Genomic DNA, 44474 nt, shown 5'->3' with positions numbered 1-44474 from the left:
GTCGCCCGGGAAAATGCAATTGAGATCCCCACCCTGTGCTATGACGAACGCCTGGAGATCTATGGATCCTGCGGACTCTGCGTCGTGGAGGTTGCCGGCATCCCCAANATCTTAAAAGCCTGTGCCACTGAAATCAGCGACAATATGGTGGTCAACACCCGGACCCCCCGGGTCATCGAATCCCGCAAAACCAATCTGGAGTTGCTCTTATCCAAACACATCGGTGACTGCGTTGCCCCCTGTAAACGGGCCTGTCCNGGCACCACCGACTGTCAGGGCTACGTCGGCCTGATTGCCAACGGCGAATTCGCCGAAGCCTTGAAGCTGATTAAAGAGCAGTTACCCTTACCCGGTGCCATTGGCCGGGTCTGTCCCCATCCCTGCGAANCGGCCTGCCGTCGCGGCGAAGTCGATGAACCGATTTCGATCGCCTGGCTGAAACGTTTCGCCGCTGATTTTGATATGACCCATGAGATGTTCATGCCGGAAATTGCACCAGCCACCGGCAAATCCATTGGCATCATCGGNGGCGGCCCCGGCGGCCTCACCGCCGCCTACTACCTGATCCAGTCCGGCCACGCCGTCACCATTTATGATGCCATGCCCAAAATGGGTGGGATGCTCCGCTACGGGATTCCTGAATACCGCTTACCCAAAGGCGTCGTTGACGAAGAAGTGGGACTGATTGAAGAGATGGGCGTGGTTTTTAAAAACAATACCCGGATTGGCGTCGATATCCCCTTTGACACGATCCGACAAAACCATGATGCTGTCTATGTCGCCCTGGGTGCCTGGACCAGTTCTGGCTTAAGATGCGACGGTATCGATGCCACCGGTGTGATCGGCGGGATTGAACTGCTGCAACAGGTGGCCAATAACGAACCGATTACCCTCGGTGAAAAAGTCGCCATCGTTGGTGGTGGCAACACCGCCATGGATGCCTGCCGGACCGCCCTGCGTCTCGGCGCTAAAGAAGTCTATAATATCTACCGCCGCACCAAAGCTGAAATGCCTGCCGAGGCCATCGAAATCAGCGAAGCCGAAGAAGAAGGGGTGATCTTTAAGAATCTGACCAACCCGATAGAAGTTATTAAGGGGGATGACGGACAGATCGTTAAAATCCGGCTCCAGAAAATGGCTCTCGGCGAACCTGATGCCAGCGGTCGCCGCAGCCCGGTTCCAATCGAGGGCGAAGAAGAGATTCTCGATATCGATACCCTGATTCTGGCCATTGGCCAGGGTATCAACCCGGATGGGATTGGTGGGGAAAATGGACTGGCTCTGTCCAAATGGAACACCGTTCTGGCTGATGAACAGACATTTAGAACTAACCTGGAAGGCGTTTTTGCTGGCGGGGATTGTATTAACAGCGGTGCCTCTATTGTCATTAAAGCCGTTGGCGATGCCAAAAAAGCCGTGCCTTTTATCGAAGGATACCTGAACGGTGAAACCGTTGCCTATCACGAACCCTACTTTGTCATCCGGGAATCCGTGGATCAGGATTATCTGGAAAGCATCAAGAAAAACAAACGCCCGGCGATGACTCATCTGGCTCCTGATGCTCGGAACGATAACTTTCTGGAAGTGGTCGAAGGTTATAGCCCCCTCCAGGCCGTGGAAGAAGGGAAACGCTGTCTCGAATGTGGCTGTCAGGATTACTTTGAATGTAAGCTGGTTGCCTATGCCAACGAATATGAGGTTAAACCAGAACGTTTTAAAGGCAAGAATCCGGAAGCCAAAATCCAGGATGATCACCCCTTTGTTATCCGGGATAACAGCAAATGTATCACCTGTGGTCTGTGCGTTCGGGTTTGTGAGGACATCGTCGGCGTATCGGCTTTGGGTCTGGTTGACCGGGGCTTTGAAACCATTGTCGAACCAGCCCTACGCCAGCCGCTGAAAGATACCGGTTGTGTCAGCTGTGGGCTATGTATCTCCGTTTGTCCCACTGGTGCCTTAAGAGAAGGCCTTACTGGGATTAAACAAATCCCCCTGGATACTGACAAAACCGAATCTACCTGTGGCTATTGTTCGGCTGGCTGCCAGATTACCATTGAATCTAAAGGGGATACCATCATTAAAGCGATTCCCCAGAAAAACCATCGGGACCTCAATCAGGGCGTGATGTGCGGCCGCGGCCGCTTCGGCACCAATCTGGTCCAGTGGGGTGATCGCCTGACCACGCCGCTGATCCGTAACAAACAGGGTGAGCTGGAAGAAGCCAGCTGGTACGATGCGTTTGTGATGATTGCCAAGAAATCCCAGAGCATTGCCGCCCGTTACGGCACCAATGCCGTGAAGATGGNNATNTCACCNAAGTATACCAANGAGGAAATTTATAATATGACCGAACTGGCCAAGGTACTGCGGGCTGAAACCTTCAGCTTCAGTAACCGTAAGGCGGGAGAAGAAGCGGTTCTCCAGGGTGACTATCAGATCCGGGATATGGAAGCGATTGTTACGGCCGATACCATTCTGATTCTCGGAATGCTGCCAGCGGACAATCCGATTGTCAAGTATAAGTTGATCCAGGCATCAAAAAATGGCGCTACTATTATGTCGATCAATCACCGGGAAAGTGGCTACGGTAAGCTTGGCCAAGAGTTTATCCTTGATTTTGACCAGCTGCCATTTTTAGGAGAAATCACCAAACATGTGCTGGAAAACAGCAGGGTTAAAACTGATCTTGGAAATATAGAACTCCTGAAAACCTCACTCTTTGATTTTGATATCAGCGAGGATGCCAGAACAATCGGGAAAGGACTGATTCAGGCCAAAAATCTGGTCATGGTTATCAGTGATAAATATGTTACCGAAGAAGCGGCAGCAATGATCGGAAATATGCTGGTTCTGCTTGATCAAGCCGATGGCATACGCAGCGGTGTTTTCAGAGTAGCGTTCAAGAATAACAGTATGGGACTAAATGCCCTGGGGGTAACCAACACCCCTGTAGTTCTGGCAAAGGCCAAAGCCCTGTTGCTTTTCGGCGAAGATCCCAATGCCGATTTAAGTGGTTATGAATTTCTGATGGTTCAGGATACTCACTTGACTGACGCCGCACAAAAAGCCGACGTGGTACTGCCAGCCCTGGCTTTCCCGGAAGTCAGTGGCACCTTTGTAAACACTGAAGGACGGTTGCTGAAGGTGAGACAGGCAGTGGAAAATCCGCTGGGAATCAATAATATTAATATGGTTCAGGCGATTGCCGAAATTCTTTCGACTGATCTGGGATCGTCAGACCCAGGAAGAATAAGAAAATCCATTGAAAAGGATCACCCGGTATTCCGAGGGGTAAAAGCAGGGTCGCTGTTGACGCATTTTTCAGCAGAGCTACTAGGTTTAGCACTGAGCCCCTACATCAATGGCCAGTTGTTTAAGAAACTGCCTGGCACTGATTATCTGATGAATACAATTCAGGATGATTTGAACAAGGTTATTAAATAATAAAAAGAAAGAGCTTCTACCAAATAGCGAATCAGCTAAATGGTAGAAGCTCCTTTTTTATTTTTATCTTTATCTTTATATGTTTTCTTCCTGAATGATTTTTGCAGTTTTTTTCTTTTCAATCAGTGGAATGATGGTGTCAGCAGCTTTTTCAGCGGCCCAACCCATCACAAAACCGAGGATCAGTGCAATGATGACACCGATAGGTTCGCCATCCGGCAATGCGGCTGATTTTGTGCCAAAAAGCGCAGCTGCCCCGATAAATGTTCCGGGAGTAAACGAAAGAATGTCAATTTTAGACTGAGCAATCATAAACAATACCACAAAGAAAACAGTGATACTCATAGTCATTTGCGATTCCCATGTAGCTAAAACCATAAAGATGAGATAGGCCCAAAAAACGCCGGCAAGGTTTGACGCAAGGCCTTTGACAAATCCTTTGTTTTTTCCCCCTGCGGCAAAAAATGTTGCTTCGCCAAGAAAAGCAACCCAGACAATAACTGGCAAAACTTCAGCAACGAAGGCCAAATGGGTAAAAAGACCGGCAATAATGCCCGAAGTGATCCCTAAGATAATTAAATGTAACATAATTCTACCTTTCAAAATTTGATTAATGATTATAATTAGTGATTTTGATTAATGATAACGAAATAAATTTTATTGATGCAGATATTGGTTAATGTGTTTGGAAAAGGGAGTTATCTTGAAATGAAAGCTGTCTAGCAAAGTGCGACAGCTTTCATTATGAGGAAATGGGGTTTAGATGTTAAATATTGTTGTTAATTATTATAAGTTAAAACTAAATTGATCGGCCAGTTACATATCCTTCGGTGGTCGCTTCCATGACGGTGGCAACCTGGTGCGCATCACCGATCACTTTTACTTCGAAACCGGCTTGAGTGAGTTCATCTTTTAAATCAACAACCGCTTTGGAACCAGTGGCAATGACAACCGTATCAGCCGGCAATGTCATTTCAGTCGCACCGGAGACTTTTACAGCATCGGCAGTAATCTCCATTACCTTGGTGCTGGTGAGCATTCTAACCTTGCGATTTTCAAGGGCTTTCATCAGTTGCCATTTTGGACCGATTTCTTCGTCCGGGGCGATTTCATCCAGCATTTCCACAACCGTTACATTTCGTAGCATTTGCGCCAGGAAGTGAGCAGTTTCAATGCCGACCTGACCACCGCCGATGACAACACAGTTAGCACCCGGCTGAACCTTGCCCAGCAGCACATCGATGGCAAACACTACATTGGCATTTTCTTTACCTTTGATGGGGGGCATAACCGGGACGGCACCGGTTGCCAGAACAATCGTATCTGGTTTTTCCGTTTTCATTAATTCGGTTGTCACGATCGTGTTATAGTTGATGGGAATATTCAGCTTTTCACACTGTGTGGTCTGCCAAACGATGAAATCACTGATTTCACCCTTGCATGGCGGGAAAGCAGCACTGTAGAATTGTCCGCCGGCATGGCTTTCTTTTTCGTAAACCGTCACATCATGACCAGCTTTTTTGGCGCTCATGGCCGCTTCCAGACCTGCGGGCCCGGCGCCGATGACAGCTACTTTTTTCGAAATAGCAGCTGGCTCAATGGCTGCATGGGATTCATTACCCAAAGTTGGATTGAGGACACAGCGGATTGGCTGATCATTGAAGAGCACCCCGATACAGCCAACATTACAGCCGATACATTTTCGGATGTCTTCAAAGCGGCCTTCTTGGGCTTTGTTTGGAAGTTCGGGATCAGCTAACGAGGCCCGACCCATGGCGACGAAATCAGCTTTCCCGGAACGAAGAATACTGTTAGCCAGAATCGGATCGTTGATTCGTGATACAGCGATAACCGGGATATTACAGATTTCTTTGATTTCTTTGGCCATATCAACAAACCAGGCATGCTTGACATAAGCTGAAGGCACATTCAGATCGACTGATAAATAGTTGCCGGCCGAAACATGAATCATATCCAGTCCGGCTTCTTCAAGATAAGGTACCAGGGCTTTGTTATCTTCAAGTGTCAAGCCACCTTCCACCAATTCATCAGCTGAAATACGCATGTCAATGATAAAATCTTCACCACATTTAGCTCGCACGTCACGGATGATTTCGATTGCAAAACGAGCCCGATTAAAGAAGCTGCCGCCGTATTTATCAACCCGTTTATTGGAATAAGGCGAAAGGAATTGGGTGATCAGATAACCGTGGGCACCATGAATCTCGACGCCATCAAAACCGCATTTTTTTGCCCGGAGTGCGGTATCGCCATATTTGCTGACAGTTTCAGAAACTTCTTCCGTCGTAAACGCATTGGGAACGTCGGTACCAAATGGACACATAATTGGGGTTGATGAATAGGGTGATGATTGGATAGCGTCCCGATTGGTCTGACGACCGCTATGATAAATCTGAGCCAGAATCACAGCGCCATATTGGTGCACGCGTTTTGGCAATTCGCTATGACTCTCAATCTGATCGTCATTCCATAAACCAGCTACCTTAGAAAAACCGCGACCTAGGGGATCAATGGCATAGTCTTCGGTAATGATTAATCCGAAACCACCTTTGGCTTTTGCTTCATGATAAGCAATAAAACGTTCGGTGGCTTTGCCGTCTTCAGTACAGTAATCCGTTACCATAGGGGGGACGGCACAGCGGTTTTTAATTGTTTTGCCTCTGATGGTTAAAGGCCTGAATAGATAATCTAACATCGATAAATACCTCCATAAATAATTTGAATTGCAAGACAAGATGCTTTATAATGTGAAGTATAACAACAAATGACCCATTAGTCAATAACCAAAAGGTCATTAATGACTTAATGGTCATTTTTAAACGAAAATTCAAAATTATTAATTCACTTATTTAAAGAAACTAGTGTGATCAGTTCTGAAATGCCTGATAAAATTATCTTTAGTTTTTTTAAGATTTATAGTACAATAGCCAGATAAGGAGAGTCTCATATGTCAATATCAGAAGCAAAACGAAAAGAAATAGAGAGCAGAAGACGTGAACAAATATTGTCGGTTGCTTTGCCCATGTTTTTTAATAGGGGCTATAAAAATACAAAAATGTCGGACATCGCCGAAGCGGCTGACATCAGCAAGGGGCTGATCTATCGTTATTTTGAAAGTAAAGCGGAAATTTTATTTTCATATCTGGACTCCCTCAATGAATGTTTGGCCGAAATCCAGTCAATGTCCAGTGCCAAAGAGGCCATCCGGGAATTTGGATTGCGGTTCCTGTCTGCCCCCAGCGAAACTTGCTATAACCATCCCTTACAAGTTTATGTAATTGTCTTTGCCAAGGGTGAGTTGGATGATCCCAAATATAAAAACCCGGTTTATCAGGATTTCGGTAGTGAATTTTTTGGGCCGATTTTTGAGAAAGGGATCCAGTCGGGAGAATTTAAAAAGGGCGATGCCAGAGAGTTTGGGGAAATTTACTGGCACTATCTCCTAGGAAATATCATGGATTTTATTCAGAATCCCGAACGGTCGATCCCAAATGCGACCCTGGATGCAGTGATTGGGCTGTTTGAGCCCTGAAACCCAAGCGAATTTACGGGCAAGCAGCGTATCAGCAACGTTTTGTGTTAGTAACCCCAAAACTAGACAATAAAAAAGAATTGCAAAAAAGCGAAGTGATGAGCATCCGGGATGCTTGGTCACTTCGCTTTTTGAATGTAAAGAATCTTCATGGTTGAATCCCAACAATATCAAACTCAAAACTAATCTTATTGGGAGAGTCGATATATTTTAATCGCCAGTTGAAAATCGAATAGGGCATCCGGAGAATTAAGGTCACAACACAGCTCTTTTATTTTGTTGAGCCGGTATTTAAAACCGCTTAAGGATAGATTAGTGACCTGAGAGGCTTTATAAATATTTTCGCAGGAGAGGTAGTGCTCCATCGTGGTTAACAGATCGGCATTATTTTTTTCGTCGTAATCCAGAAGGGATTTGAGTTTCGTATTCATAAATTTCAGTAGCGTCTCAGAATCCTGAACATCAAGTAGCACGCTCATTGAACCGAGGTCATCATAAAAAAGAATCGGGTATTTTTTATGGAATAAACGGATGACTTTCTGGGCTTTGCCGGCTTCGGTGTAGGATTGGTAATAGCTGTCAATCCCTGTAGTAATGCTGCCGATCCCAACCATGATGTGGCTTTCCGGCAGCGATATTTCGCGGATGGAGTTGAGAACCGTTTTTTCAACAAAATCGCGGGGTTTATTCGCCGGGATCAGAATGACAATATTTTCGTTTGTTTCAGCATACATAAACGATGCGAAGCGTTTCTTCAGCAACTGGGTCAGTTCATCGAGGCTATCTTTTCGCTGTTTGAGTTTTTTTTCGAAACCATCCAATTCCGAATGCTGCTCTATTTCCAGAGCCAACACATAATGGGGTTCCAAGACATTAAACCCCAGTCGCTCGCCCCAGGCGATCAGGGTATCCTCGGAGGTGTATTTCTGGGAAAACAGGGTTTCGATAAAATCGGCTCTGAACTGGTGTTCCAATGTCAGCAGTTCCCGCTGTCGCATCAATTCCATGGTATAGATATCAGCCGAGCGCTGCAGCAGGATAACCGATTCCTGGTGGATGGACGTGCGATCCTGATTGAGAGCCAGGATAAAACCCAGGGTTTCTTCACCGGTGATGATCGGAAATACCAGATAATGATACTCAATTTCGTTATCCTTGACTTTGACATTAATTCTCTGGATCTGATTCAGCAAATTGACCTCACGGTTTGAATAACAAAACAATTGGGTTTTCAGATTCCGTTCAAGTTTACGATTGATCGCCTTGGTAAGTTCACAATCGATACCATGAGTCGCTGTCAGCAGCCGCATGCGGTTGTTATAGAGCAGGATGACCCCGTCAAAAAGTTCGGAAATCGTGTTGGTGATGGTGCTTAAATCGCCAGCATGGAGCACCAGCTGATAGAGTTCTTCATGAGTATCCAGGGATTTTTCCAATTGTTTGTTCTGCTCCTGAATTCGTTTATAGGCGGTCTCCAGTTCTTCGCTGATGGTCTGAAGCTCATAAAAATGAAGCTCGGAAAAATCAGATCCGCCCCACTCAGCTAGGGTCCGGCCTTCCCACTCACAGACAGGATCACCCTTGCCCATGCATTTCGTTTCGACAAAGTAGACGGTTTCACCAAGAATGGCCGATCCATAACCACCGGCGTAACCGATCAGAAGCCAGCAGACCGGCTCATCTGCTTCGCCAAAAAAACGAATATGCTGATCAGCTTCGAAAGAGTTGATCCATCGGCCTTTTTTATTAAAGGTTTTAGTCTGCCGATCGATTTGGATAAAATCATTTTCGGCCCGGCCAAATCCCTCCGATGCGAAGAGCACCGATCCAAAGGCCAGATATTCCTGTTCATTTTCGAAATCAAAGTCCCGCAGCACACTTTCCCCGTCGATAAAACCAATCTGCCAGCCGTATCGGAGCAGAAATCCCTTGGCCCGATCAAATCCGAGATTATGAATCAGATCGTTGCGCAAGGTACCAAAAGCATCAGTATTGACAATCAGAGAGCGGGCATCCTTTAAGAACAGATTGCCTTCCTGTGGTCTGAAATCTAAAAATTCTTCAATTTTGAAATCCGAAATATTCACCTTAAAGCCTCCATCTGTAATACAACTTCCTGTTAAGACAAGTCCGTAAAAACAATTAGTGAGATTCTATCATAAATTTTCGGGAATAGAATATTTTTTTAAAAAAAGTATGATTTTTAAGATTCAGACAATAAACTATGAAAAGTTCAAAAAAATATCGATCGAGCTGTCATAGCAGGAACTTTGCAATCGGTGACCAATGGGTCATTATTAGTGGGAGACTGTCCAAAAAGGTCAGAAGAATCAATCAATCATCGGCTCTTTGAATCGTTGTAAAAGGTTTACATTTCGGATTATAATCAGCCCATGTAATTCAGAAAAACATCTCGTTTTCATTGAAGAACATAACATTTTAATTCTAGGAGGTTCGAATATGTTAAGCAAAGCTGCTGTTGTTCACAACAAGGGTGAAAAGTATGTGATAGAAGAGATTGAGGTCGCCGCTCCAAAAGCCGACGAAGTGTTGGTTAAAATTGTTGGGGTTGGTTTGTGCCACACTGATCAACTGGGTCAGGAACAGTTAATTCCGGTACCTTTACCTGCTGTTTTTGGTCATGAAGGTTCTGGTATCGTTATGGAAGTCGGAGAAGGCGTAACCGGTATCAAGGTTGGTGATCATGTAGTCTTGTCTTACAGTTCCTGTGGAATCTGCGAAAATTGTCTGGACGGAAAACCCTATTGTTGTGTCAATAATGGCATGCTTCAGTTTAGTGGTGTCATGGCAGATGGGACATCACGACTCAGCTTAAATGGCAAAAAAGTATCCAGCTTTTTCGGACAATCATCATTTTCACAATATTCTGTTGCCAATCAGCGCAATGTCGTGGTGGTTGATAAAGAAGTGGATTTGACAATCTTAGGACCTTTAGGCTGTGGCTTTGAAACCGGTGCCGGAACCGTCTTAAACGCATTAAAACCAGAATTCGGATCTACAATTGCCGTTTTTGGATGCGGCTCGCTTGGACTGGCGGCTATTATGGCTGCTAAAATCGCAAATTGTCACAAGATCATTGCCGTTGGCGGTACCGCCAGCAAACTCGAGCTGGCTAAAGAACTGGGAGCAACCGATACGGTCAATACCCGGGAAGTCAAAGACGTGGTAGCAGAAATTAAACGCATCACTAATGGTGGGGCACATTATTCGATTGACACCACTGGTGCTGAGCCGGTTATTAAAAATGCCCTTTATTGTCTGAGAACTCTGGGGGTTTGCGCTGAAGTCGGGGTTTCCGGTGATGTGACGATGAATATTTTCGATGCGATTACCATGGAAGGAAGAACTTTAGTTGGCGTCATCCAGGGAAATTCAGTTCCCCAACTGTTTATCCCCAAATTGATTGAATACTACAAAAATGGACAGTTCCCTTTTGATAAATTAATTAAAATTTATGACTTTGAAAAAATTAATGAAGCCTATGACGATGTTCACAAGGGTGAAACCGTTAAAGGTGTACTAAAAGTAAGCGAAGTATAAAAGCAGTTCTTATCAAAATTGAATAATGCGATCAATTAAACAAAGATGGATGGTCTGAGTACTTAATAATTAGAACATCCATCTTAATTAAAGATTATAAGTAAGAGAGGATTTAAGAATGTCATTTATTAAAAAGTTTTTAACCATTAACGGCGTTGAAAGAATCGTTGTCAGTGATCCTGAAAAAGATACCCTGGCTGCGGTTTTAAGACGAATGGGCCTGACTGGTACCAAGGTCGGTTGTAATGTGGGGCAATGCGGGGCATGTACCGTTATCCTCGATGGCAAACTGACACGTGCCTGTGTGAAAAAAATGAAAAGCGTTGCGGAACACAGCGTTGTGGAAACCATTGAAGGATTGGGAACAGCGCGGAACCTGCATCCACTGCAGCAAGCCTTTATGACTTTCGGCAGCGTCCAGTGTGGCTTCTGTACCCCGGGATTTATTATTTCCTCAAAAGCATTGCTGGATGAAAACAACAATCCAAACCGTGAAGAAGTACGGGCATGGTTCCAGAAAAACCGCAATGTCTGTCGTTGTACCGGTTATAAACCTATCGTCGATGCCGTTATGGCCGCCGCAAAAGTTTTACGTGGTGAGTTAACGATGGAGGATATCACATTTAAAGATGAGGATAATCAGGTTTACGGATCATCCCGACCAAGACCTGCGGCACTGGCAAAAGTTTTAGGACAGGCTGATTATGGGGATGATCTGAAATATAAATTACCGGAAGGCACCTTGCATCTGGCAATGATTCAACCAAAAGTCTATTCTCATGCAAAAATTATCAGCATTGATACGTCGGCTGCCGAAGAAATGCCAGGTGTTGTTAAAATTATTACTGCCAAAGACGTTCAGGGTATGAACAAGGTTATTGTACCGTTTGCTCATCCGCGTTCAATTCGAACTGGCTTAGAACGCCCTTTGTTTGCCGATACCGTAATCAGACGATACGGTGAAGTCGTGGGGATGGTCATTGCTGAAACCGAAGAACAAGCTCGGGCAGCGGCAAAAATGGTGAAAATAGAATTTGAACCATTATCCGAATATATGAATTATCTGGATTCAGCTCAACCAGATGCGTTGCACATTCATGAAGGCGGCGAAAATGTTTATGTCAAACAACCGGTATTAAAGGGTGAATCGGCTAAAGATGTGATTGAAAAATCCTATCGTACAGTTGAAGGTAGTTTTTATTCTTCCCGAGAAGCCCATTTATCGGTTGAAGGAGATACCATGCAGGGATACTGGGATGAAGATGGGAATATGGTTATCCAGTGTAAATCGCAATCGATCGGTTGGAACCGTGCCGGCATCGGCCCCGGGGTCGGCCTACCCATGGAAAACCTGCGGATCATTGAAAATACCACCGGCGCCAGCTTTGGCTGGGCGGCATCCCCAGGAAGTTATGCTTTGATGGCAGCATGCCTGATGGAAATCAAGGACCGACCATTAACCTTCACCATGTCTTATGATGAATTCATGCACTTCAGTGGCAAACGTGGCCCGGCTTATAGTAATGCCAGAATGGCCTGTGATGAAAATGGTAAACTGACCGCCATGGAATTTGATCTGGGGATGGATCGGGGACCTTACACCGAGTTTACTGATCATATCATTGAAAAAGTTGTCCGCTTTATGGGATGGCCATATGCGATTCCCAATGTTACCGGTTTAGCCCGGGCAAGTTTCACCAATCACAATTTTGCTACCGCATACCGTGGATTCGGTTGCCTACAGGCTTATACGACATCAGAAGCACTGATGGATATGTTAGCAGAAGAAATGAATATCGATCCGTTGGAAATCAGATATATCAACGTTGCCCGAGAAGGACAAACCAATATCAATAACTTTGAATTCAAAGAATACCCAATGGAAGAAATCCTGGATACCATGAGACCACTTTATCAAGAGGCTCAGGCCCGTGCCAAAGCGGGGAGCACCGATACCGTCAAACGTGGTGTGGGGATCACCTGTGGCGGCTTCAACGTAACCTTAGGAACCTTTGATCATGCCGAAGTAGCCCTCGAGCTTAATGCCGATGGCACCGTCACTCATTTTAACACCTGGGAAGATCAGGGACAGGGTGGCGATATCGGGACGCTGTCAGTTACCCATGAAGCGCTAAAACCACTGGGTATAAAAGCAGAACAGATTAAACTGTATATGAATGACAGCCATCGTTGCCCGGATACCGGTATCGCAGCCGGTAGTCGTTGTCATTATATGGCCGGCTTTGCCGTCATTGATGCAGCCAACAAACTGATGGATGCGATGAGAAAAGCAGATGGCACATTCCGGACCCATGCTGAAATGGTCGCTGAAGGAATAGAAACCAAATACCTTGGTGTCTATGATGCCGGCGGAACTGGGGTAGAAATTAATCCCAACACCGGTGAAGGGGATCCAACCACTGCTTATATGTATGGAGCGTTCATGGCTGAAGTAGAAGTTGAAGTGGAAACTGGCAAAACAACCTGTGTCGGATTTACCGCGGTTGGTGATGTTGGAAACATCGGAAATAGATTGGCTGTTGAAGGTCAGGCGTATGGCGGAATTTCACATTCGATCAGCTTTGCGTTAAAAACAGAATATGAAGATCTCAAAAAAGGCTCCTCGATTGCTGGCGCCGGTGTTCCGTACTGTCAGGAAATTCCTGATAACATCAATTTGATCTTCCTAGAAAATCCCAGAAAATATGGACCATTTGGCTCATCAGGATGTTCTGAATTGTACCAGTCCAGCGGACATGTTGCTGTGATCAATGCCATTAACAATGCAGTTGGCGTCAGAATCTACGATTTACCGGCCACACCAGAAAAAGTCAAAGCCGGAATCAACGCAAAAGCTGAAAACCAGGAATGGAAACCGCAACCTTATTTCCTAGGTTCAGATCTTTATGATGAACTGGACTACATTAAATCTAATCCCGTTTAAAAATTTTCATTGATAACTTTAACAGAAAACTTTGATAGATAGAGGGTAACTCAATAAAAATAACAAGAGGAGACAACATTTATGGCAAAAAGAATTAAATTAATGAGAGCACCAGGTGCTTATGTGCAGGGAAAAGACGCCTTACTGGAATTTGCAGACCGGGTCGAATATTTAGGAAAATCTTTCCTGTTTATTGCCGGGGGCAGAAGTGGGGCGGCGGCTAAGGTTAAAATTGAAAAAAGTTATGAAGGTAAAGACGCTAAACGCCGCTATGAAAATTTCAGTGGTCATTCCACCATCAGCACCATTGAAGCATTGCGAAAAATAGTAAAAGAAGACAGCATCGATGTGATTGTTGGGATCGGTGGCGGTTCCGTCATCGATACCGCCAAAGCGGTGGCTTTCTATGAAGGCAAAGCGGTTGTGATTGTGCCCACCGTTGCCTCCTGTGATGCGGCTTGTACCGGATTATCGGTTATTTATAATGATGACCACACCTTCAACGCTTACCTATGCTATCCCAAAAATCCCGAAATGGTCATTGTTGACTCCCAGGTTATTGCTGATTCACCAGTAAAATTCCTGGTTGCCGGCATGGGCGATGCATTGGCAACTTATTTTGAAGCTTTGACCTGTGTGCGAACAGCGGCCCCCAGTGTTGAAAATGGCGGAATTACTAAAGTAGCTTTTGCAATTACCGAACTTTGTTATAAAACCATTATTGAACATGGCCCCCGCGCAATTGTTGCCAATGAAAACCATGTCGTCACCGATGACCTGGAAGCAGCCATCGAAGCATCGATATACCTAAGCGGTGTTGGCTGTGACAATGCCGGTGTTTCCATTGCCCATGCCATTTATAATGGCATGACTGACGTGGATGAGTGTACTTCCATGCATGGTGATGTGGTTGCCTTCGGTACTATTTGCCAGCTTCTCTTTGAATGTGCCCCAACCGAATTGCTTGATGAAGTGATGAATTTCTGCTACGCCATTGGATCACCAATGACTTTGGCCGATATGGGTATTACGGATAAAGAACGCTGTAAAATTGCCGCCGCAAAAGCAGCATCGCCAACTGACAGCGCCCAGAATGAACCAGGCGGCTGTACCCCAGAAGAGCTGTATGATGTGATGATTTTAGCCGATGCTCTGGGTAAAAAATTTAAAGCAGCCCGACAGTAAGAAGTAGATTTAAAACACATTGATTTTAAGATATCTCCTGGAAATTAAATCGTCCGAATACCGAACGAAACAAGCAAAACCTTTACGAATTATCATATAGAATTATTAAATGAATAATGGACAACTAAGGGGTATGAGGCTAAAACGTGAGCTTCTGCCCCTTGTCCACATTACTAAGATAATCGATCTTGGATCAATATTGAGTAAATTTATCCTGAAAATATAAACAGAGGTAAAACAAATGGAAATTAATGACTTTGCCAATTATACAGAAGCATGCTTTCAGGGAACACCGGCTCCCTGTATGAGTGTCTGTCCCTTAAAAGTAGACGTTCGGGCGGTGATCGAAAATGTTCAGAATGGCAATTTTTCGGCAGCCTATCGTTTATACCGAAATCAGGTTGTTTTTCCGGGGATTGTCAGCAGAATCTGTCACCAGCCTTGTCAGTTGGTTTGTCTGCGGAATCAATCGGATCTGTCCATTGAGTTGCGAAAAATAGAGATGGCCTGCGTCGCATATACGAATAAGCGGGATCCGATCAGTTTTAATGCGCCTAAAAAAAACAAAAGGGTCGCCATTATCGGAGCGGGTCTCAGCGGAATGGCGTGTGCCAATAAACTGGTCAGCAGAAATTATGAGGTGATGGTTTATGAGAAAGAAGCGTTTCCCGGTGGGGCGCTAAAAAAAACGCTGCCCCAGGAAGTAATTCTGGCTGAGTTTGAACTTGAATTTAAACACGCCAGGTTTAATTTGATCCCTTCCCGGGAAATAGTCGATCTCAGCGAAATTGAGGCGGACGCGATCTATATTGCAACTGGCAAAAATGGCCGGACCTTTGGGTTGGAACCGGACATGAACCGGGATTCCCTCGGTTCACAACAGCAGGGGGTCTTTTTAGGCGGCGAGTTGATTGGATCAGATCCGATTACAGCAATCGAACATGGCGTGCGGGTATCCCATTCGATCGAAAAATATCTGAAGGTTAATTTAATGGACGGGGTACCATCAACCTACCTAAAAGATGAAGTCGAAGAGAAATATCTAAAATTAAAAATTTCAGATCCGCTTTTTCCGGAAGCGATCGATGGGGTGATGACTTCAGAGCAGGCGATCAGCGAGGCGAAACGCTGTCTGAAGTGCGATTGCAATATTTGTGTCAACAGTTGCGAGATGATGCAGCATTTTAAAAAGAAACCGCTGCGGATTACCCAGGATGTCATGGCGACAATGCGGCCGGTTGAACAGTTTTCTAAACGCATTGCCAGTCGGTTGATTAATTCATGCAATCAATGTGGTCTTTGTGAAACCGTCTGTCCCGAAAGTATCGATATGGAAGAGGAACTTCTAAAAGCCAGACACTTCCTGTTTAAAGACAAAGCGATGCCCGCCGCCTACCATGATTTCTGGATGCGGGACATGGCATTTGCCAATTCCGATGAGGCCTATATCTTTATGACTCCAGAACAAAAAATAAAAAGCAAGTACCTGTTTTTCCCCGGTTGTCAGCTCGGGGCATCGGCACCAGGCTATGTTACCGCAGCCTTCGAGTTTATCAAAAAGCTTGATCACTACGCGTCAATTCTGGTTGGCTGTTGTGGGGTACCGGCGGACTGGGCTGGGGATGAAGCACTGCGAGATCAGGTTCATGCCCAAATTGCCAGTCAGTGGAAGGAAGCCGGAGAGCCGCTTGTGGTACTGGCCTGCCCCACCTGCAAGAAAACATTTTCCCAGTATTTGCCCGATATCAAAACCATTTCCCTTTATCAGGTGATGGCGCTCAACCCTGATCCCCGTTGGAAATATGATGATGAAAAAAATGTGGTGGCCATATTTGATCCCTGTGCCAGCCGCTATGATCAGCCGATGCAGAAGAGCGTGCGCAGTCTTTTAACGACCATCGGTTATCAAGTCGAAGAGTTGTCTGATCAAGGCGAACTGGCCAAGTGCTGCAGTTATGGCGGCCACATTCAGGCAGTGAACCCGGGGCTTAAGCAAAAGATTGTTACAGATCGCGTCAATCAGGCCAATTACCCCTACGTGACCTATTGCTCAAATTGCCGGGATACCTTTGCATCAGCCGGAAAAGAAAGCGATCATCTGCTGAATCTGATTTTTGATCTGGGAATCGAGTCAACTGCGGTCGTTAGTTTGTCGCAACGATGGCAGAACCGGATCGCTTTAAAAAACAGCCTGACGGGTAGCGTTGCGGACACCAAAACAGTGGAACTGGCTACTTCAGAGCAAGCTATTCCTAAGTCAGCGCCACGGCTGGTTATTTCGCCGGAACTGCGAAAAGTGATGAATGCCCAGCTGATTATGGATGAAGATGTTATGGCGGTGATCAGTAATGGCGAAACGACCGGAAACCTCGTTATTAATCAGGTAAATTCTGACGTGACCGCTCATCTGACCCGCGGTCTGATAACTTATTGGGTGACTTATCAAAAATTGTCAGACGGCTACGAATTAAAAAATGTTTATGCCCATCGGATGAAAATCGCCGATGAGTTTTCGAACCCGGCAGCAAAATAGTCATGAATATATAAAAATGGAAATGGAGAAGCACAATGAAAATCGGTATTACAACATCAGCAACCGCATTGAATTCACAGGTGTCGGAAGACTTTGAGAGCAGTCCATACTGCCTGATTGTGGAAACGGATGATCTAAGTTTTGACGTCTATTCAAATGAAGAACAACATGGTGATGATGGTATTGCCATGGCCAAAGCAGTAGTTGATTCCGGTTGCGAGGCCGTGATTACCAATCGTATTTTGCAGCCGGCTTTTGATGAATTAGCAGGGGCATGCATTACCCGTTATGCCGGAGAAAGTTTTTCGGCGAAAGATGCATTGGATTTGATGGAAGCCTATCAGCTCAGCCTGATCCGCGACTACGAAGGGGCCGATCCCCATATGCATGAGCATCACGGCGATTGTGAATGTGGCGAGTGATCAGGTTAGTTTTGGAAATTTATGATAACAATGGAAAAGAGAGCCACCAATGAAATTGATCATCAATGATACTTTGGTAAATAAACTGGCAAGCGAAGGAATTTCTTTAGCAGATATCCGTGTCGTGATTGAACAGGCGGAGAACTTAGAACAGAAAATAATCAATACCAAAAAAGAAACATTTACCGCCTACCGGGTAATCGGAAGGCTAACGCTTTGGGTTGAATACAAAATTGAGGCGACTGATGTAATTGTCGATTCGGTTTATTATCATCGCATTCAGATTGAAGAGGTTACAAAAAATGGATAATAACAAACAGGAGTGTGAACTGATCTGCGGGAAATGCCAGGTCCCGTTACAAATGGAAAAGGTTGAGTTTAATTATATGAATCATCAATTCAGACATGATTTTCCGCGCTGTCCAGTCTGCGGGCAGGTCTATATCATGGAAGAGATTGTTAACGGCAAGATGAAGGAAGTCGAAACAGCACTGGAAGATAAATAAAAAAGCTGAGAAAAGGATAAAAGATAATGGAATTAGTAAAGATCACAGAAGCCGTTGGGCATGTATTATGTCACGACATGACCCAGATTATTCGCGGTGAGAAAAAGGGACCGGTATTCAGAAAAGGTCATGTTTTAAGAGCAGAAGACATTCCGGTGCTTCTTTCAATTGGGAAAGAACACCTGTATGTGTGGGAAAAAAAGGCCGGGATGATTCATGAAGATGAAGCCGCCGAGATGCTGTACCATCTTTGCAAAGGTGATAATATGAATGCAACTGAAATAAAAGAGGGAAAAATCGAGCTGATTGCAGCCAGTGACGGGGTATTAAAAATCAATCTGGATAAAATGAATCAGATCAATGCCCTCGGTGATATCATGATCGCCAGTCGCCATGGCAACTTTCCGGTCAAAGCAGGAGATACCATTGCCGGCACCCGGGTCATCCCGTTGGTGATTGAAGAACAAAAAATGAATCAGGCCAAAGCTATTTGTGAAGGGGAGCCGATCTTTGAGATTCGCCAGTATGTCCATAAAAAAGTTGGCATCGTCACAACCGGAAGTGAAGTTTATCACGGTCGCATTAAGGATACCTTCACTCCGGTGATAGCGGAAAAGCTGGCTGAATTTGATGTGGAAATCATCGGTCATGTTATTTCTGATGATCAGCATGAAATGATCACCCAGTCGATCATCAGCCTGATTGAACAGGGCGCTGACATGATCATCTGTACCGGCGGGATGAGTGTGGATCCGGATGATCGGACCCCCCTGGCCATTAAAAATACCGGCGCCAGGATGATTACCTATGGTGCACCGGTGCTGCCGGGAGCGATGTTCTTACTGGCTTATTATCAAGAGAATATTCCCATCATGGGTCTGCCAGGCTGTGTCATGTATGCCAAGCGAACCATTTTTGATCTGGTATTATCGAGAATCATGACCGATGAAAAACTACAGATCACTGATTTTACCACCATGGGCCAGGGCGGGCTTTGTCTTTCCTGTGAGGTCTGTACCTATCCAAATTGCGGCTTTGGCAAATAGATTGTGCAAAGATGAACCAAGGACAGGAGGAACAAAATGCAGAAAAAGTGTGCCTACGAAAGCCCGGAGATGATAAAGCTTTTAGGTACAACATTAAGACCGGGCGGGTTTGAATTAACGGATCGGGGGATTGAGGTGTGTCAATGGCGGTCGGATCAAGTGATTTTGGATCTTGGCTGCGGTCAGGGTGCCACCATGCGTTATCTCAACAAGAAACTGGGGATCCGGTCGGTGGGAATCGATCCATCCGAAAAACTGATTCAAGTTGCCCGAGAAACCGGAGATGACGGAGACTACCACATTGGCAGCGGTGAGATGCTACCCTTTGATGATGACAGTTTTGATGGGGTGATTTCCGAATGTACCCTTTCTTTAATGGATGAACTCGGTACGGTATTAAGCGGGGTTCATCGTATCTTGAAAAGCGGAGGCTATTTTTTTATCACCGATGTCTACGCCAGAAAACCGGAGCTGGTTGTTGAAGTCAAAAAAGATAATTTTAGAAGTTGTATGCGCGGCCTTTATGGACTTGAAGATATTAAGCAGCAATTAGTCAAAAATGGCTTTGAAGTAGTCAAATCGGAGGATCACAGCGAACGATTAAGTCAGTTAATGGTAAAAATTATTTTTGAGTATGGTTCGATGGGGATATTTTGGCAGAAAACCGGCGGGGCCTGCGCCGCTCATTTTCAGGAAGCCCTTAAAAAATGCAAACCGGGTTATTATATGTTGATCGTAAGAAAGGTGGTATAAAGAAGTTGGACGATAAGGCATTTGAAGTATTTAAGATGGTATCAGAGGGTTTTTGCTGCAGTCAGATCATGTTAAAGCTGGCCCTTGATCTGGAAGAGCAGGAGAACGCTGATCTTTTGCGGGTGATGGGTGGTTTATGTAACGGGATTGGCGGTAGTCAGAAAACCTGTGGGGTTTTGACCAGCGGGATCGGGATCTTCGGACTGTATGCCGGTAAAGGGACCACCACTGAATATTCCGAAGCGAATTACGGGAGCATGGTGCGTGAGTTTGCTTCATGGTTTGACTGGCGGTTTGAAAGCACCGAGTGTATGGATATCGTCGGTGTGCGTGAATTTAGTAGAAACGGTAGCATCGAATATCCGATTAAATGCGGCGATATTCTCATGGAAAGCTTTGATAAGATTGGGGAGATTCTCTATGAAAATGGCTATACCTTTGGCGATCGAGAGCTTCGGGAAAACGAATGAAGCGGATTATTTCAAAAACCGAGAGCCTCTGTCCTGTTTGCCTGAAAAAAATCAATGCGATCATCTGGACCAAAGACAATGAAACCTATCTGGAAAAATCATGTCCGGAGCACGGTCGTTTTAAAGCCTTGCTCTGGCGTGGCAGTATTCCGATAGAAAAATGGGTACGCCCCAAAATACCGGCGGTGATTAAGCGACCGAATACGTCGATTGACAAAGGCTGTCCCTTTGACTGCGGTTTATGTGCGGCGCACCGGCAGCATACCTGCACGGCCTTGATTGAAGTCACCCAGCGCTGTAATCTGCGCTGTTCATTTTGCTTCGCAGATGCCAATGGCGATATAAAAGATGATCTGTCCATGGAACAACTGGAATTTATGTATAATCGCGTGATGCAAACATCTGGAAACTGCAATATTCAACTCTCAGGCGGCGAACCCACCTTAAGAGATGATTTGCCCGATATTATCAAATTGGGACATGAAATGGGCTTTTCGTTTATCCAGATCAACACCAATGGGATTCGGTTAGGTGAGGACGAGGCGTATGTAAAGGCCTTGAAAGAAGCCGGTCTTAATTCGGTGTTCCTTCAGTTTGACGGCACTGAAGATGAAATTTTCCAAAAGTTAAGGGGAAAATCGTTGCTGGCGGTAAAAACCAAAGCCCTGGACAATTGCCGCAAATATCGCATCGGCGTGGTGCTGGTACCGACCCTGGTGCGGGGAATCAATGATCATAATATCGGCAGTATCATTGATTTTGCGGCAAGCTGGAATCCAACGGTCAAAGGCGTTCACTTTCAACCGGCGAGTTACTTTGGGCGAATACCCGGTCTACCGGTGGAAGCCAAGCGACTAACCCTGGGCGAGTTGATGGATCAAATTGAAATGCAGACAGAGGGGCGAATCTTGAAGAGCGGCTTCAGTCCGCCAGGATGTGAAAATGCCCGTTGCTCATTTCTTGGCAGCTATCTGGTGCAACCAAACAAGACGCTGACCTTATTACAATCCGCTGCCAAATGTTGCGAAAAAGTAGAAAATGCCGAAGTCGGGGCACAAAAAACCAAGGCCCAGGTCGCTCAGAAATGGGCCAGCAGTGAAATAATCAGGGATCCGAGGATCAACAAGCATGAAGAAAAAAAGCAACTGGATCATCAGCAAGACCAATGGGATGAAATCCTCAATGAAATCAGACAGTCTTCATTTAGTTTGTCCGCCATGGCGTTTCAGGATGTCTGGAATGTCGATCTCGAGCGGGTGAAGGATTGTTGTATCCACGTTGTCAATCCAAAAGGGCAACTGATCCCCTTTTGTTTATATAATCTGACCAATATAAATGGTCAGTCCATTTATCGAAACCAGTGAGGAACTGATGAACAAAATCTTGCCAAAAACTCCAATTGAAGAATGGATTTTAAAAAGAACCGGTTTATCATCGGTTAAACAGAGTGAGCTACAGGCATATCAATTAAAAAAGTTGGTAGAAATTCTGGGATATACTAAAAATAACAGTTCTTTTTATCAAAAAAAGTTTATTAATTGGGATTATCATCAAATCAAATGCCTTGATGATTTTAAAAAGCTGCCTTTTACGACGGCTGATGATATTGAAAAGGATCCCTTTTCTTTTTTGTGTATTCCGCAACATCAGGTCGACCGGATCGTGACGCTGAATACATCGGGAACCAGTGGAAAGAGCAAACGGATTTTTTTCAGCGATGCCGATTTACAAAAAACCGTTGATTTTTTCGACTATGGGATGAGGTCATTAACCGATCCGACCGACCGGGTGCTGGTATTGCTGCCTGGACAGGCCGATGGCTCGATTGGAGATCTTTTGAAAAAAGCCCTGGGGCGAACAAAAACGACCACTATTATTCTTGGTCTTATGACCGATTTGGATGCCGTGGAACACGCAATTATTACAAATCAGATTAACTGCATTGTCGGGATTCCAATCCAGGTGCTCTATTTAAGCCGTAGCAAGGCAAAGTGCTTTGGACAAATCGAAAAAGTGTTGTTAAGTACAGATTATGTTCCAAATTCGATGGTGGCTGAACTGCATAAGAAATTTAATTGCCGTGTCTTTAATCATTATGGGATGACCGAAATGGGTTATGGTGGTGGCGTCGAGTGTGCGGCATTAAATGGTTATCATCTGCGGGAAGCGGATCTGTATTTTGAAATCATTAATCCGGGAACTGGCCAGCCCGTAGCAGACGGACACGATGGCGAAATTGTATTTACAAGTTTTAACCGCCAGGCGATGCCGCTGATCCGCTACCGGACCGGCGATATTGGCGCTTTTTCCACAACACCCTGTTCTTGCGGAACGTTATTGCGAACCTTAAAAAAGGTAGAGGGACGACTGAAGAACCGGATCAAATTAGCAAACGATCGATTTATTGACCTTAATGTGTTTGAAGAAACCCTGCTGGGCGATGAAAATATTCTCGATTATCAGGTTACGGTGAAAAATGACAGCCTTTTGAGTATTCAGGTGAGTTTTTTTCATGCGGATCGGCGGGATGAAAAAATTAGGCAGATCAGACAAAAGCTAACTGATATTCTTTCAGTGGACGGAAAAACCATGAAAATTGAAGTTGAACCGGGGTACGTCGCTAAGCCGGATCAGATGGTCAACAGCATGATCAAGCGCAAAATTATTGACAGACGTTAATTCAGTAACGGATTTTCGGAACAAGGTAGAAAAAAGGTGCTTTTATGAAGAAAAAAATTGGCGCAATTATTATCGCAGCCGGATATTCATCCCGGATGGAGGGGTTTAAGCCACTGCTGAAATTTGGAAACCAGACAGCCGTCGAAAGAGTTGTGATGACCCATCAAAAGGCTGGCGTAGATCAGATTATTCTGATTGTGGGGCACCGGGCCGCAGCGATCAAATCCTATTTTAAAAAGAGTAGTTTCGAACTGGTGACCAATGAGCGTTATGATGAAGGCATGTATAGCTCTATCATAAAGGGAATTAATCAATTGGATATGGATGTAGATGCTTTTTTTGTTCATCCAGTAGATATTCCGTTGATCAAGGTGGAAACTATCAAGGCAATGATGGCGTCTTTCCAAATATCCAACAAAGGGATTCTTTATCCCTGTTTTAGGGACGAACGGGGTCATCCGCCGCTGATTGATAAAAAATACCGAGAAGACATTCTATTAAATAAAATGGATGGCGGACTAAAGCAATTACTGGCTAGCCATGAAGCAGATACGGTGAATTTGGCACTGGCTGATGAATCCATCCTGATGGATATGGATACATGGACAGACTATCAGGCGTTACTTGATTATGATGGATTAATGGCGCCAACTCTCTGTGAATGTTATGCCATCATGGATCTTTATCAGTTGCCTGATCAAATCCGAAAGCATAGTGAAATGGTTAGTTGGGTAGCCGGGGATATGGTAAAACGATTGGAGGTCAAGGGGATAAAGCTTGACGGAGCATTACTTCGGTCAGCTGGATCTTCCCTTATCAGCGGAAGGAATCATTCAGTGTGACAATCTTCAGGCTTTTTTTAAGGAGATGCCACTCGATAAAATTTATTCCAGCTCTCTGAAACGATGTCTGCATACGACTGAAATTCTGTTGGGGGATCGAAAAAAGACGGTAGTTGTTGAAGAAGGATTTAAAGAGATTAACATGGGTGTCTGGGAAGGCCTTCCATTTCATATAATAAAAGAATTGTATCCGGATGAATATGAAAAGCGGGGACAGAAAATTGAAACATATAAACCAATTGGTGGGGAAAGCTTTGATCAATTAAAACAAAGAGTATTACCAATATTACATAATATCATTCGGGAAAGCAATGTAAATCCTGGATTAATCGTGACACATGCGGGAGTTATCAGGGTGATTTTGGGAGAAATACTGGGTCTATCGATCAATGAAATGTTTAAATGGAGCGTCCCTTTTGCAGGCATAATTGAACTTGACCGAATAAAAGCAAATAAATGGGTTTGTAATATGAGTGGTTGTTTGTGTAAATAAGTTATTTTGGATGTTGATCTAATACTTTGAAATTAAAACAAGAGAATGGTCTTGAGATAAAAAACGAAAGGAGCTAAAAATGATAAATCAATATGCAGCATTGATGGCTGATCTGGATCAGAAAAACCAGTTGGTCATGGTCACCAAATATAAAAACGAGGGGGAAGCGGGCGAAAAGATAATTGAAAAAAGTATCTGGAGTGAAGCAGATCTTGATGGTAACATGTTAGACGAAAAAACGGGAAAAATTCTGGATGCCGTCATCAGTAAAGGTATCCCGGAGTTTTTAAACACCGAAGCAGGGGATGGGATTCTTTATGAACCGTTTTATTCCGCAGGTCGGTTGATTATTCTGGGCGGGGGACATATTGCCAAACCCTTGGCTCGCTATGGTGCTGATATTGGTTTTAAGGTCACTGTTGTTGATGATCGACCGTCCTTTGCCAATGCCGTGCGTTTTCCAGAAGCCAGCAAAGTTTTGTGTGAAAGCTTCGATACATGTTTTGAAAACCTGAAAGTTATGGAATCTGATTTTGTGGTGATTGTGACGCGGGGGCATCGCCATGATGCGGTTTGTCTGCGCCAGGCACTGGTCGTCAACCCCGAGTATTTAGGGATGATCGGTTCGCAGCGTCGGGTCAAGGGCTTGATGGAGCAGTTTATGGAAGAGGGGTTCAGTCAGGAACAGCTCAATCAGGTTCACTCACCGATCGGATTGCGAATTGGAGCAGTTACACCAGAAGAAATCGCCATTTCGATTATTGCCGAGATTATCAGTGTGAAGCGAATAGTTCATAGCAGTGAAAAAAAAGTCAAGAAAAAAACAAATCATTCTGATTTCGATATTGAAGTACTTAAAAGTCTGGCTGAAAACAACTCAGAAAAACGGGCAATTGTGACGGTAGTCTCAAAAAAAGGTTCAGTTCCCCGCGGGCCTGGCGCCAAGATGATTATCTGGGGGGATGGGAGAAGTCTAGGGAGTATCGGCGGCGGATGCAGTGAAGGGGAAGTCATTATTGCCGCCCGGGATCTGCTCCGTGAAAATGGGGGATTTCTGATGATGGCGGTCGACATGACTGGTGCCGTTGCAGAAGAAGAAGGCATGGTCTGTGGCGGGATCATGGACGTGATGATAGAGGTTTTTTCCGCTAAGAATGCAGATAATAAAAGGTCATGATCGGATGGATACTTTGAAACTTCAGGATAAATCACTTTGGGTTAAACGACCGGAATTCCTCAAAATTGTTGATATAGTAAAAAACCGAATCCAAAGCGGTGAGCTTAAAGCTGGCGATAAAATTCGACCCGAACAGTATCTCAGTGTTGAATTTAATGTGAGCCGAACAATGATTAAAAAGGCACTGATGATCCTGATCAACGAAGGTTATGTTTATTTGATTCCTTCAAAAGGGTATTATGTCTGCGAAAAAGAATTCTACCCCTATACCTTGTGTTTTGACGAAATATTTGGAGAAGGAGGTCAATTTGAAGAGGTTCGCGTGATTTCCATGAATATTATCAAACCTGATTTTGATGTTTGTAGGCAATTACTAATTTCTGCAAAGCAAAATGTGATTGAAATAAAACGTGTCTACCTCAGTGAAAAACGCATAAAAGTATATGAAGAAAAATATATACCCTATTTACGTGGGGTGCCAATTATTGAAGCAAATTTGAAAGATATGGTGTTTTTGGGAAATATTTCCAGCAAAAAACCAAAAACAGCATCAACAAAAACACTGAATATTATTGCTAAGCTGGCAAAAGGAAAAATTCGCCAATTGCTTGATACGATGGAAGATGAGCCAATATTAGCCGTTGAGCAGAAACAATTTGATGAGCATGATAAACCAATTGAATGGCGCGTGCTATATTTTGCGGAGTCTGGGAAAAAAGGATTAAGAGCAGTGACATCAGCTATTTAAATGATTGCTTTTATAGGCTCTAAAAAATTTTCACATATTCGAATGATTAAATCAAATGAGATCAAATTACGGAAAAAATAAACAATCCTGCCTTTCACTTTAACGAAGGCAGGATTGTTTATTAGATGTTAAAAATTTATAGTATTAGCGTACAAAACCGCCAATCGGGGTCATATACACGCCACCAAATCCAGCTAAGGCTTCTTTAACAGCATCATTTGGGTTTCCGTAAACTTCAAAACGGGTTGCATCGCCAGTTTCCATCAGTCTACCGGCATATTTTTCAACAAAGGTTGATAAATGTGCTAAAGTAGCTTCGGAGTCAGCATAGCATTCATGAATGTGGCAGATAGTGTTGTCGGCGTTGATCATCCATTCATAAGCGATGGTACCGGGTTCATTGGCTTTGGTAGCATCAACCATTTCCGTCATCAAAGCCTTAAGGTTTTCCAATTGACCTTCTTTAATTGTAAGTTCAAATATCCAAAATACATTTTTGTTCATTTTTTTCTCCTTTAGTTTTTTAATTTTACCAAATGTGAGCAGTGAGCCCGAGACGAGCCATAATCTCCAGATAGGCACGATAGGTTTGTTCGATCTTTTCTTGATTGAAACGATAGCTGGGCCCTGTCATCACGAGGCAGCCAATCAGCTGATCACCAGTCCGATAGGGAACAGCAAAACAATTAAGGCCTTCTTCAACTTCTTCCAAATCGGTTGCGTAAGTAAAATTATCTGTGATCCCATTAAAAACTTTAGCTATGGCAGAATTTTCCGGTAAATCAATATAATCATCATTATCGGGGATCACTTTTAGCGATTGGGTAGAAACGACGACGTCAAGATAGTAATAACGATCGCCTATTTTTATCTCAAAATAAGCAGTCTCATTTATTTCAGCGACCAGGGCTTCCAGTAATGCATGGATTGATTGGTGTATGACTGATTTCTTTTGAAAAGAAAGACCCAGCTTCAGACAATTTAGGCCCAGGGTGTACGCTAACCCTCCATTTGTTCTGACAATATATCCAGTATGTTCAAGGGTCTGCAGGATCCCGAAAGTTGTCGAGGTTTTAAGTGAAACAGCGTTGCTGATATCATGTAACTTAGCACTGCCATGATTGGCAATATAGTCCAGGATCATGGTTGATCTTTCAATTGACTGAATATATTTTTTTTCGCTCATGGAATCATCCCTTTCTTACTTTGGCAAGTTAGTCAATCGATCATATGAAAATAGGTACCTGTGACTGACAAGGTAATAATAATATGGAGATATTAAAATGTCAATTAAAATTTAGCATTGATGAAAGTATTAATTTAATTATATAAAAAGTTCGATAATAATGAAAAAATAATCAATTTTAGAGTCTGCTGCTGCAAAATATTAAACAATGCTTAATTATTAATTTAGTTAATGGTTACAAAAAAGTGCCTACTTTCCAAAACTCGGCGATCACTCTATAATGAATTAATAAGACCGATTAGTAAAAAATATGCAGATAAATCTTTTCTTGACGGAATAATATAAAGGAGGCGGCTATGAAATCAGCAAACCAATTAACAAAGGAAATAAAAGCTTATGCCGAAAACCAGGAGATTGATATTTTTGGCATCGCTGATGTCAAGATGATCAATGAGCACGCCCGCAAGGGCAGACGACCCCAGGATCTTTATCCCAGCGCCAAGGCGGTGCTGATTTTTGGTTGCGGCATGGCCGATCCCTTTTCCCGGGGCTGGGTCTATAACGGCAAAGGCGGGGCCTACTTTTCGCTGACTTCCAGCGAACTGGAGAACCGCAAATGGAAATTGATGGCTTTTCTCAGAAACGCAGGCTATCAGAGTTTTGGCGGCGAGATGCACGGCGGTGGGATGTTGGAGAGCGGCCTGCGGATGGCCAATATTGCCGAACGCATCGGCATCGGGTACATCGGTAAGAGTAATCTGCTGATTACTGAAAAATACGGGCCCCGGCAGAACCTCCATTTTTTAGCGACCGATGCGCCGCTGCTACCGGATTCGGGCCAGGTTGAAAATCAATGCGGCAGCTGTCGGGTCTGTCAGGAGTTCTGCACCAGCGGCGCCATTATGGGGGACGGTTATTTTCATGCCCGCCAGTGTGAAGCGGTGATCAATTGCGGCCCCAACAAGATCCATCACACCCGCTATGTCAATACCGACTGCGACATGTGCCTGCGGATGTGTCCCAAAGGAAAGCATCATTGGGAAAAGGAAGAATGTCAGGGAACCTGGTTTGCGAAGCTCGAAAAAGTTAAACAAGGGGAAAGTAAATGAAAGCACAATGGCATACCAAACGACGCAAAGAAGACTTGAAGATCCCCGAAAAATATCGGGAAATGAGCCCGGAAATGCAAAACCGGCGGGAGCTCACCTTCCTGCTCCAGGAAGCGGCCTTTGCCGAAAAAATGACACTGTACCATGTTATTGATCTGGATCAGCTGGATAAACAGAAAAAAGACATCTTCTTGAAAGACCTGCCGGAGGCCAGATCCGTGATCTTTCTGGGTACACCGATTTTTGAACCGTTACTGTTGATGGAGCAGACTGTCTACGGGTCACTCGGCGAAAAAAAGACTACCATGGCCGAGTCCCAGGTGGAATGCGATTTGCGATCTTTCAGTGACAAACTGGAAACCATGGGATATGATGTGACCATAAAACTGCCCACGATACTCCCCGATCCGGACTTTGCCGAGATCCTGGCCCTGACCAAGGCGGGCTTTAAGGGCAAAAATCACCGTTTGATCATAGAGCATTTCGGCTGTCGCATCTGCGTCGGCTATCTGGTTTCCAATGCCCCGCTGATGGGTGGTGATTACCGCTACCCGGATTTTGATGTCGATCGATGCGGGGACTGTCAGATTTGTATCGATGCCTGCCTGGCCGGAGCTTTGACCCAATCGGGTTATGATCAGAAACGCTGTATGGACTATCGGGAGAACTTAAACAATCAGAAAAGCATCGCCGCCCACAGTATTGTGAAGTGCAACCGCTGCATGGCCTGCTGTCCCATTGGTGAAAAAACGCTCTGGGAATAAAAAAAGACAATGATCAACAAGAAGAAAACCATCACAGAAATTTAAGAGGATTAGAAATGAACAATTTAGAACAGCGCATCAATGCGGCCCGAGAAGCCATAATAGCCAGTGATTATCTTTTAATCGGCGGCGGTGCCGGACTTTCGGCCGCCGCCGGCCTGGATTACGGCGGCAAACGGTTTACCGATAACTTTGCCGATTTCATCGAAAAATACGGGATCACGGATATGTACGCCGGGTCGTTTTATCCCTTTGAAACGGAGGCCGAATCCTGGGCGCATTGGGCCAGACATATTGATGTCAACCGCTATGCGATGCCGGCAACCCGGCTGTATCAGGACATTTTTGAACTGGCCGGGGCGAAAGAATATTTTGTGCTGTCCACCAATGTCGAAAGCCAGTTTGTCAAAGGCGGCTTTCCAGCTGAAAAAGTTTTTGAAGTCCAGGGCGATTACGCCTTTATTCAGTGTGCCAAAGCCTGCCATGATACCTTATACGATAATGCCAAGCTGATTAAAAAGATGCTGGCAGCCACGGCAGATTGCAAAATTCCGTCCGAATTGGTACCAAAATGTCCGGTTTGCGGCGGCAGCATGGACGTCAATCTCCGCCATAACCAGTATTTTGTTCAGGATCAGGCCTGGTATGCGGCCGAAAAACGCTACGAAGCCTTTCTCAGTGCCAGTCAGGGGAAAAAGCTGACGCTGCTGGAATTTGGGGTGGGCTTTAATACCCCGGGGATCATCCGTTATCCCTTTGAAACCATGACCTACCAGAATCCACATGCCACGTTGATCCGCTTTAACCGGGATTACCCCATGGGTGCGGCGGAAAATACCGACCGCACGATTTCCTTTAGTGAAGCGATCGGGCCGATCGTCACGACCTTACTTAAAAAGGAGTCTGAACAATGAATCGCTCAGAAGCACTCGCCTATTTAATCACCGAACTGGGCCGCGAAAACCAGGCTTATCAAAACCTGGCCATACCGGTCGATGATGATGAAAAACGGAGCCTGTTGCGGGCGCTGATGAATGTCCGTGAGCCGGGGCCAATCAGTTCGGCGTTTCTTGCGGTTCAGGATCAGTTGCTGCAGCAGGAAGTCCAGGCAAAGGGCATCGTCACGCTCGGTGAGATTGAGACGGTGAACCAGTGGCGGGACCGAATTGGCGGACCAGCCGGGCCATTTGGCGATAAACTGTCGCTCTGGCAGGGCGATATCACCCGGCTGGCCGTGGATGCCATTGTCAATGCAGCCAACAGTCAGCTGCTGGGTTGTTTTGTCCCCGGCCACAATTGCATTGACAACGTGATCCACAGCGCAGCTGGCATTCAGTTACGGGAAGCCTGTGATGCTTTAATAACGGCTCAAAACATGCCGGAACCAACCGGAGCAGCAAAAATAACCAGTGCTTATAACCTGCCAAGCAAGCATGTGATTCACACGGTTGGGCCCATCGTTCAGGATGGCTTAACACCGGGCCTGGAACAGGATCTGGCCAACAGTTATCGCGCCTGTCTCGAAATTGCGGTAGCAAATCAGGTTCATAGTCTGGCCTTCTGCTGCATCTCCACCGGGGTTTTCCGTTTTCCCAATCAAGCGGCAGCAGCCATTGCCATCGCTACGGTGCGGGCATTTCTGGAGGCGCATGCAGAAAAATTTGAGCGGATTATTTTTAATGTGTTTCTGGACCGGGATGTGGCCATTTATCAAAAGCTTTTAGATAGCCAATTAATAGATGGATAGAAATAGAAATACCTTAACGGTAAAATTTTAATAAGGTTAATGCTGATTAGTTATACTCCAGCGTTCTTTGCTCAAAAATGTCATTAATCCCAGTCTGGCCTCATGCACGGTGGGATAGCCCTCGTTTCGGCCGGAGAAATAGCGATAGGCGTCATTCCATTCCTGGACGGCGAAAATGGCTTTGTCGATTTCAAGCAGTTCTTTTAAGATATCGACAGCGTAGCGGTCATGCTTTATTTGAGTCAGACAGGTAAGGTTTAATTTATTGGCCAGGTCAGCTAAGAGTCGGTTAGGGCGGTCATTGCTCATAGTGGTTTTCGCTCCTTTTTTTAAATACGGTTATCAATCAGACCGGGAATTTACAGGGAAAAAAGAGGCCATCGCAAGATGTAGCCTCTTTTCCAGATGTTAGATAATGGGGATAATATGGGGTGTTTTTTACAAGGTCTGGCTTAATTGATCAACGGTGACAATGGCGGCATAGACATCATCTGCGGTGACCGGGAAGGGCATGTTATGGATCGTTTCACCGGCAACCGAAGCCGCCACGGCAACTTCACGCAGTTGTGCCTCCGTTGCCTGCTCGGCATTGAGTTCGGCCAGGGTGGTTGGCAGGCCAACGCTGCGGCAGAAATCCAGAACTTCGCTGATTTCGGCCAGTGGCGCATTCTCCAGCACTAATTGGGTCAGGGTGCCGAAAGCCACCTTTTCGCCATGATAGAGGTGATGGCAATCTTCCAGCACCGTTAAACCATTGTGGATGGCATGAGCCCCGGCCAGTCCGCCGCTTTCAAAACCGATACCGCTTAAAAAGGTGTTGGCTTCAATAATTTTTTCCACGGCAATGTTGGAAACATTGCGTTCCACCGCCAATTTGGCTTTTAAGCCGTCGGACAACAGGGTGCGATAGCAGAGTTCAGCCATCGCCATCGCCGCATCGGTTGGTTGGGCCCCGGCCATGGTGGTGGCATTGGCCTGATAGGTGGCCCGGGCTTCAAAATAAGTGGCTAAAGCATCACCCATGCCCGAGACCAGCAGGCGCACTGGAGCAGCGGCAATAATTTCGGTGTCCATCAGGACAACGGTGGGGTTGGTCGGTAATAAGAGGTATTCGTCAAAAACCCCTTCTTCGGTATACAATACTGCCAGGGCGCTGCAGGGGGCATCGGTTGAGGCGATGGTTGGGACAATCATCACCGGTTTTTTCATGTGGAAGGCAATCGCTTTAGCAGTATCCAGGGTTTTTCCGCCGCCAATACCGATAATTAAATCGCTCTGGCTATCCTGTGCCAGCAGCTGCAGGCGACTGATTTCCGGCTTGGAACATTCACCGTTAAATTTTGCCGCGGTGTAATTGATGGTCGAATTGGCAAAGCTTTCGGCCAGGGTTGCAGTGGTCATATTCATTACGAATGCATCAGCGATGATAAAAGCCTGTTGACCGTAATCCTTTGCATAAGTTGCAATTTTTTTCATTTCTCCCGGTCCTTGAATATATTTTCCAGGACTGATTACAATTTTTGTTGCCATGTTTGTCTCCTTTGATTTGAATTGACAATATCATAACAAACTCAAATCGACAATGACATAAAAAATCACGGCAATAGTCTACACTAATCCGTTCGCAGGGATATTATTTGAATAAAATCAGCAAAATTTAGCAACTACACGCAGCAGACTAATTAATGGCATACTTTTCCCGATATTCGCTGGGGGGAATGCCGACGATTTTTTTAAATACCCGGGTAAAGTAATTCGGCTCCTGATAGCCAAGTTCCAGAGCAATTTCCGTGACGGTGAACGGCGTCTGGGTTAATAAGGCTTTGGAGGCTTCAATCCGGGTTTGAATCAGGAAGTCGGTAAACGAGATCCCATATTTTCGCTTGAACAGCCGGGCGAAGTGGTCAGGTGAAAGGTTCATGTAATCAGCGATTTCCTGAGTTGATATTTTTTGATAGTAAAAGCGCTGGAGGTAGGCCAATGAATAGAGAAAGGGATCGTCAACCGGAAAAGCTCTTTCCCGAAGGATGGTTTCAAACAGCATATCAAAGACTTTCAGAAAATAGGCGCTGGACTCGGGATACATCCGAAACAAACTGTTGTGATAGTTTTTGACGGCCGCCTCATCAGGAAGCGTTAACTCCAGTTCGGTAAAGGCCAGCATCAGCTGGGTGCGGAAAGCGGCTTTGCTTTTTTTGTTCCATTCATAAAAGTCTTTGACCAGATAGAGTAACCGTTTCTTGGCGTTTTCATATTCCAGTTTTTTCATACCGGTCACAATCGCTGCCAGATTTTTGAGCAAATCGGCATCGGGATCGGCAGCCGGGGTAGTGAGCACCTGATGCTCCTGCTGCCGGACGATGACCCGCTCGCTGATGTATTTCCGCAGGATATCCAGAATCCGCGAACATTTGGCGATGGTTTCATGATCCATGCAGTGGATGGCGGCGTATTTTGCTTTCATTTCGCTGTCAACAATGCAGAGGGTGTTGGTGGTAATCTGGGTCAAATCGTGTTCTAAGGGGGTGTTGGTGATGATCTGGCCGGCCAGGATATTGCCGATATGTTGGCCGTTGACAAAAATCGGCGCGGCAAAATCGACCAGGCCGGCATGACATTTATAGATACTGATGTCACCTTTTTTAGCGGCGATCTTTCCGCCAATGCCGTCAGAACGACAGCATAAATCGCCTTGGGTGCGCATCATCGCGCAAAATTCGGAAGCATTTGACAGCTTTGACAGCTGGTTGCCTTTTTTATCGGTAATGACGGCGGCCAGGCCGGTCAGATTGCAAAAGTCATCCAACATTTTTTCAAGTTCAAGCTGTTCGGTTTCAAAAAGTCTGTTTAAAATCAATGGTTCCTCCGGCAATTGAGATTTGTTCTGCTAAATTTATCAGAATAAGCTTTGCCTTGTCAATGGAAATAAAAAGCCATTTAAGATAAGAGCTGGCAGCGGCAAGTAAACCAGCGCAGGTTAAACACCTCAAAACTGATCAGCGCCGAGCCGGAAAATTTACGATCTTTTGAATCCTTAGCCTGACTGAAAAGAGTAAGGCTTGCAGTGTTGCAAATTTTGTGAGCCATTCTCGCTGGTCCTGGCGCACCGTTTAAGTAGTTAAAATAATGGTATACAGTCAATAAAGAAATAAACGGAGGTGCGCCATGACAAGCACGGCAAAAAAAGCATGGGCTAACACGGAGCAAAGCCCCAGACCATTGATTAAACCACCGATAAAAATCCCCTTATTGCTGCGGATCGGCTTGTTTATCGCCAAAAAAGAAACCGGCAAAGACCGGCTGCCGGCACGGCTGTTAACCTGGTATCCCCGCGCCGCGATCGGGTCCGGGGTGTTGGAGATGATGACCGCAAAAGGGGAGAACGCGCAGGAGCGGCGGTTGCTCAATCTGGTCAGACTTCAGGCCTCGTTGATCTGCTCCTGCACATTCTGCATTGACATGAACGCCGTCGGGATCGTCAAGAATAGCATCACCGACGAAGAGCTGGCCGTTTTACAGGGGCATCGGGCGGTCCAGTCAGTTGATAGCTTCAACCTGCGTGAGCTGCTGGCGCTGGAGTATGCCATCAGCCTGTCAAGCACGCCGCCGGATCTGTCCGATCAATTCATTAAAAACCTGACACGTGAATTTACGGAAGCCGAAATTGTGATGTTGGCCAGTACCATTGCCAGTGTCAATTATTGGGCCCGACTGAATCAGGGTCTGGGCATCCCGCCAGCCGGATTCAGCGATCGCTGTTTACTTTATCGCCAGGATGAATAAATTAAACGGGGACCGAAAATGGTCCGTTTGGGGATAAACGCTTTCCCGGATAATCAGCACCAAGTGATCGGTTTGTAGCTAAAACAGGGTTGGGTATTAAAATAATTAAACAAAAATAATTAAACAAAAGGAAGGTGCTATTTAATAGTCCCTTCCTTTTGCGTTTTAAATGATTGCTGGATCAGCCTTATTTCAGCCGCTCTGGTGTTTTACTTTAATTGGCGGCGTTCACATAACTGTCAAAGATCGTCTTTGACTGAGCAATGGCCTGCATATAGTTTTGTAAATGATTGAGAGGATACTGGGTATAGCTCATTTTCACATTCCCCCCGGCAGCCAGCATTTTTTGATAGGCGTTTTCGGTTACTGAAGCCGGGATTAAGCCATCCTCGGATGAGGTCAGAAAGGTGACCGGCATTTGTGGCACCCAGTCATCGGTATTATTCGCGGCAATGTCCGCAGCAACCGCACCGTCTTTGGCACTGGCCAGGAAAGCCGTGGTAAACATGTTGTCAGTCGCTTTGGGATAATTGGCAGCCAGGACAATCAGCGGGGTGGTAGGGTTGGCGAAGTTTTTTTCGACCCGGGTATCATAGGGTTTATTAAAAATAGTATCCATAGCGCCCCAGTCGTAAATCTGCTGATAGGCATAAACCGCTTTGGCGCAAACCAGGCTGCCGCCCGGCCGGCCGTCCATGATGACACCACCGGGGGTTTCCAGAAAGTTATTCATGGCGGCATTCATGTTATAAGGCCCTTCCATAAACACGGCGGCAGTAACCGGATACTGGGGATAGTCGTTTTGAATTAACTCCGCTAGGGCTGATACCGCTTGACCGCCTTCTGAATAGCCCGACAAAAAGAGTTGACCGTTGGTGGACAACTTTAATTGATCCAGTAAATGACCGGTAGCAATCAGGATGTCCACACCGTTGGCGGCTTCACTGTCAGCGTATAAATACTCGCTGGGATAGCTCAGGCAATTGGGTTGGCCGGTACCGACATAGTCAGAAATGGCTACCACATATCCGTCACTGGCAAATGCTCCGGCCAGCGTATTGGATTCTCCGGAAGCTTTTTGAATACTGACACTGGGGGCGGTACCATTGGTCATGATCGTGGCATGCTGGTAAACCAGTAGCGGCATTGGTGTTGAAGCGGTTTTTTCGGGAATGAGAACAACCCCGGAACAGGGTATCTTTTCACCGGCGTGATTAATCGTCACATATTCAATAATATAGGAATTTACCGGATAGTCAGGGGAGCCAAGCTGTTCCATCGACCATTGGGCCGATTCTGCGGTGGTGCTTTTTCCTAATTTTTCCAGAAAAGCGGTTGATTGTCTGGGGGAAAAGGTCTGATAAAATTCATTAAACAGGAGGTCGCCACGGTTGGCAGAGCTGACATCGTAGGCAGCCCGGGCCTCAATGGTCTTTAATGTTTTACCAGAAAGGGCATGAAGAACAAAAACCAGCAAAGAAACGGCAATGAGCAGCAAAAACAATTGAAGAAAAATCTTTTTGGTAGATTTCATAACGGCCTCGTGTTGACATAAATTGATCTCAAAATTAATGATCTTGTCAATAATATTATTTTACATTAACTTTAAACTAGAATCAATATTATTTTAATTTAATTGATCGCTGCAAAGAAAAGGTGAGAGAAGCAGGAATATGCATCGAAAGCGGCGCTTTTGCTACGAAAATATCGGCAAATCACTAGGGTACTTCACCTAATCTTCAGATAAGCTTCAAACGATCCACAAACTGTCATATTACAATAGCTACATGAAACGAACATTGAAATTTGAATGACTTTAGGAGGTAAGACGATGACGGTCAATCAGCCCCAAAACAAACCGGTCAGTAGCTATGAAAGTGAATACATGGACACCCTGAGAACCTTGTTTAATGAAAGCAGCCAGATCGAAGCGATCCGCTATTTTTTAAATACAACCTATCTCTATTTTAAAGCGGACAATATGAAAAAGCGCCAGCCCCAGGTGATGGTGCTGGGCAGTAGTATTCCCGAAGAACTGATTTATGCCGCCGGGGCCAAACCCTTTTGGATCCTTGGTGGCAGTCTGGGAACGGTGGCCTGGTCCGATGATTTAGTCCCCCGGGACACCGATCCGGTCAGCCGCTCGATGCTGGGATTTCTGTTAAATGATCACTTTGATCTGGGCGCAGCCGCCCTGATCATCATCCCGATCACCTGTGACAGTAGCCGTAAAATGGCCTATCTGCTGCGGGCGGCCGGGAAAAAAGTGGTCACCGTGGATATTCCCCCGGACAAAAGCGATCCCCTGGCCGGGCTTAAATGGCAGGGTCAGATGGAGCAACTGGGCGAAAAACTGGCGGACCATACCGGGCGGCGGCTGTCGAAAAAGAACCTCGTCCAGGCCACCCAACTGGTCGAAACGGCCCGGAAACTGATGCGCGATTTTATCCAGGTCTGTCGTCAAAAGGACGGCCTGATCTCCGGCGCCTTGCGGATGGCGGTGCTTAATTCTTATTATTACACCACCGATCTCAAAGGCTGGTGCGGCCATTTGCGCAAACTGAATCTGGAACTGCTGGCCAACCGCCAGGTGATCTCGGCGGCCGCCACAAGCAAGCCCAAAGTTTTATTGATGGGCTCACCGGTGGTGTTACCCAATTATAAGATTCCCTTTCTGATTGGCGACATTAGTCTTACAATCGGGGCCACTCTGGACAGCAGTATTCAAAAAATATACGCCAGCAGCACCCGCCACAAAGCCAGTAAGCGAGATCCCTTTTCCGCCATCATCGAGACCCATTACCGCTATGATTGCTCAGCCGCCTACGCCCAGAATGAGATGCTTTATCAGAGTGCCCGCTGGTATCTGGAGCAGGGTGGGATTGAAGGGGTGGTCTTTCATGTGCTGAAAGGCCAGATTGAATATGATTTTGAACTGGAACGTTTTGAACAGCTGTTTGGAACTGCAAATATTCCGGTATTTAGGCTGGAAACCGATTATCAGTATCAGGATGTGGAACAATTACGAATCAGAATGGAAGCATTTATGGAAATGTTAGCCCATAATCGCTATTGTGAGGAAAAAAGAGCCGTATGAAAAAAAACGATCTCACTATGAAAAAAATATTTACCCCTGCGGTCTTGCTCGTTTGCGTAGTGCTGACGCTGCTGTCATTCTCTGCCTATAATCTGGTGTTTTATCAGTTCAGTACTGATGCCAGCGGCTACACGATGACCACCGCAGTCAGTGCCGAGGCGGAAGCCAAACAGACCAGCACTACCGGCAGGCTATACTTCAGTTATGACAATAACCAGGTTACTTTAAACACCGTTAGTAATCAGGACGCAGCTGCCGCAATGATTTATGCGCTCAGTGTTAACGGGGTTACCGAAATGACCGCCGATAATATGGCGGTGATGAGCCCGGATTATTTAGGTAGCTTTATTGCCACCCTGCCGCAACAAAGCACCGATCTTGATGGTGATGGCACCGCCGAAGCCCTTTATCTGGCAGCCAAAACCGATATGGAATTTACCCAAGGTTATATGCCTAATCCGCCGACCTTTGAACATGAACTGTTTCCGCTGGAAATTATTTTCACCGATCGGACAACAGTCAGTGTGCAGTTTGATGGTGAGCCTCTGGCCGATCAAGCCGTGACGCTAACCTCGCAGCGAAGCGGGACAAGCCAGGTAACTACCAATAGCGAGGGGGTTATTGAAGGCTTGTCACTGTTGGATATTCGCAGCGGCATCACGGTTACCTATGCCGCAGACAATGGTGACAACGTCTATCAGATGAGTTATCAGGTTGAAGACAACACTCTGTTTTCCAACCGATATCTGGCGGCATTGACGCCGTTTATGATCATTGTACTGCTTTCGGCCGTCGGCATCATCCTGTGTCTATGGCTGCGCCGCCGGATTGTCACAAAAGATCCGGTAATGGGCCGCTTTGCCAATGGGCGAATGAGCTTGGGGCCGGTGGGGACGATGAAGGGTCAGCGGAAATTCGGATTCATGACGATACGCTGGAGCACCATGATTGTCAGCTTCTTTGCCTTGATCTATGGCGGTAAACTGCTGGGCCAATGGGTTGGCAATATCGAAATTCCGATTTTTGCCTGTCCCATCAATCAGGATCAGCTGATTGCCAGCAGTTGTTATACCCTGGCCCATTTAAATTCCCTGGTCAATATGAGCTGGGCTGAGATTGGCATCTTTCTGGCCTCGCTGCTGTTCTCAATTGTGGTTCTGGGCCGCTTTATCTGCGGCTTCCTGTGCCCGATGGGACTGATTCAGGATCTCACCCACGAAACCCGGCAGGGTCTAAAAATTGAAGGATTGTCCTTAAACGAAAAACTTTACAGCCGTTTAAAACCGATCAAATGGACGCTGTTGCTGTTATTTCTGGGACTTAGTTTTGTCGGCGGCAATTTTTGTGACATTTGCCCGGCGATTACCGTGTCTCCGGCCTTTGCCGGCTTTAAGGTGTCGCTTTTTTTAGGGGGCTTCTTCATGATCATAGTGCTTATCGGCAGCTTTTTCAAACGTCGGTTTTTCTGCAATATTTGCCCGCTCGGTTATTTAATCGGGTTGGGACACAAGATTTCGCTGTTTCGCATTAAAAAAGACTGTCAGGCCTGTACCGAATGCGGGGCCTGCTACGAAGCCTGTCCGATGGGGATTAAAACCATCTATACCGAACGGGAAAAGACCGATGTTACCACCGTCGACTGTATTATGTGCGGCGAATGCATCGATAAATGCCCGGAAAACAAAGCACTGTCGATGAGTTTCGGCGGCTTGAAATTTTACCGGGCGTCCCGTAAGACCTTTATGTCCGGTCATAAAAAAACCGAAAAGAAATTGAAACGTTTTATTAAGAAAAGAGAAAAAAATGAGTCTGATCAAGAATAAGAGAAATAGTCAGGAAGACAATCAAGCCGATCCTAACGGCGTCGCTGAAAACAAAACAAAAGAGCTGACGGCCATGGAACAACGGCAACGCCAGCGCTTTATTGATAAAGCCACCAAGGTGTCGGGTAAATATCTGCGGCGACTGGAAGAATTACCCGGCGCGCCAGCAGCCATGCAGCCATTTTTCAAGGTTCTCAGAGACATCTATGTTGAGATGAAAAATGTCGAAAAAGCGGCCGAAACAAAAATTGTCGGCACCTATTGTGTGATGGTGCCTCATGAACTGATTTACGCCGTCGGAGCCCAGCCAGTAAAATTATGCAGCGGCAGTTATACCGCCTTTGCGATTGGCGACGATCTGGTGCCTCGGGATGCCTGTCCGCTGATCAAAGCGGTGATGGGTTTCCAGGCCATGGAAGTAATGCCGATTTACGAAGACTGCGCCCTGATGGTGGTGCCGATCACCTGTGACTGCAAAAAGAAAATGGCCGGGATGTTAAAAGAAATGGTCCCAACTTATTCGCTGCACGTGCCGACGTCTAAAAGTGATGACACCGATATGGAGCAGTATGTTCAGGAACTCTACCAGCTGATTCCGGAGCTGGAAGCGGTCACCGGCCAGACCATTACCTATCAGGGTCTGGCCAAAAGCATTGATCAGATGGGTTTTGCCCAGTACGAAATGTCGAAATTCAATGATTACAAAAAGCACGTTCCGGCCTTAATAAAAGGGACCCATGCGATGGCTTTAATGAATGCTTTTTCGTACATGCCGGTGGCACAGTGGAGTCAGCAGCTGCACCTGCTTAACCGGGAATTGGCCCGGCGCAAAAAAGACAGGCAATTTGTCAGTAAAGACAAGCAGCCCCGGATTATGGTTACCGGGTCACCGATTATATTCCCGAACATCAAAATTCCGCTGCTCATTGAAGAAACCGGGGGCATTCTGGTGGGGGACGAAACCTGTATGGGCGAGCGTTCGATTTATGATCCCACCGTCGTGGTGGATCAAAGCTTTGACGGTTTAATGCGCTCCCTGGCCAACCGCTACACCCGGCCTTGCACTTGTCCGACCTTTGTCGACAATGACCAGCGGATTTACCGGATCAAACAGATGATAGCCGACCACCAGGTTCAGGGCGTGGTGTACCACGTTTTGCGGGGCTGTTTGGTTTACGATTTTGAGTACCAGACCCTCGAAGACGAGCTAGGTAAACTGGGAATTCCGGTGGTCCGAGTCGAAAGTGATTATAATGAGGAAGATATTGAACAATTGCGGATCCGGATCGAGGCCTTTATTGAGCTGATCAAACTGAAAGATCTGGCCGCGCGGCCGAAAAAAGCGGAAATAGCCGATTGACAGGATAACGCTGAACGGCTGTCCCGACCAATTGTTAAGCTTTTGTTTGCTGCAATGCGGACAACATCATGTAATAAGTGGTCGGTACGGGGTTAGGTTTTGAACGAGACGAGAAAACAGGAGAATAACATGAACAGAAATTATTACGCCGGATTAGACGGTGGATCAACTTATACCAAGGCGGCATTGATCTGTCAGAACCAGGTGGTCGATGCGATGGTCACCAATACCGGGATTGATAACAATGCCTCAGCCAGTGCCTTGATTGAAAAAATGTGTAGCCGCCGGGGGATCAGCCGTGCTGAAGTACGCTATACCATGGCCACCGGTTACAGCCGCAAGGTCTTTGACATCGCTGATGACGATATTTCGGAAATCACTGCCCATGCTTATGGGGTGCGTTTAACTGCGCCCCGGGATTACCGGCCAGGGATGATCATTGATATTGGCGGCCAGGACAGTAAGATCATTTATCTTGACAAAAATTATGCTGTCAAAAACTTTACCATGAACGATAAATGTGCTGCCGGCACCGGTAAATTCATGGAGGTCATTGCCCAGATCCTGGAAACCACTATTGATCAGGTCGGCCCGCTGTCGTTGGAAAGCAAAGCGCCCTGTGACATCAACAGTACCTGTGTGGTCTTTGCCCAGTCGGAAGTGGTCTCGCTGGTGGCCCGGAAATATGACCGTCGGGATATACTGGCGGGGATGCATTTATCGATGGCCAAACGGATCATTAAAATGATGAAAAAAGCCGAAAAAGGCGGCGACATCCTGATGACTGGCGGCGGTGCCCTGAACATCGGGGTCCACAAAGCTTTTGAAGAAGAGATGATGCGTGATGTCTATGTGGCCAGATATCCGCAGTTTAATGGGGCCATCGGGGCGGCGCTGATTGCCAGCGAGAGGGCCTGATGATGACAGTTGCATTACTGATTCCAGTGCTGGCCACAGCGCTGTCGGTAGGGCTGGGCTGCGGCACCTGCTGCAGTCCGGTGGTTACAGTCTTTTTGTCCAGCTACATCATTACCCACGCCGGCGGGATGAAAAAATCACTGCTTGCATTTCTCAGCTTTTTTATTGGCAAAATCGCAGCAGTGGTGCTGTTGTGTACCCTGGCGGCGTTGGTTGGTAGTCAGTTTATTGACGCCGCTGGTTATGTGTTCGGGGTCAACCTGAGTCTGATTATGGAGCTGGCGATGGTCGCCCTGGGGTTAGTGCTGATTGTCAAATGGCTGATGGATTTTAAAAAGCCCCAGTCTGTCGGCAACTGTTCCGGTTGTGCGGGGGGAAAAAAAGAACGAAAGGAGGAAAAAAAAGGTTTGATTCCGCTGTTTACAGCTGGATTTGCCTACGGAGCCTCCCCCTGTGCCCCGTTACTGCTGATGATGGGGGTGGCGGTTACTTTGCCGGTTGCCACTGCGGCTCTGGTTGGCGGCGTGTTTGCCGCCGCCAGCACCCTGACCCCGGTGCTGCTGATGGTGCTGCTGTCGGGGGTCCTTTCAGCAGCGATTGTCAAAGAAATCCCCCAGCAGCTGCAGTGGTTTCGGCTCGGTAGTTACGTATTATTAACCCTGTTTTCCGTCGGGGCAATGTTCAATCTGATATGAGAAGGTATTTAAAAACGAGGTGTTTAAATGAAAATCAAGATTATTAAGCAATTCGGTGCGGCCATTGCGGCTTTGCTGATTGTCTATGGGGTGGTGGCCACGACCTACCGCAGCTATGAACAGGTATTGGCCGCCCAGGTGGAAATTCCCCCGGCAATTGTGGTCAAGAATACTGTGGCGGATGGTGAAACCGAAAGTACCGTCACAACAGTCGCGGCCAATACCGCCAGTGTGGCCGCAGTAACCACCGAAACGGTCACTGCGACTGTGCCTGAAACAACGACGGTGGCAATCGCTGTGGAACCGGAAACTCCGGTTGTTGTGGCGGCGGCACCAGTCGAAACCCCGGCGCTAGTCGAAGCAACCCCGGCCGTCACGGAACCGGTAGTCACCGAACCCGAACCCGATGTCCCCAGCCTCAGCGAATTTATGTCCCAATTGCGTTGCGGCGGTTGCGGTAAAAACTGTTCATTGCTTAACCCCCGCTGCGGCGTCGGCAACCAGAAAGCCCAGCAGGCCGAAGCTGAGTATTATGCCACCTACAGCTAACCCCTCTCTCCAGGACCAGTAAATGCGCTGGTCCTGTTTTTTATGAAGAAAAAATTTCCGCGGATGAGGTTAAGAATTTAGTCATTGACAAAGAGCGTCGGTGGGTATAGAATAACGATAGAACATATGTACTAATTTAGAAGGGGCTGGATTAAGCAGGTGAGTCATGGAACGGATTATTTTACACTCGGATATAAACAGCTTTTATGCCAATGTAGAATGTTTATATCATCCTGAAATCAGAGATCTCCCGGTGGCGGTGGGCGGAAATCCGGAAAAACGCCATGGGATTATTCTGGCTAAAAACCAGAAAGCCAAGGAAGCTGGGGTCAAAACCGGGGAAGCGTTATGGCAGGCCCGGGGAAAATGTCCGGGGCTGGTGGTGATGCCCCCCAATTATCAATTGTATCTGCGCTTTTCCCGGCTGGTCCGGAAGATCTACAACCGTTATTCTGATCAGGTGGAGTCCTTCGGCCTCGATGAAGCCTGGCTCGACGTCACCGCTAGTGCCCGGATTCACGGTAGCGGCTTGGCCATCGCCGAAAAAATCAGCCGGGATGTTCAGGAAGAACTGGGGATTACCGTGTCGATCGGGGTTTCCTGGAACAAGATCTTTGCCAAGTTTGGCTCAGACTATCAGAAACCCAATGCCATTACCGTGATTACCCGGGATAATTATAAAAAAATTATCTGGCCGCAGGAAGTCGGAGATCTCCTCTATGTGGGTCCGGCCACCAAGAAAAAGCTGATAAAATACGGCGTTTACACGATCGGACAATTGGCCGAAACATCCCTTGATTTTTTGGTGCTTCAATTTGGTAAAATAGGGGCGGTGTTATGGCGGTTTGCCAATGGTCTGGATGACAGCCCGGTCAAATCCTTTGATGAGCATTATAACGGCAACGAACGGATCCTTAAAAGCATTGGCAACAGCATCACCACTCCCCGGGATTTAAAAGACCTGAAGGATGTCAAATTGATCATCTATATGCTGACTGAAAGTGTAGCGATGCGGTTACGGGAAACTGGTTGTTATTGTCTGACCGTGGCTATCCATGTGCGCAACAAAGAATTGCATAGCTTCACC

Annotated in this window: 39 protein-coding genes (1 of these 39 only partly in view); 30 read left to right on the top strand and 9 right to left on the bottom strand. The window is 46.1% G+C overall.

What is annotated here, in order from left to right:
- Positions 1–18: 18 nt before the first annotated feature.
- The gene (locus A3KS_RS20520) at positions 19–3444 is read left to right on the top strand and encodes a molybdopterin-dependent oxidoreductase (protein ID WP_423219240.1); all 3426 of its coding nucleotides are present in this window, start codon (positions 19–21) and stop codon (positions 3442–3444) included.
- Between the two features lie 75 nt (positions 3445–3519).
- On the opposite strand, the gene A3KS_RS20515 is transcribed toward A3KS_RS20520, so the two are convergent.
- Entirely contained in the window at positions 3520–4032 is a 513-nt protein-coding gene (locus A3KS_RS20515; protein WP_051355737.1) for a DUF1097 domain-containing protein, read from the bottom strand.
- A gap of 211 nt (positions 4033–4243) precedes the next feature.
- Positions 4244–6160 carry an oxidoreductase gene (locus tag A3KS_RS0107375; protein WP_026394371.1) on the bottom strand — a complete coding sequence of 639 codons (1917 nt, stop codon included), beginning with the start codon at positions 6158–6160 and terminating at the stop codon, positions 4244–4246.
- Positions 6161–6412: 252 nt separating this feature from the next.
- Here A3KS_RS0107375 and A3KS_RS22500 point away from each other — a divergent pair, with 252 nt between their 5' ends.
- Positions 6413–6997, top strand: a complete 585-nt coding sequence (locus A3KS_RS22500) for a TetR/AcrR family transcriptional regulator (protein WP_026394370.1) — start codon at positions 6413–6415, stop codon at positions 6995–6997.
- Between the two features lie 188 nt (positions 6998–7185).
- On the opposite strand, the gene A3KS_RS22495 is transcribed toward A3KS_RS22500, so the two are convergent.
- Complete coding sequence (locus A3KS_RS22495) at positions 7186–9084, bottom strand: XylR N-terminal domain-containing protein (protein WP_026394369.1); 1899 nt, start codon at positions 9082–9084, stop codon at positions 7186–7188.
- A gap of 373 nt (positions 9085–9457) precedes the next feature.
- Between A3KS_RS22495 and A3KS_RS0107360 the strand changes: the two genes are divergently transcribed.
- The 16 genes from A3KS_RS0107360 to A3KS_RS0107285 all read left to right on the top strand — a co-directional run bounded on the left by A3KS_RS0107360 (position 9458) and on the right by A3KS_RS0107285 (position 26356).
- A complete protein-coding gene (locus tag A3KS_RS0107360) occupies positions 9458–10558 on the top strand; it encodes an NAD(P)-dependent alcohol dehydrogenase (RefSeq protein WP_026394368.1) in 1101 nt (366 codons plus the stop codon).
- 118 nt (positions 10559–10676) lie between these two features.
- Complete coding sequence (locus tag A3KS_RS0107355; RefSeq protein WP_026394367.1) at positions 10677–13502, top strand: molybdopterin-dependent oxidoreductase; 2826 nt, start codon at positions 10677–10679, stop codon at positions 13500–13502.
- 81 nt (positions 13503–13583) lie between these two features.
- Positions 13584–14687, top strand: a complete 1104-nt coding sequence (locus tag A3KS_RS0107350) for a glycerol dehydrogenase (protein ID WP_026394366.1) — start codon at positions 13584–13586, stop codon at positions 14685–14687.
- Between the two features lie 241 nt (positions 14688–14928).
- On the top strand, positions 14929–17220 hold the full coding sequence (locus A3KS_RS0107345) for a pyridine nucleotide-disulfide oxidoreductase/dicluster-binding protein (RefSeq protein WP_026394365.1): 2292 nt from the start codon (positions 14929–14931) through the stop codon (positions 17218–17220).
- A gap of 35 nt (positions 17221–17255) precedes the next feature.
- Positions 17256–17642, top strand: a complete 387-nt coding sequence (locus tag A3KS_RS20500) for a NifB/NifX family molybdenum-iron cluster-binding protein (RefSeq protein WP_051355736.1) — start codon at positions 17256–17258, stop codon at positions 17640–17642.
- Between the two features lie 49 nt (positions 17643–17691).
- The gene (locus tag A3KS_RS0107335; RefSeq protein WP_026394364.1) at positions 17692–17952 is read left to right on the top strand and encodes a hypothetical protein; all 261 of its coding nucleotides are present in this window, start codon (positions 17692–17694) and stop codon (positions 17950–17952) included.
- On the top strand, positions 17945–18148 hold the full coding sequence (locus A3KS_RS0107330; protein ID WP_026394363.1) for a DVU_1557 family redox protein: 204 nt from the start codon (positions 17945–17947) through the stop codon (positions 18146–18148). The genes A3KS_RS0107335 and A3KS_RS0107330 overlap by 8 nt, the downstream gene beginning before the upstream one ends.
- A 26-nt stretch (positions 18149–18174) precedes the next feature.
- Positions 18175–19194 carry a molybdopterin-binding protein gene (locus A3KS_RS0107325; RefSeq protein ID WP_026394362.1) on the top strand — a complete coding sequence of 340 codons (1020 nt, stop codon included), beginning with the start codon at positions 18175–18177 and terminating at the stop codon, positions 19192–19194.
- A 36-nt stretch (positions 19195–19230) separates the two neighbouring features.
- A complete protein-coding gene (trsM, locus tag A3KS_RS0107320) occupies positions 19231–19947 on the top strand; it encodes a DVU_1556 family methyltransferase (RefSeq protein WP_026394361.1) in 717 nt (238 codons plus the stop codon).
- 5 nt (positions 19948–19952) lie between these two features.
- On the top strand, positions 19953–20417 hold the full coding sequence (locus tag A3KS_RS0107315) for a DVU_1555 family C-GCAxxG-C-C protein (RefSeq protein WP_026394360.1): 465 nt from the start codon (positions 19953–19955) through the stop codon (positions 20415–20417).
- Positions 20414–21781, top strand: coding sequence for a radical SAM (seleno)protein TrsS (gene trsS, locus A3KS_RS0107310; RefSeq protein WP_026394359.1), 1368 nt, complete (start codon positions 20414–20416; stop codon positions 21779–21781). The genes A3KS_RS0107315 and trsS overlap by 4 nt, the downstream gene beginning before the upstream one ends.
- A gap of 7 nt (positions 21782–21788) precedes the next feature.
- Positions 21789–23096, top strand: a complete 1308-nt coding sequence (locus A3KS_RS0107305) for a DVU_1553 family AMP-dependent CoA ligase (RefSeq protein WP_035355607.1) — start codon at positions 21789–21791, stop codon at positions 23094–23096.
- 44 nt (positions 23097–23140) lie between these two features.
- A complete protein-coding gene (locus A3KS_RS20495) occupies positions 23141–23938 on the top strand; it encodes a nucleotidyltransferase family protein (protein ID WP_051355735.1) in 798 nt (265 codons plus the stop codon).
- A complete protein-coding gene (locus A3KS_RS20490; RefSeq protein WP_051355734.1) occupies positions 23874–24431 on the top strand; it encodes a histidine phosphatase family protein in 558 nt (185 codons plus the stop codon). Before A3KS_RS20495 ends, A3KS_RS20490 begins: the two co-directional genes overlap by 65 nt.
- 79 nt (positions 24432–24510) lie before the next feature.
- A complete protein-coding gene (locus tag A3KS_RS0107290) occupies positions 24511–25608 on the top strand; it encodes an XdhC family protein (protein WP_026394357.1) in 1098 nt (365 codons plus the stop codon).
- 4 nt (positions 25609–25612) lie between these two features.
- Positions 25613–26356 (top strand): GntR family transcriptional regulator, encoded by a 744-nt coding sequence (locus A3KS_RS0107285; protein ID WP_169727698.1) that lies wholly within the window; start codon positions 25613–25615, stop codon positions 26354–26356.
- A gap of 144 nt (positions 26357–26500) precedes the next feature.
- Here the strand turns inward: A3KS_RS0107285 and A3KS_RS0107280 are convergent, their stop codons facing one another.
- Both A3KS_RS0107280 and A3KS_RS0107275 read right to left on the bottom strand, forming a co-directional pair.
- Positions 26501–26860, bottom strand: a complete 360-nt coding sequence (locus A3KS_RS0107280; protein WP_026394355.1) for a putative quinol monooxygenase — start codon at positions 26858–26860, stop codon at positions 26501–26503.
- A 25-nt stretch (positions 26861–26885) separates the two neighbouring features.
- Positions 26886–27542, bottom strand: coding sequence for an IclR family transcriptional regulator (locus tag A3KS_RS0107275; protein WP_026394354.1), 657 nt, complete (start codon positions 27540–27542; stop codon positions 26886–26888).
- A gap of 356 nt (positions 27543–27898) precedes the next feature.
- Between A3KS_RS0107275 and A3KS_RS0107270 the strand changes: the two genes are divergently transcribed.
- From A3KS_RS0107270 to A3KS_RS0107255, 4 genes are read left to right on the top strand one after another with little or no spacing between them, the layout of a single operon-like run.
- Entirely contained in the window at positions 27899–28651 is a 753-nt protein-coding gene (locus A3KS_RS0107270; protein WP_026394353.1) for an epoxyqueuosine reductase, read from the top strand.
- Positions 28648–29415, top strand: a complete 768-nt coding sequence (locus tag A3KS_RS0107265) for a hypothetical protein (protein WP_026394352.1) — start codon at positions 28648–28650, stop codon at positions 29413–29415. The genes A3KS_RS0107270 and A3KS_RS0107265 overlap by 4 nt, the downstream gene beginning before the upstream one ends.
- A gap of 56 nt (positions 29416–29471) precedes the next feature.
- A complete protein-coding gene (locus A3KS_RS0107260; RefSeq protein WP_026394351.1) occupies positions 29472–30329 on the top strand; it encodes an SIR2 family NAD-dependent protein deacylase in 858 nt (285 codons plus the stop codon).
- The gene (locus tag A3KS_RS0107255; RefSeq protein WP_026394350.1) at positions 30326–31162 is read left to right on the top strand and encodes a protein-ADP-ribose hydrolase; all 837 of its coding nucleotides are present in this window, start codon (positions 30326–30328) and stop codon (positions 31160–31162) included. The genes A3KS_RS0107260 and A3KS_RS0107255 overlap by 4 nt, the downstream gene beginning before the upstream one ends.
- Positions 31163–31198: 36 nt before the next feature.
- On the opposite strand, the gene A3KS_RS0107250 is transcribed toward A3KS_RS0107255, so the two are convergent.
- From A3KS_RS0107250 to A3KS_RS0107240, 3 genes are all read right to left on the bottom strand, one after another.
- Positions 31199–31471: a hypothetical protein gene (locus A3KS_RS0107250; protein ID WP_026394349.1), complete on the bottom strand. Its 273-nt coding sequence runs from the start codon at positions 31469–31471 to the stop codon at positions 31199–31201.
- A gap of 129 nt (positions 31472–31600) precedes the next feature.
- Positions 31601–32692, bottom strand: a complete 1092-nt coding sequence (locus A3KS_RS0107245; protein ID WP_026394348.1) for a glycerol dehydrogenase — start codon at positions 32690–32692, stop codon at positions 31601–31603.
- Between the two features lie 148 nt (positions 32693–32840).
- Positions 32841–34019: a PocR ligand-binding domain-containing protein gene (locus tag A3KS_RS0107240; protein WP_026394347.1), complete on the bottom strand. Its 1179-nt coding sequence runs from the start codon at positions 34017–34019 to the stop codon at positions 32841–32843.
- 308 nt (positions 34020–34327) lie between these two features.
- On the opposite strand from A3KS_RS0107240, the gene A3KS_RS20485 reads away from it, so the two are divergent.
- Entirely contained in the window at positions 34328–34945 is a 618-nt protein-coding gene (locus A3KS_RS20485) for a carboxymuconolactone decarboxylase family protein (RefSeq protein ID WP_051355732.1), read from the top strand.
- Positions 34946–35159: 214 nt separating this feature from the next.
- On the opposite strand, the gene A3KS_RS0107230 is transcribed toward A3KS_RS20485, so the two are convergent.
- Positions 35160–36479, bottom strand: coding sequence for an alpha/beta hydrolase (locus A3KS_RS0107230; protein WP_026394346.1), 1320 nt, complete (start codon positions 36477–36479; stop codon positions 35160–35162).
- 297 nt (positions 36480–36776) lie between these two features.
- On the opposite strand from A3KS_RS0107230, the gene A3KS_RS0107225 reads away from it, so the two are divergent.
- From A3KS_RS0107225 to dinB, 7 genes are all read left to right on the top strand, one after another.
- Positions 36777–38042 carry a 2-hydroxyacyl-CoA dehydratase subunit D gene (locus A3KS_RS0107225; protein ID WP_026394345.1) on the top strand — a complete coding sequence of 422 codons (1266 nt, stop codon included), beginning with the start codon at positions 36777–36779 and terminating at the stop codon, positions 38040–38042.
- A complete protein-coding gene (locus A3KS_RS0107220; protein WP_026394344.1) occupies positions 38039–39865 on the top strand; it encodes a 4Fe-4S binding protein in 1827 nt (608 codons plus the stop codon). Before A3KS_RS0107225 ends, A3KS_RS0107220 begins: the two co-directional genes overlap by 4 nt.
- Positions 39846–41225, top strand: a complete 1380-nt coding sequence (locus tag A3KS_RS20480) for a 2-hydroxyacyl-CoA dehydratase subunit D (RefSeq protein ID WP_051355731.1) — start codon at positions 39846–39848, stop codon at positions 41223–41225. Before A3KS_RS0107220 ends, A3KS_RS20480 begins: the two co-directional genes overlap by 20 nt.
- Positions 41226–41354: 129 nt before the next feature.
- Entirely contained in the window at positions 41355–42143 is a 789-nt protein-coding gene (locus A3KS_RS0107210) for an acyl-CoA dehydratase activase (RefSeq protein WP_026394343.1), read from the top strand.
- Positions 42143–42838: an urease accessory protein UreH domain-containing protein gene (locus A3KS_RS0107205; protein WP_026394342.1), complete on the top strand. Its 696-nt coding sequence runs from the start codon at positions 42143–42145 to the stop codon at positions 42836–42838. Before A3KS_RS0107210 ends, A3KS_RS0107205 begins: the two co-directional genes overlap by 1 nt.
- A gap of 27 nt (positions 42839–42865) precedes the next feature.
- On the top strand, positions 42866–43387 hold the full coding sequence (locus A3KS_RS0107200) for a hypothetical protein (RefSeq protein WP_026394341.1): 522 nt from the start codon (positions 42866–42868) through the stop codon (positions 43385–43387).
- Positions 43388–43553: 166 nt separating this feature from the next.
- Positions 43554–44474: the 5' portion of a DNA polymerase IV gene (gene dinB, locus A3KS_RS0107195; RefSeq protein ID WP_026394340.1), read on the top strand. It continues 333 nt past the right edge of the window; 921 of the gene's 1254 nt are visible here — the first part of the coding sequence; it begins with the start codon at positions 43554–43556; its stop codon lies off the right edge, out of view.

It is taken from the genome of Acetobacterium malicum subsp. dehalogenans DSM 11527 (assembly GCF_000472665.1).
GTDB lineage: Bacteria > Bacillota > Clostridia > Eubacteriales > Eubacteriaceae > Acetobacterium > Acetobacterium malicum.
This window is presented reverse-complemented; position numbering and strand designations above follow the sequence as displayed.

What these genes read in the sequence shown, in the direction of transcription:
- A3KS_RS0107330 (WP_026394363.1), top strand. Translation starts at nt 17,945, where the DNA reads ATGGATAATAACAAACAGGAGTGTGAACTGATCTGCGGGAAATGCCAG.
- A3KS_RS20485 (WP_051355732.1), top strand. Translation starts at nt 34,328, where the DNA reads ATGACAAGCACGGCAAAAAAAGCATGGGCTAACACGGAGCAAAGCCCC.
- A3KS_RS0107305 (WP_035355607.1), top strand. Translation starts at nt 21,789, where the DNA reads ATGAACAAAATCTTGCCAAAAACTCCAATTGAAGAATGGATTTTAAAA.
- A3KS_RS0107350 (WP_026394366.1), top strand. Translation starts at nt 13,584, where the DNA reads ATGGCAAAAAGAATTAAATTAATGAGAGCACCAGGTGCTTATGTGCAG.
- A3KS_RS0107325 (WP_026394362.1), top strand. Translation starts at nt 18,175, where the DNA reads ATGGAATTAGTAAAGATCACAGAAGCCGTTGGGCATGTATTATGTCAC.
- A3KS_RS0107265 (WP_026394352.1), top strand. Translation starts at nt 28,648, where the DNA reads ATGAAAGCACAATGGCATACCAAACGACGCAAAGAAGACTTGAAGATC.
- A3KS_RS0107270 (WP_026394353.1), top strand. Translation starts at nt 27,899, where the DNA reads ATGAAATCAGCAAACCAATTAACAAAGGAAATAAAAGCTTATGCCGAA.
- A3KS_RS0107375 (WP_026394371.1), bottom strand. Translation starts at nt 6,160, where the DNA reads ATGTTAGATTATCTATTCAGGCCTTTAACCATCAGAGGCAAAACAATT.
- A3KS_RS20495 (WP_051355735.1), top strand. Translation starts at nt 23,141, where the DNA reads ATGAAGAAAAAAATTGGCGCAATTATTATCGCAGCCGGATATTCATCC.
- A3KS_RS22500 (WP_026394370.1), top strand. Translation starts at nt 6,413, where the DNA reads ATGTCAATATCAGAAGCAAAACGAAAAGAAATAGAGAGCAGAAGACGT.
- trsM (WP_026394361.1), top strand. Translation starts at nt 19,231, where the DNA reads ATGCAGAAAAAGTGTGCCTACGAAAGCCCGGAGATGATAAAGCTTTTA.
- A3KS_RS0107210 (WP_026394343.1), top strand. Translation starts at nt 41,355, where the DNA reads ATGAACAGAAATTATTACGCCGGATTAGACGGTGGATCAACTTATACC.
- A3KS_RS0107290 (WP_026394357.1), top strand. Translation starts at nt 24,511, where the DNA reads ATGATAAATCAATATGCAGCATTGATGGCTGATCTGGATCAGAAAAAC.
- A3KS_RS20515 (WP_051355737.1), bottom strand. Translation starts at nt 4,032, where the DNA reads ATGTTACATTTAATTATCTTAGGGATCACTTCGGGCATTATTGCCGGT.
- A3KS_RS0107245 (WP_026394348.1), bottom strand. Translation starts at nt 32,692, where the DNA reads ATGGCAACAAAAATTGTAATCAGTCCTGGAAAATATATTCAAGGACCG.
- A3KS_RS0107250 (WP_026394349.1), bottom strand. Translation starts at nt 31,471, where the DNA reads ATGAGCAATGACCGCCCTAACCGACTCTTAGCTGACCTGGCCAATAAA.
- A3KS_RS0107200 (WP_026394341.1), top strand. Translation starts at nt 42,866, where the DNA reads ATGAAAATCAAGATTATTAAGCAATTCGGTGCGGCCATTGCGGCTTTG.
- A3KS_RS0107230 (WP_026394346.1), bottom strand. Translation starts at nt 36,479, where the DNA reads ATGAAATCTACCAAAAAGATTTTTCTTCAATTGTTTTTGCTGCTCATT.
- A3KS_RS20480 (WP_051355731.1), top strand. Translation starts at nt 39,846, where the DNA reads ATGAGTCTGATCAAGAATAAGAGAAATAGTCAGGAAGACAATCAAGCC.
- A3KS_RS0107335 (WP_026394364.1), top strand. Translation starts at nt 17,692, where the DNA reads ATGAAATTGATCATCAATGATACTTTGGTAAATAAACTGGCAAGCGAA.
- A3KS_RS0107285 (WP_169727698.1), top strand. Translation starts at nt 25,613, where the DNA reads ATGGATACTTTGAAACTTCAGGATAAATCACTTTGGGTTAAACGACCG.
- A3KS_RS0107360 (WP_026394368.1), top strand. Translation starts at nt 9,458, where the DNA reads ATGTTAAGCAAAGCTGCTGTTGTTCACAACAAGGGTGAAAAGTATGTG.
- A3KS_RS0107225 (WP_026394345.1), top strand. Translation starts at nt 36,777, where the DNA reads ATGACGGTCAATCAGCCCCAAAACAAACCGGTCAGTAGCTATGAAAGT.
- A3KS_RS0107275 (WP_026394354.1), bottom strand. Translation starts at nt 27,542, where the DNA reads ATGAGCGAAAAAAAATATATTCAGTCAATTGAAAGATCAACCATGATC.
- A3KS_RS0107280 (WP_026394355.1), bottom strand. Translation starts at nt 26,860, where the DNA reads ATGAACAAAAATGTATTTTGGATATTTGAACTTACAATTAAAGAAGGT.
- A3KS_RS0107355 (WP_026394367.1), top strand. Translation starts at nt 10,677, where the DNA reads ATGTCATTTATTAAAAAGTTTTTAACCATTAACGGCGTTGAAAGAATC.
- A3KS_RS20500 (WP_051355736.1), top strand. Translation starts at nt 17,256, where the DNA reads ATGAAAATCGGTATTACAACATCAGCAACCGCATTGAATTCACAGGTG.
- A3KS_RS0107255 (WP_026394350.1), top strand. Translation starts at nt 30,326, where the DNA reads ATGAATCGCTCAGAAGCACTCGCCTATTTAATCACCGAACTGGGCCGC.
- trsS (WP_026394359.1), top strand. Translation starts at nt 20,414, where the DNA reads ATGAAGCGGATTATTTCAAAAACCGAGAGCCTCTGTCCTGTTTGCCTG.
- A3KS_RS0107260 (WP_026394351.1), top strand. Translation starts at nt 29,472, where the DNA reads ATGAACAATTTAGAACAGCGCATCAATGCGGCCCGAGAAGCCATAATA.
- A3KS_RS0107205 (WP_026394342.1), top strand. Translation starts at nt 42,143, where the DNA reads ATGATGACAGTTGCATTACTGATTCCAGTGCTGGCCACAGCGCTGTCG.
- A3KS_RS0107220 (WP_026394344.1), top strand. Translation starts at nt 38,039, where the DNA reads ATGAAAAAAAACGATCTCACTATGAAAAAAATATTTACCCCTGCGGTC.
- A3KS_RS0107345 (WP_026394365.1), top strand. Translation starts at nt 14,929, where the DNA reads ATGGAAATTAATGACTTTGCCAATTATACAGAAGCATGCTTTCAGGGA.